Raw genomic sequence first — 56184 nt, 5'->3', positions numbered from 1 at the left:
GATGCCGCCATCGCCGCGTACGGCGCGTCCGGGTAGGGTCGCCCCCCGCGTATTGGGCCTGCGTTCACCGTGCGTTCAGCAACCGGTACCGCGATCGTTCAATTCCCTTGCCAGTCTTCTGTCGAACGCCCGTTCGTTATCTGGAAGGCACCCCATGAGTGAAACCAAGCGCCGCCTGTTGCCCATGCTCGGCCACACCAAAGGAAAGCGCAGCGCGGTAACCTGTGCCCTGAAATGCGACAACGCCTGCTCGGCCGCGGTCTGCAACAGCACCGACAACGACTACTTCCGGGACATCGTTTCGCGTGAGTTCTCGCGCCGCAACATGCTCGGAGTGGGAGCGGCCGGCGCACTCACGCTGCTCGTCGGCACGAACACCGGCACCGGGGTTGCCCAGGCAGTGTCGAACCAGGGCGGCAGGGCAGCCACGAGCAGGCTGTCCTTCACCCCCATCGCTCCGGTGGACGCGATGGTGGACAGCATGACCGTCCCGGAAGGTTTCGGCTGGAAGCCGGTGATCCGCTGGGGTGATCCCCTCTTCCGGAACTCGCCGGTATTCGACGCCGATGCGCAGACCGCCGCGGCCCAGTCCCTCCAGTTCGGCTACAACTGCGACTACACCGACATTCTCGAGCTGCCCGGCACCAAGGGCCGGCGCGCGGTGCTTTTCGCCAACCACGAGTACACCAACGAGAACATCATGGTGCCTCCCACCACGCCTGCACCGGAAGTGCGGGGCATCGGGAAGGCAGCGCACGGCCTGTCCGTCGTCGAACTGGAGCGCAAGAACACCAGCAAGCCGTGGAGCTACATCCAGGGCGCGCCGCTGAACCGCAGGTACCTCACCACCACACCGTACGAGCTGACGGGACCGGCAGCCGGGTCCGAACTCGTGAAGACGATCGATGATCCAACGGGACGCACCATCCTCGGTACGCTCGGCAACTGTGCCGGTGGGACCACGCCCTGGGGGACCATCCTGTCGGGTGAGGAGAACTTCAACGGCTACTTCGTCAGCGCGGGAACCAGCGACGGCGACCGGCGCTACGGCCTGACGAGCCAGCCGACCGCCCGCAACTGGGAAGCGGACGAGGCCCGCTTCGACACCCGCACCCCCGGCTACGAGAACGAGAAGCACCGCTTCGGCTACATCGTCGAAGTGGACCCCTTCGACCCCGCGAGCACGCCCCGCAAGCACTCGGCGCTCGGCCGTTTCAAGCACGAGGGCGCCAACATCTCGGTGGCCCCCGACGGCCGGGTGGTGGCCTACTCCGGCGACGACGAGCGCTTCGACTACCTCTACAAGTTCGTGTCGAAGAACGTGATGCAGCCCGGGACCACCCCCGAGGCCCGCCGTGCCAACATGGCGCTGCTCTCCGAAGGCTCGCTGTACGTAGCGCGGTTCCAGGGAAACTCCGCTGCTGAGATCGATGGCTCCGGAGCGGTGCCCTCGGACGGTGCGTTCGACGGAGTCGGGGAGTGGCTGCCGCTGCTCATCGACAACGAGTCGGCCGTGGACGGCATGAGCGCCGCCGAGGTCGCCGTTTTCACGCGGCTGGCGGCGGACAAGATGGGTCCCACCAAAATGGACCGGTGCGAGGACGTCGAGCCGAACCCCGCCACGGGCAGGGTCTACGTCGCCTGCACCAACAACACCAATCGGGGTACCGGAGCGAACGCGGCAGCCGACGAGTCGAATCCCCGCACGGTCAACCGCGATGGACACGTGGTGGAGATGATCGAGAACGGCGGGGATGCAACGGCCCTGCGCTTCACCTGGAACCTGCTGATGGTGTGCGGCGATCCCGCCAAGAATCCCAGCACCTATTTCAGCGGCTACCCCGTCGAGTTGGTTTCGCCGATCTCCTGCCCTGACAACCTGGCCTTCGACTCGGCGGGCAACCTGTGGATCTCCACGGACGGGCAGCCGGGCACTATCGGCTACTGCGACGGCCTGTTCAAGGTAGGACTCGAAGGCGCCGAGCGCGGCAGGGTGGAGCAGTTCCTCGCCGTTCCCCGTGATGGCGAGACCTGCGGGCCGATCATCCACGACGCCGACGGCAGCGTCTTCGTTGCCGTCCAGCACCCGGGCGAGGACGGCGAATGGGAGAACCAGGTGTCCCTCTTCCCCGACTACGTCCCGGTGGGCCAGTTCCCCCGCAAGGGTGAAGGCGCCCTCCCCAGGCCTTCGGTGGTCCAGGTGTACCGCGGCGCCGAGGGACGCAGCGAGGACCACTCGGGCCGCGGTCGCGGGCGCGGGCACGGAAGGCCACGCAACGACGACGACCGCGGTGGGCGCGACGGTAAATAACCGACCCGCAGGGCATAGCAGGACGCACCACCGGGACTGACCGGTAGTGCGTCCTGCTGTTCGGTGGTCGGTGGTCGGTGATCGGTGATCGGTGATCGGTGATCGGTGTGAGGATGGAGGCGTGAGCAATTCCCCCAGCACCAGCGGATCCCTCAGTGCCATCGAAGCGGCACGGCGCTTCGTCGCGGCATTGATCTCCGGAGGGGTGCGCGACGTCGTCGTCGCCCCCGGTTCTCGGAGCGCTCCGCTCGCCTACGCGCTCGCGGAAGCGGGCAACGCACTCCGGCTGCACGTGCGTATCGACGAGCGTGTGGCGGGATTCACGGCTCTCGGTCTTGCACTGGGGGCGCAGCGTCCAGTGGCAGTGATGACGACGTCGGGCACGGCCGTGGGAGAACTCATGCCTGCCGTCATGGAGGCGAACCACGCGGCGGTTCCGCTCCTCGTGCTGTCCGCCGACCGGCCGGAGGAGCTGCGGGGAACCGGGGCCAACCAGACGACGGTGCAGCCCGGCTTGTTCGGGATCCATGTCCGGTTCTCGGCCGATGTTCCCGCGGGAACTGACCCTGTGCCCTCCGTGGTCCAGGCGCTGGCGAGAGCCGGCGGCAGCGCAGGGTCGGCAGGTCCCGTGCACCTCAACCTTGCGTTCCGTGATCCGCTGGTGCCGGGACCGGCCGATGCGCTGCCTCCGGCGGGTTCGCCGGAGCCAGTAGCAGGACTTGCAACGGGACTTGCGATAGGACACGAGCCGGAATCAGTCGGTGTCGGCGCGACCGATGGTACGACCGCTGGGGGGCATGCATCGGCCGACACCCTGGAACCCACCGCGATTGCCGCCCTCGCGCCGCCCGGGGGCAGGGCCGGAACATCCGCCCCTGCCACTGCCCCTACCCCTGCCACTGCCTTGAGTCCTCGCGAGCTACCGGAGGGCGCAACCACGGTGGTGGTCGCCGGGCACGGCGCCGGTGAGCTGGCCGCCGTCTTCGCCGCCCACCTTCGGCTCCCGCTGTTCGCCGAGCCGTCCTCCAACGCACGCTTCGGCAGCAGCGCCATCGCGCCGTACCGGCTGCTGCTCGAGCATGCCGCCGGCTCCATCACGAAGGTGGTCGTCTTCGGGCGTCCCACCCTGTCGCGCCCGGTGGCAGCCCTGCTGGCCCGCCACGACGTCGAGCAGGCACTGTATCTTCCCGCACCGGTCGCGTGGTTCGAGGAGGGCAGGCGGCACGAGCGCATCATCGACAACCTGCCGGAACTGCTTCGATTTGCCGGCCGCGGCGCCAACAGCTGGCTGGACTCCTGGCGGAAGAACGGGGCGGCAGCGGAGGCGGCAATCCAGAACCTGCTGGCGGGGGAGACGGCACTCAACGGGTTGCACGTCGCTGACGCCGTGTGGGAGAACACCGACGGCAACCTGGTGATCGGGTCCTCGAATCCCATCCGCGACCTCGACCTGGTGGCACCGACGGACTGGCATCCGCTCGACGTTTTCGCGAACCGCGGCCTTGCCGGGATCGATGGCACAATTTCCACTGCCACGGGAGTGGCGCTGGCCCGCGGCATCCCCACCCGGTTGCTGGTGGGGGACCTGACATTCCTCCACGACGTCGGAGGCCTGCTGATCGGGGCTGGAGAACCACAGCCGGACCTGCAGATCGTGGTGCTCAATGACGGCGGCGGCGGCATTTTCGGCCTGCTGGAGCACGGAGCCGAGACGACGACGGCGCGGTACGGAGCCGCCGTCGAGCGTCTGTTCGGTACGCCCCAGACGGTGGACCTCGCGGCCGTCGCTGCCGCCTACGGGCTCCGCTATGAGCGCGTTCCGTCCCTTGAAGGCCTTGACGCAGCAATGGAGCGGCCCATCGAGGGCCGCTCCATCGTCGAGATCCGCTCCGGCCGCAGTAGCCTCCGGGACCTGCACGCCCGGATCCGGCAGGCTGTTGCCGGCGCGGTGGACCTTCCCTAGAGCACCTTCGAGAGGAAACCCTTGGTGCGTTCGTGCTGCGGGTTTCCCAGGACGTCCTCGGGCTTGCCCTGCTCCACCACCACTCCGCCGTCCATGAACACCACGCGGTCGCCCACCTCGCGGGCGAAGCCCATCTCATGGGTGACCACCATCATGGTCATACCCTCACGGGCAAGCTGCTTCATGACCTCGAGGACATCGCCCACGAGTTCGGGATCGAGCGCGCTGGTCGGCTCGTCGAACAGCATCATGTCCGGGTCCATCGACAACGCGCGGGCTATCGCGACGCGCTGCTGCTGACCTCCCGAGAGCTGCGCAGGGAAGGCATCGGCCTTCTCCGCCAGGCCGACCTTGGCGAGGTTGCGCCGGGCCACCTCCTCTGCTTCCTTCTTGCCGCGGCCTTTGGCGCGGCGCTGCGCGAGGGTGAGGTTCTGCAGCACGTTGAGATGCGGGAAGAGGTTGAACTGCTGGAAGACCATGCCGATCCGCGTGCGCACCTTGTCGAGGTCCGTCTCGCCGTCGGTGATGTCCATGCCCTCCACGATGATGGTTCCCGTAGTGGGTTCCTCGAGCCGGTTCACGCAGCGCAGGAGCGTGGATTTGCCGGAGCCGGACGGGCCGATCACGCACACCACCTCGCCCTGGTCCACGTGGAAGTCGATGCCCTTGAGGACCTCGTTGGTACCGAAGCTCTTGCACAGTTGGCGTACCTCGATGGCGGGTACGCCCGCAGGGGGTGCTGCCGAGGCAGCAGCTGTTGAACCAGCCACCGCTATCACCGGCCTCTCTTGTTGTGTCGTTCGAGCTTGGCCACGAGCTGCGTGAGCGGCAGCGTGATGACGAGGTACATCAGCGCGGCGAGGACCAGCGGCGTCGCGTTCGCCTGGCTCGTCAGTGAGTCCCTGGCGAAGGTGGTCAGCTCGCGGTCGCCCAGGGCCATTCCCGCGATGAACAGGAGTGAGGTGTCCTTGATAAGGATCACGAGCTCGTTGGTCAGCGGGGGAGTGATGATCCGGAAGGCCTGGGGGAGGACCACGGAAACCATAGTCCACGCCGGATTCATGCCCAGCGATCGTGCTGCTTCGACCTGGCCCTTGGGCACTGCCTCGATGCCCGCACGGATGGTCTCCGCGATGTAGGCCGAGGACACGATGATCAGCGCGATCAGGCCGGCACCGGCACTGCCGCCGGGAGGCCGCCACTGGAACGCGATGGGTACGGCGAAGGCGAAGGCGAAAATGACCAGCAGCGCTGGGAGACCGCGGAACAGTTCGATGTACGCGGTGGCGAGCCAGCGGTAGGGGAGTACCGGGGAAAGCTTCATCAGGGCGAAGATCAGGCCGAGGAGGAGCCCTCCCGCGAAGGCGATCGCCGTGTAGAGGATGGTGTTCTTCGCGGCGATCGTGATGATCTCGGGGAAGGCGGCAGCGGCCACCTCGATGTCGAAGAAATTGGTGCGGATTGCCTGCCAGTCGGCCGCGACGATGATCGCGAGGACGAGGGCGGCGAACACCGCGTAGAGCGCGCCCTGGATGAGGCGTCTGCGTGTTGAGCGTTTCACGCTGGGGTTTACCTTCCTTCAGGAGGTTGCAGCTCCCGCGGCCGCCGGCGCGGTGTTCTTCGCGCCGGCGGCCGCGGGGCTTGAGCTGTTGGTTACTCCGTGAAGTAGGTGTCGTAGATTTCCTGGTACTTGCCGCTGTCGCGGATCGCGGTCAGCTGCTCGTTGACTGCTGCAACCAGCTCTTCGCTGCCCTCCTTGGCCATGGCGAAGCCGTACTGCTCATCGGTCTCGTATTCCTCCGCGATGGTGAAGGCACCGTCCTCGGTGTGTCCGAGGTTGACCGGCAGGTCCTGGAGGAGGGCATCGACGTTGCCTGCCTGCACGGCCGCGTACATCTCGGCATCGCTCGGGAAGGCAACCACCTCGGTGTCGGCGGGTACGTTCTCACGTGTGTAGGTTTCACCGGTGGTGCCCTGCTGGACTCCTACCGACATGCCCGCGAGGTCCTCGAGGCTTGCTACGTCGGAGCCCTCGGGAACCAGCAGCGACTGCAGCGAGTCGTAGTACGGCTCCGAGAAGGCGAGGTTCGCTTCACGCTCGGGGGTGATGGTCATGGCACTCGCGCCGATGTCACACTGTCCGGCGGCGATCGTCGCGCCGCTCTGGAGGCCATCGAATCCGACATCCTGGACCGAGAGTTCGAGGTCCATGCCGGTGGCGATCTCCCTCATGAGGTCGATATCGAAGCCGGTGTACTCGCCGTTCTCCTCGAACTCGAAGGGAGGGTAGGGGATGTCGGAGCAGACGGTGAGGTTGCCCTCGGACACGAGGTTCAGTCCGCCTTCCGCGGCGGGCTCATCGGAGCCGCCACAGGCGGTCAGTGCCAGCGTTCCGGTGGCCAGCGCGGCCAGCAGTGCATTCTTCTTCAAAATCATGGGATACCTCGATTGGACGGGAAAGCGGACGGAGAGGGGGACTCCAGGGAGCCGGATCGATTCTACTGCGATTTGAGATGTGCATCACAGGCTACAGGCATTGCCTATTGGTAACCAACCCAGGGCGGGTCAGCCGGCCAGACCGAGGGCCTGGATCATGGGGCGGAACTTGCTCCAGGTCTCGGCCAGCTCCGCTTCAGGCTGTGATCCCTCAACGATTCCGCAGCCTGCGTACAGGCGTATTCGGGTGGGGCTTTCCACGACTGCTCCGCGCAGGGCAATGCCCCACTCGCCGTTGCCCTCGGCATCCATCCATCCCACCGGGCCCGCATAGGGTCCGCGCTCGAGGTGCTCGAGCTCCCGGATCAGGGCGCCCGCCACCGTCGTCGGGGTGCCGCACACTGCTGCGGTCGGATGGAGGGCATCGACCAGCGCCAGCGACGTCGGTACCTGCCCTTCGCCGTCGACGGTCAGCTGTGCAGTCACATCCGAGGCGAGGTGCCAGACGTTGGGCAGCTGGAGGACGAACGGCTCGCTGTGCGAGGTCATGGAGCTGGTGAAGGGCTCGAGCTGCCGAGTGAGGGAGTCGATCGCGATCGAGTGTTCGTGCAGCTGCTTGTCGGAGCCGGCCAGAACGCGCTGCGGGTAGTCCGGGTCGCCGGCGGGCGCGTTCGCCCGGTCGAGAGTGCCGGCCAGCACGCGGGCCCGGGCTGTGCTGTTCTCGACCTTGATCAGCATCTCGGGGGTGGAACCGATGAGCCCGTCCACCGAGTAGGTCCAGCAGTCCTCGTACCGCACGGCCAGCTCACGGAGCACCTGGGCCGTGGCGATGGGAGCGCCGAGTTCGGCGACGACGTCACGGGCGAGAACCAGTTTGCTCAGCTCCCCGGCCTGGACATGCCGGACACCCTCGGCCACCGCCACCATGTACTCACCCTCACTGAGGATCCCCGGGGCCAGACGGTCCCCGGGGTGGGGTGCGCGTTCGGGGGCGACGTCGTCGAGGTATGCCGCGAGCACCGCTTCCGCTGCTTCGGGGGTCACCTCCGCTTTGGCGTCGCTGGTGATGTAGGTCAGCCAGCTGGAGCCGTCGGAGCAGCCCACCACGATTTCCGGAACGATCAGCCGGGACTCGTACGCCGATGTCTTCGAGAACGCGAAGGAGCCGAAGGCGATGAGCCCCGTGCCCGACTGCCGGAGTGGATTGACGACGTCGGCAGTTGCCAGCTGACCGCGCCACCAGCTCTGTGCCTCGGCGAAACGGCCCGGCCCGGCGCCGGTGAACCGCGCGGTCTCCCCATAGGCGACGAGGCCGCCGCCCCGCCGTATCCAGGTGTGGACATCGTTGCGTACTACGTAGTCGAGCAGCCCGGTATTCGGTTCAATGGGTCCCCTCGAAAGGGTGATGCTTCGAAGTCCGCCGGTGCGCACGCGGTCGGGCGCGGGTGCTGTCAGGGACGGATTGCTCATGGTGCCTCAAGCCTACTCCGGTGAGGGAGGAGCCCGATCCGGCGTCGGGGGGCCCGGTGTGCGAGCCTTCCGCAGCGGTCGGGCGGCGGGCATTTGTTTGAGACAATGGGCAGGTGAAACGTGCATCACTGGAGAAGCGGCCCGACGAAGTAGCAGCCATGTTCGACGACGTCGCACCGAAGTACGACATCGTCAACGATGTCCTGTCCGTGGGCCAGGCGCACCGCTGGCGTCGGATCGTCGTCGATGCGGTGGATGCCCGGCCGGGACAGCGCGTCCTCGATCTCGCCGCCGGCACGGGCACCTCGAGCGAACCGTATGCTGACGCGGGGATCGACGTCGTCGCGTGCGATTTCTCCCTGGGGATGCTCACCGTGGGGAAGCGTCGGCGGCCGGACATCAACTTCGTGGCCGGCGATGCGACGAACCTACCCTTTGCCGACGATTCCTTCGACGCGAGCACCATCTCCTTCGGGCTGCGCAACGTCAACGAGCCGCACAGGGCCCTCGCGGAAATGCTGCGTGTGACGAAGCCCGGGGGAACCCTGGTGATCGCCGAGTTCTCGCAGCCCACCGTTGCGCTGTGGCGCACCCTGTACACCGAGTACCTGATGCGTGCCCTGCCGGCGATCGCCACGAAGGTCAGTTCCAACCCGGCGGCCTACGTCTATCTCGCCGAATCGATCCGCGCCTGGCCCAACCAGGACGAGCTCGCGACGGAAATCTCCGGAAGCGGCTGGGCCGATGTGGCGTACCGCAACCTCAACGGCGGCATCGTGGCCGTGCACCGGGCCGTCAAGCCGGGCGCGGCACCGCGTGCCGCCAGGCCGACGGTGGCCAGCGGCTCGGCGCGGCTGCGCCGACGCAGCACGCGGGCGGCAAACTGAATGTCGGTCCTCATCATCGGCGCGGGCCCCGCGGGCTCGACCGCTGCCTTCTACTTGGCCAGCGCCGGCATCGAGGTGACAGTCCTTGAAAAGACGCACTTCCCGCGCGAGAAGGTGTGTGGAGACGGACTCACCCCCCGCGCCGTCCGCGAAATCCAGCTTCTGGGGCTGCCCCACGATGAAAGCGACGGCTGGCGCCGCAACAAGGGCCTCCGCCTCAAGGCCGGCACCCGGACGGTCGAGGTTCCGTGGCCCGAGCTCAGCGACTTCCCGGACTACGGGCTCGTGCGCACCCGCCTCGGGTTCGATGAAGCCCTTGCACGTCACGCCCAGCAGGCAGGCGCAGTCATCCTCGAGGGGCATTCCGTTTCCGCTGCGGTGCGCAACGACGCCGGCCGCGTGACGGGTGTGTCGGTGAACCTGCTGGATGCCGACGGGCGGAAGACCGGTGAATCGCGCACCTTCAGCGCCGACGTCGTGCTGGCCGCCGACGGCAATTCCACCCGGACCGCGGTGAGCCTCGGGATGGCCAAGCGGGACGACCGCCCCCTCGGAGTCGCCGTGCGCACCTACTTCACCAGCCCCCGGCACGACGACGACTGGATGGAGGGCTGGCTCGAGCTCCCGGATGCCACCGGGCGTCCGCTGCCCGGCTACGGCTGGGTATTCGGGGTGGGCGATGGCACCTCCAACGTGGGCCTCGGCATCCTGAATTCCTCCGCGAAGTTCGGCAAGCTCGACTACAAGCAGGTGCTGCGCGACTGGACCGCCGGCATGCCCGCCGACTGGGGATTCACGCCCGAGAACCAGGTGGGCGAGATCCGCGGTGCGGCGCTGCCCATGGGCTTCAACCGGACACCGCACTACAGCCCTGGGCTCCTGCTGCTCGGTGACGCAGGCGGAATGGTGTCCCCCTTCAACGGCGAGGGCATCTCCTATGCGATGGAGTCGGCCCGCTACGCCGCCGAGTTCATCGAGCGGTCGCAACGGGTGCGCTCCCCGCTCGGGCGGGACCAGGTGCTTTCGGGGTATGCGCCCTACATCCGTGCGCAGTGGGGAAGCCACTTCACCCTGGGCAGCATCTTCGCCCACCTCATCGGAAAGCCGGCCATCCTGTCGCTGGCGCTGCGCACCGGAATGCCGGTTCCCGTCCTGATGCGCTTCGTCGTGCGGATGCTGGCGAACCTCACCGATACCGGTGGGCGCGGCTTCGAGGACCGCGTCATCCATCTGCTCGAGGCGCTGGTTCCGCCCACCACCAACCAGCCCTCCGTCACGGCTGCTCTCCGTGCGCAATCTGCCGCGCCACGTGGTTAGTCTTATACGGTGACGAAATCCTTTCCCTCCAGCTGGACCGGCGTGGGTGCCGACAGTGCGCTGGACACCGCCGGAGGGCTCGACGATTCCTCGAGCCTGCCACCCGGGTTCGCGCTGATCGCCGAAGATCCCGAACTCGGTCCGGCCGTGGCTTCCTGCCTCACCGAGGTCGAGAAGCAGCTGCGTGGGGCGATCTCGAACTCCGACCCACTGGCCGATGCCACGAGCCGTCACCTGGTCGAAGCCGGGGGCAAGCGGATCCGCCCGCTGTTGACCATCCTTGCTTCCCACCTCGGCAACCCGACCCGCCCGGAGGTGGTGCAGGCCGCCGTCGTCGTCGAGCTGACCCACCTCGCCACGCTCTACCACGACGACGTCATGGACTCCGCTCCCTACCGCCGCGGCGCACCGACGGCCCACGAGGTGTGGGGCAACTCCGTGGCGATCCTGACGGGCGACCTCATCTTTGCGCGTGCGTCCATTCTCGTGTCCGAGCTCGGCGGGGAAGCGCTGGGCATTCAGGCGCGCACGTTCGAACGGCTGTGCCTGGGGCAGCTGCACGAGACCGTGGGACCGGGCGAGGACGAGGATGCCCTCGAGCACTATCTCTCGGTGATCGCCGACAAGACCGGCTCTCTGGTGGCGGCATCGGGCCAGCTCGGGGCGTTGTTCGCCGACACGCCGCGCGAGGTCATCGACGTGATGGTGGCCTATGGCGAGAAGGTGGGGGTAGCGTTCCAGCTCGCCGACGACGTCATCGACGTCACCGGCCTCAAGGTGAAGTCCGGCAAGGCGCCGGGAACCGATCTGCGCGAGGCCGTGCCCACCCTGCCGGTCATCCTCCTGCGGCGGGCCGCGGCCGCCGGTGATGCCTCGGCGGCCGAGGTGATCGCCCTGGTCGACGCCGACCTCACGTCCGATGCCGCATTGGAGAAGGCCGTGTCCGCCGTGCGCTCGCACCCCCAGACGCAGGAAGCGTGGGCCTTCGCGCAGCGCTGGGCCGACGACGCCGTCGCGGCCCTGGATCCGTTACCGGACAGCGTGGTGAAGCGGGCGCTCGCCAGCTTCGCGCAGGCAGTGGTCAGCCGGGAAGTCTAGTCCTCCGGCGCTGGCTTCCTGGCGCTGGCTTGATGTGGTGGGCGCATGACAATTGCCGCCTTTGCGGGCCGGTGGCCGCTTTTGACGGCGTGTCCCCCTCCGACACGCATTGAAGCCGGGCATTGACGTGAAATGTCGTGCGGCGAATTGCGCACATAGCGGCGGCGCCGACCCCACGGTCCCGCCGGGTGCTGTTCGCTGTCCCCATGGAAGTCGTGCGCGTGCTGCGCAGCATGGGATCGGTCGCCCGGACGCAGGACCTCCTGGGGAGGGGAGTCGGGGCGAGGGCGTTGGCCCGGGCCGTCGCGGACGGGAGCATCCTTCGGCTGCGTCCTGGTGTTTTGGGCCTGCCAGATGCACCAGAGGACTTCAGCGCTGCAGTGGTCGCGGGCGGGCTTCTCACCTGCATTTCCGCTGCTGCACACTATGGGTTGTGGACTCTCGAGGAACCGGCGGCGGTACATTTGAGCCGCATCAATGTCGGAGCCGGGAACGCAGTCAACCATCGAGGCCGCAGCGTTCCGACCCATCCGGTGCTCCCGATGGTGGGTTTGGTGGACGTGTTGGTGCACACGCTGCAGTGCCGCCCGCAGTGGGAGTCGATCCCGATGGTCGAGTCTGCGCTGAGAAGAGGAGACACAATCCCGCAGTTCGTGAGGGACCGCCTGCCGGGAAACCGCAACGGTCGGGCGCGGACGGCACTCGACCGGGCCGGGACGAGCGCCGATTCGGCCATCGAGGTGGTCGCCCGGCTGCTGCTCGAGGACGCGGGCTGGCAGGTGGAACCGCAGGTGTACCTTCCCGGCGTGGGGCGGGTGGACTTCCTCGTCGAGGGATTTCTCGTGATCGAGATCGACGGTGCCGCCTTCCACTCCGACCGCAGGGCCCTCCGACGGGACCGGAAGCGCAACAACTCCACGGTCATCAGCGGCTACCTGGTGCTGCGCTTCTGCTACGAGGACGTGATGTTCTTCCCCGATGAGCTCCTGGCGCAGGTCGCCCAGGTACTCGGCGGGCGCCCGGTGCGGTGAGGCTGCACGGGTTCTGCCGTCATTGCGGGGGAAAGGCCGCGCAGGCGCGGCGTGTCTCCCCGCGACATGCCGTCGACGGCGGCAATGGCGGCACATGTGGTGCGGCGTGTCTCCCCGCGACGCGCGCTGAGCCCGCTGAAAGGTGGGCAGGACCAGACGCCGGACCTAAAGGAACTCCTTCAGCTCCAGCGCCTTCCGCGCCCGGATCTCCGGATCCACGACGGGGCGCTTCGGCGTGAAGTAGAAGCCGTCGTCGTGCCAGCGCGGCAGGACGTGCTGGTGATAATGCCAGACGTGCTGGCTGCCTGCGGGCTCGTTATGCTGTCGGGTCGACACCCCGTCGGGCTCCCACGCACGCTTGATCGCCACGGCGACATCGCGAGTGACCGTCATGACGCGGGCAGCAACGTCGTCGGGCAGTTCGTAGAGCAGTTCGACATGGCTGCGCGGTATGACGAGCACGTGCCCCGGGTTGGGCTCGAAGCCGTGGGAGGCGATGAAGGCGAGGACGAGCTCATCCGCATACACGACGTCGCCCGGGCGGCAGAGGTTCCGTGGATTGGCGAAGTTGCCGCGGGCAAGGTCGCAGAAGGGGCACTGATACCCCTCGGGGGCGTGGTGGAAGAATCCGCTCACTCAGTTCTCCTCCGTGTCCTCGAACACCCACTCGAACAGGTCGAGGACGTACTCGCTGAACGTGCCGTCCTCGGACTTCCATTCTCCGCGCGCGTTGTTGCGGCGCCACACGATCGGGTCCGGGACGGAGAGCTGGTCCGCTTTCATGCCCCAGGTGTAAAGTTCTTCCTCGTCCTCGAGGAAGAGGAGGAAGCCGTCCTCGATCTCCAGCTCGTCGGGATCCCAGAAAAAGTGGAAGGCCTCCATGATGTCTTCCGTCGCGCCGACGGCAAGGTAGAACTCGCGCAGCGCGAGGGGCAGCTCGAAGTCCTTGCCCTGCATCATCTCCTCGAGTTCTGCCGGAGAGAGTCCGTCCTCCTCAACCCACTCGTCCTCGAAATAGGAGGGAACCAGGGCTCGAAATTTGTCCAGAAACAGTTCAGTCACGGTTACTCCAGGTGGGGGGTGGGGATGCCTCAATCGTAACCGGCCGCGGTCAGGCGCTCTTACCTTTCCGGGTGCGCCGCGGCGTCCACGCGCGTGCCGCCAGGGGTGCATGCCAGCCGTACCGCCAGGCCAGGACACGCAGCGAGAAGACCATGGATGCCGCGGCCGTTCCGGACAGGAGGTTGAACCAGCCGTGGGCCACCAGTACGGTGACGACGACGCCACCGAGCATCGCGGGCAGCGCGTAGATGTCGCGTGGATCGAACAGCTGCGGAACCTCGTTGGCGACGACGTCGCGCAGCAGACCGCCGCCCACCGCCGTGGTGACGCCCAGCAGCACTGCAGCAACGGGATTCAGTCCGAAGGTGAGGGCCTTGAGCGTGCCGGTGATGCAGAAGAGGGCAAGGCCTGCGGCGTCGAAGATCACCAGGACCCGCCGACCACGCTCCACCCGCGAGAAGACGAAGTAGACGAGCACAGTGGCGAGCAGGGGCGGCAGGAGGTAGGTGGGATCGTTGAACGCAGCGGGAGGGGTGTCGATGATGACGTCGCGCGCCACGCCGCCTCCGAGGCCCGCAAGTGAGGCAAGGAGCAGCGAACCCACGAGGTCGAATCCCTTGCGGACGGCCAGCAGAGAACCGGACACAGCGAAGAAGAACACCCCGAGGAGATCGAGGATCAGGGCTATCTGGGCTGCGGTATCCATGAAGTCCTTACCTGGGAAGGGCGGCCGCCGGCGGAGCATTCCGGGCGCGGGCCGGTAGCGCGAAGAGGCTTTGTGCAACGTCCAGCATGACAGAGAGCTCCTCGGCGGCGGACGGCGGGAGGGGCCGCAGCTCGGTCCGGATGGCGGCCATTCGCATGACTGGAGGTGCCGCGTCTGCGAGGGGGAAGAGTGCCCACCCGCTAGGCTGGCCGAATGATCGAGCGCATCCGGCGGAGCCTGCAGCGATATTCGCCGGGCGATCCCCGCACCGAGGGTTCCCTGTCCGTGCGGGTGGCCTCACGTCTCATCGCGCTGACCCCGACGAAGGACCGCCACCGGACCACCGACTGGGTCGAGGGCACCTATCCGGGGCGGCAGTATCCGGAAGCGGCGGCGATGCCGCGGTCCCTGACGACGCTCCACAGCATCCAGGAACGCCTCGTGGACGGGGTCCGGACCATCACTGTCCGTCCGCGCAAGGGGGCAACGCGCCTGCACATCATCTACACGCATGGCGGCGTCTACATCAATGAACTGAGCCGTCCGCACTGGTGGATCGTCGCAGAGCTGATCCGGCGTACCGGCGCCACCGTCACCGTCCCGCTGTACCGGCTCGCTCCCGAGAGCACCTACCGCGAGGTCTTCCCTTACCTCACCTCGGTGTACCGGGAGGTGCTGCTGACGAGCGACGCCGACGACGTCGTGCTCGCGGGAGATTCCGCCGGGGGCGGACTGGCCATTGCGCAGTGCTGGGCGTTCACTGGCGCGGGACTGCCCATGCCGTCGAGGATCATCGCTTTCTCGCCGTGGCTGGACGTCACCGGCACCAATCCGGATGTGCCGCGCTACGAGAAGATCGACCCCATGCTGTCCGTTCCCGGAGCGGTACGGGCCGGGTCCTGGTGGGCCGGCGGTGATGATCCGCGCACGCCGCTCGTGAGCCCGGCCTGCGCTCCGGCCGACATGCTCGGCAGCCTCCCGCCCATCCGGATCTACCAGGGCACCCGCGATGTGTGCATGCCGGACGCCGTGGTGTTCCGCGATCGCGCGCTGGAAGCGGGCGCCGACGTCGTCCTGCGGGAGTATCCCGGCGCGTTCCACGTTTTCCCGGGCCTCCCCTGGCTCCCCGAATCACGCGCGGCGTATGCCGACCTGGCCGACTGGCTGGGGCGGCCCGCCCTGCCGTAGCCTGCCGAACCGTTACAGCCGCTACCTGGGTCGCGCGGCGAGCGCGGCTGCAAGCGACTCGGCGGATCCGGTGCTGCTGTTGATCCGCCAGTCCGTCTCCTTGTTGATGGAGAACCAGACGAGCGCGGTCACGTCGGGCTGCGCGCCGAGATATTCGACGAGCGACGCGTTCCACGCAGCTTTGGAGCCCCCGGCCTCAGCGGACGCGGTCTCGGCGATCAGGATCTGCTTGCCGGGAGCCAGGGTCCGCAGCTGGCTCAGTCCTTCCCCGAAGAGGGTCGACGGCTGAACCCAGGTACTCCAGTCGGCGGAGGTTCCCCAGTTGTACCCGTCGAGGGCGACGGCGTCCACATAGCCGGGACCGGGGTAGAGCTGCGCCAGCGGCGTGGAACCCCAGTAGGGCACGTTCGGATTCCAGACCCAGCTGATGTTGGTGGCGCCGGTGGAGGCGACGACGTCGTGCACGTGGCGCCAGGCGGCAACGTAGTCGCCCTCGGTGTTTCCGTTGATGCCCTCGGACCACGGATACCAGTTGCCGTTCATCTCGTGGCCGAAGCGGAGCAAGACCGGGTGCCCCCACCGTGCCAGGTCATTGCCCCATTCGCGCAGATAGGGATCGAAGTCGCCGGCGGCGATGCGGTCAAGGGAGTAGGCGGACTGTTCAGTGCCGCCGCCCCAGGCCCAGGGCTCCCAGGTGAGCAGCGTTATGGCGCCACGCGAGCGCACTGCCTCCAGCTCCGTGAGCGGAGCGGGCTGGTGGAAGTCCTTGTAACTGAGGATGACGGTGGGCGCCTCCCCCGCGAGGGCTGCCACCTCGTCCAGTTCCGCCGCGGCGAGCGGGCCGCCGGGCGTTCCGGCACCGAACCGCAGTTTGGCGGGCGCGACGGCGGGGGTAGTGGGTCCCGGATCCGGCGTCGGCGGGTTGTCCGGGGTGGGCGGGGTGGGCGGAGGTGAGCTGGGGGTGAAGACGGCGGACGCGTACCCGCTCCCGGCCGTTGCCTCGACCAGCACGGGGCCCGCGGTAGCGGGGAGGACGACGTCGGCCTGGAAGTAGCCCGAGGCGCTCACCTTAATCTGTACCGCGGTGACACCGCCGCGGACCGTCCCTGGCTGCTTCCTGGGGAAGCCGGTTCCCGTCACGGTGATCGAGCTCCCTCCGGGCCCGGACGCGGAGCTGAGGGTGATGGATGCCGAAGCGGCCGCTGCCGGCGGCACCACTGCCATCAGAATCAGCATCAGGACTGTACTCACCAGCGCCGAATGGAACAGGACCACGCGCCGGAACGCCTTCGGGAGCGGCTCCGAAAGCGCTTCAGCGGGCGCCTTCCCGGCCTCGAGGAGTGCCGGGAGTGCTGCCGGATGGAAGCGAGGAAGCATGGGGAATCTTTCCTGATCGGTAGTCCGGCTGAGGGTCCCGTGGCCTTGCGGACCCGGCTCGCACCGGGTCGCCGTTGTCGATCGACAGGCGTCCACAGGAGCGGGCCGTCCTGGAGCAGGAAGGCCGTTACCCCACGTCCAACTTTCCCAGAACGAAAGCCTCCGCCCCCTGCTTTCGGCGAAGGATTGGCACAGGATTAGCGCGGCAGCCATCGAGTCAGCCGTCGTATCACCGGAGAGGTCCGCGGAAGGATGCCCGCGTAGGAACGACCGGAGGTCCTGTGCTACCCGCGGTCCCGGCCGGGCTGCTCCGATTCCCGGGAGAGGACCCAGATATTGGTGTCCCCCTGACGCTCGACGGTCACTGTGGTCACCAGCGCCTGAATGAGCGCAAGGCCACGGCCGGACTCGGAATCGTCGTCAGGAAGAGAGGCTTCCGGAAGATCGGTGTGCACGGCGGCCCCTATCTCGGAGATCCTCGCCTGCAGCAGCGTTGCTGTGACAGTGAGGTCGACGCCGAGCCGCAGCTCGGTGCCGGCAAGGGCCACCCCGTGCTGCACCACATTGGATGCCGCCTCGATCACTGCGGTGGTGAAGGCCATCTGATCGAGTGCGGGGACAAAGCCGGTGTCCTGCCAGAGATGCTCCACTTCCGTGTGGAGTTCATCGATGGCGCCCTCGGTGGCAGCCGCCAGGAATGAACGGTGCGCAAGGATGTCAGTCATCGGAGAACGCGTCTTCCGCCGTGGGGTGGGGAGTGAGCACGCGGTGCATGCTCGTCAGTTCCAGCACCATTTTCACCTGGGGTTGAACGCAGGCGATGCGGAGGTCGCCGCCGGCCTGGCGGGCCAGCTTCAGGCAGCCGATCAAAGCCCCAAGGCCTGAGGAGTCGATGAAGCTCGTGTCGGCGAGATTGACCACGATCCGTGTGCTGCCGGCGGCCACGACACCGCCCACCACTTCACGCAGCTTCGGCGCGGCCACCATGTTCAGCCGTCCGTTCCCCGAAATCTCGGTATAGCCGGTCCTATGCTCCGTGCTGAACTGCATGCTCGGCACTCCTTTCGTCGGGAACGAATCCCTTGTATTTGACTGCCTTGACAAGAACGCTCAGCACCACGAGATCGAAGACCACCCAGGCCATGTTGACGAGGGTTCCCACGGGTTCGTTCAGTCCCGCTGCAAGCCGGATGAGACCAACGATAAGCGCTGCCGCCAGCAACACCATGACCACCAGCTGCGGCCGGATCAGGCTCCAGCCGGGTCCGCCGTCCTGGCGTGCCTTGGGTGTCACCGCGAAACCCAGGGGACGGCCGAACCAGACGTTTCGCGCAGCCGTGGTGCACGCCTTGATCCATGTCGGAAAGAGCGCAAGGCTGTACTGCTGGCCCCGCCAGGTGCTGATGCCGCGCCCGGCTACGGCGAACAGCAACTGGTTGATCACCATGAACGGAATGAAACGGATGAAGAAGTCCGTGCTGATGCTGTTCACGGGAAGGATGCCCAGCGTCAGGTAGATGATCGGGGCGGCGAAATAGACGACGGCGGCGAAGCCGCTCAGATACGTCCACATGGTCGCGAAGTACATCAGTCTCTGCGCGGGCTTCATGCCCTTCTGGAGCAGCGGATTCTCGCGCAGCATCACCTGGATGGTGCCCTGTGCCCAGCGGAGCCGTTGGGTGAGCATGGTTTTCAGATCCTCAGGAGCAAGGCCGTTGGCCAGGACCTCATGGTGGTAGGCGCTCCGCCAACCGAGGGCGTGCATTCGCATGGATGTCGCCATGTCCTCGGTGACGGAGATGGTGGCGAGAGGCATGATCGGCTGCGCCTCGGCGTGGCGTTCGATGGAGATGGCATCCAGTACGGCCTGTACCGATTCCAGAGCCCCTAGCGGCGACCAGTCCCGGTGGGACATCCGCTCGATCGCGTCGTCGAGTCCTGCCGCCGGGGGAGTTGAGCCGTCCCCGCCGTCGAGATCAATTGCGGCTATTTCTGCGAGGTCTGCCTCGAGGGCGGAGAAGTTGGCGCCGACGAGTGTCTGTACGGCATTGTCCACGGCCCTGCGAACGCGGTAGGTGACTTCACTGAGTGAAATTCCCGCCTTGAGCTCCGCACGGGCCTTGACGGTGGCTTCCTCCACCTGGTCGAGCAGGCCGGCAACCAGGGGATCGGCTGCGTCCGGGGTTTTCCGGGCCTTACGGATGGCCGTGCGGGAGGCCTTGAGTGCCTTCCTGACGCCCGCTTCGACCTCCTTGACGTATCCCACCAGGCCGAGCTGCATGAGGGCTTCGCGGCGGAGCAGTGCGTTCGAGCCGCAGAAGAACGCCGCATTCCAGCCGTCCTTGCCCTGCTGGATCGGGCCGTAGAACAGCGGTGCCTGGCTTCCCAGCGGATCGTCGTCGGGGACGTTGCTGAAGTACTGCGGGGTCTGCACCAGCGCGATCCGGCGGTTGGAGAAGTAGCCGAGCGTCCTGCTGAGGATTTCGGGTTCGGGAACCTGGTCGGCGTCGAGGATCAACAGGAACTCGCCTTGCGTCATCATCAGCGCGTTGTTGAGGTTGCCGGCCTTTGCATGGCGCGGCCGGTCGTTCCAGTCGGCGCTGCGCGTCAGGTAACCGATGCCGTGCCGTTCAGCCAGCTCCCGGATTTCCTCCCGGGCGCCGTCGTCCAGGATCCAGGTGCTGTGCGGGTGCGTGATCGCCTGGGCGGCGAGGGCCGTGCCCAGCACCATGTCCGCCGGCTCGTTGTAGGTGGTGATGAAGACATCCACGGTCGCGTCGGACGGGGCCGGCATCGGCTTGCGGTGTTTGATCCGCCACACCGTCATCCCGAAGAGTGCTACATCGATCAGGCTGTACGTCTCGGCGGCCACGAGGGGAACCGCGATCCACCAGGCAGCCCAGTTCAGCGACTCCATCCATCGCCACGCGATGTAGTTGACGCCGAGTATGACGGTGAGCAGGACGAGGACACGTACCCAGAACTGGTTCATGCCCAGCGTTCGTCGCGACGGCCGAGGATGACCACGGTGACGTCGTCGTCCACCTCGGGTACATCGGCCAGTTCGAGCAACACCCGGCAGGCATCAGCTGCGGTGGGGCTGTGGTGAACGACGTCGGCCACGGCCGCAGTGAAATCCTCTACGGTCTCGTAGACGTCCAGGAGTCCGTCGCTCACGACGGCGAGGGAGTCCCCGGGAGCGAGTTCCACCCGGCCGGAGATCCACTGCTGGCCAGGCCAGGCGCCGACCGGAGGGCCGCCTGGGGTGAGCCGGGTGCAGGTTCCGTCCGCCGCGACCTTCAGTGCGAGTCCGTGGCCGGCATCGACGTATTCCACCACGCCGTCGGCGGCGGCGAGCCGCCCGTGGAAGAGGGTGACGAAGGAGCCGGCCTGCTCGAGGTCCGCCTCCATGGCCCGCGCGGCGGAGTTGAACGCCCCATCGAGGTCCGGGCGGTCACCGGCGGAGCGCAGGACGGCCCGGACCGTGGCAGCGATGAGGGCAGCACCCATGCCCTTGCCCATGGCGTCCGCCACGGTGAGGTGCAGTCCTTCCGCTGTGCGGTACCAGTCGTAGAAGTCGCCTCCGACGCTGCGCGAGGGACGGAAACGCCCGGCGAGCTCGTATTCGTCCAGTTGCAGGGATTCCTGGGGGAGCAGGCTCTGCTGGACTTCACCGGCGCGCCGGCGTTCGTCCGCGTGGGCTTCATCCACCGCTGAACGGCTCCGCTGGCGCCGGAACAGGGAGTTGATCCGCGCCACCAGCTCCCGAGGGCTGAACGGTTTGCTGATGTAATCATCAGCCCCGGTCTCGAGGCCGGTGAGGCGCTCGATCTCGTCGGTACGGGCCGTGATCATCAGGATGTACGCGTCCGAGAACTTGCGCACCTCCTTGCAGACCTCCATGCCGTCGCCGTCGGGCAGGTTCAGGTCGAGGGTGATCAGGTCCGCCCCGGCACGAGCGGCCGCGAGGCCCGCGCCGGCCGTCGCTGCCTCGGTGACCTCGAAGCCCTGCAGCGAGAGGATGTGAACCAGCAGGCCCCGGATATCGGTGTCGTCCTCGATGACCAGGGCGCGCCGCTTCTGGGGGGAGTCAGTCATACGGTTCATTAAACGACACTGGCGGGAGTTGTCCCGCACCGCGCCCGGACGCCGCCGCATCGCGGCTGCTCCCGGGCAGGCTTCGGGAGGGTTATTCTCAAAGGGGCTGGCGGTATTCCTGCCCTGCCCAATGGGGGACCGGGGCCATCCGTCTGGTCCGCATAACTGAAATCTGGAGTGGCTGACGCCGTGGATAGAGTGCTTTCCCACCTCTCGCTCAACAGCGCGCAGTTCCACGAGCTGTCCATGCGGAACCGCGTGGTGCTGAGTCAGCTTCCCCTCTCCCTCACCGTCCTCCTCATCGTCACCGGCAGCCTCCTGTTCCACCCGCTGGTGCTGCAGGACGGCCTGTTCCAGGTGGGCGTCGCGTTGCAGGTGCTCATCCTGCTGCTGTGCTTCCTCCTGCCGTGGGACCGCCTTCCCTACCCGAGCTTCCTTGTCATTCCGCTGCTCGACTTCCTTCCGATCGGCCTTCTGCGCCACGGCGCGGGCACGGAGATCAGCGGGGTGGGCCTCCTCACGGTTTTTCCTATCATCTGGCTTGCCGCCTCCGGGCTGTACCCGAGACGCTTACTGGCGGTGGGCTTCTTCGCCGCACTGGCAATCGTCTGGACACCCGTCTTCCTCTCGAATGACGAAATCACCCCGAGTGCACTGACCCAGTCCCTGCTGCTGCCGTTCATCATGCTGGGGATCGCGGTCACCATCCGCGTGATGACGGCGAGCATGATGGACCAACAGCGGGCAGTCGAGGAGAAGGACGAGGAGTTGACCCGGCTCCTTGCGGAGAGCGGCCGCCGCGAGCGCCTCCTGAACACCATCGTGAACTCCGTCGATGTCGGTCTGCTCGCGGTGAATGAGACGGGCGACCCTGTCCTGATCAACCGCAAGCTTCAGCAGTTCCAGGCCGTGGCGGCACCCGCCGGCGACACGTCCCACCTGGAGCAGGACCTGTTGATCTATCAGCAGGACGGCCGCTCGGCCCTTCCCGCGGCCCGTCGTCCGGCCCGACGAGCAGCCGACGGGCAGGTTTTTTCGGACTACCTCCTGTGGTGGGGCGAGCCGCCCGACCAGCGGGTCCTCTCGACCTCGTCCCGGCTGATGGCCGATCAGTCCGGCAGCCGTGAGGGATCAGTGGTGACCTTCAATGACGTTACCGAGCTGGTGACCGCGCTCAACGCCAAGGACGAGTTCGTGTCCACCGTCTCCCATGAGCTACGCACGCCCCTCACCGCCATCCGGGGTTACCTCGAACTGCTCACGGCCGCACCCGATGTGCCTGAGGACGTCGCGGCCGGCCTCGAGGTGGTGTCCCGCAATTCGGATCGTCTCTTCAAGCTGGTCACCGACCTGCTCGCTGCGGCCGAGGGGTCCCCGGAGATACATCCGGTGCCCACGGACCTTCCAGCCCTGGTGAGCCAGCGTGTTTCCTCGGCCCGCGAACGCAATCAGAACCCTGCAGTCCGCTTCGAAGAGGCTGGTCAGCCCGGAATCATCGTCAGCTGCGACCCGGGGAGGATGACGCAGGTGCTCGACAACCTGCTCTCCAACGCCGTGAAGTACTCCCCGTCCGGCGGCACCGTGACGGTGACCGTGGAGCTCGACGACGGCGCGGCGGAGTGCCGCGTCACGGACCAGGGGACGGGCATGACACAGGAGGAGATCACCGGAATCTTCAGCAAGTTCTTCCGCACCTCCGCGGCACGTAACGCAGCCATTCCCGGCGTCGGGCTCGGCCTGGCGATCTCCAAAGCCATCGTGGAGCGCCACGGCGGATCGATTTCCTGCAGCAGCATCGTAGGCGAGGGTTCCACCTTCAGCGTCCGGCTGCCGGTGCACCCGTAGGGCCGGCCGGGCAGGAATCAAGGCGCAGCGCTCACCGCAGCGAGCGGACCGTGAGCGCCAGGTACAGGTGCACGCGGTCGGCCGTGACACCGGGGTCGTAACCCGTCAGGTCGATGAGCTGCTGCAGCCGGTACCTCACGGTGTTGCGGTGCAGCTGCAGGTCTTCGGCGACCGCCGCCACCGAGCCGTTCAGGGACAGGTACTTCTCGAGGGTCACCATCAGACCCGCGCCGTGCCTGGCGTCGAACGCCGCCACCGGATCGAGGGTTTCCGCGGCGAGGTCCGCGAGCGGCACATCACCGCTCGCCAGGAGCAGCGAGGTGAGGCTCAACCGGTCCGCCGTGTTGATGCGGTGGCCGTGGGTGAGTGCCTCCCGGGCTTCGAAGTAGCTCCACCGCAGGCCGTGGGGCTGGGCGTAGGAGCCTCCCACGCCCACCTGCGCCGTGAACCCCGCGCCGTGCAGGTAGGAACTGAGGTCGCCCGCAAGCTGCCCGATGTCGGCTGCACCGGACAGCAGCACCAGCCGGTCCTCGAGGATCGCCGCAACCGCGGATTCCCAGCCGGCGGGCAGCGGAAGGGTACGCAGCGCCCTCTGCTGGCCGGAGGCGACGTCGATCATGACCACCGTCTGACGCGTGCCGGTATCGATCCCCGCGCTGGCCAGGCGGGCCGCGGCATCGGGACCGTCGAGGGTGCCGCGTGTGATGTCCTGGAGCAGCTGGCCGGCAGCGGCGCGCTCACTCGTTCGCCGTCGTGCCTGGTTGCTGAGTTCCACGCTGATCAGACTCTGGGCGTAATCCACGATCGCCGCCTGGCGGAACGGCTCGGCCACCGCGAGCGTGCATCGATCCTTGAGCCCGGTCGCCACGGGCACCCGGTGCCAGATGGTTGCGGCGGGGGAGCCGGCGACGGGCGATGCAGCGCCGGCGACGCGGGTTCCATACTGGAACAGGGCGACCTCGGCCCCGGTCATCGCGGCCAGTTCCCGCAGCAGCGCCGGGATCCCACCACCTCCGAGGAGTGCTGCGGCAAGGACCTGGTGTCCGCGCAGAAGGCTCTCGAGCCCCGCGTAGGTGTCCGCGGCCAGGGCGTCAGCCACGATCTTCCCGATCGCGATGAAGGGTGTTTCGTAGGGAACGCTGAAGATGGGAAGCCCCTCCTCCTCCGCCTGCTCGAGGAAGGCCTGCGGAATCCTCCCGTGGGTCAGCCCCACCCCGAAACCCACGGCGAGAGCGCCGGCCTCGCGGACGCGGGTCACGAAGTTCCGCTGGGCCGCCGCCGTCTTCTGCCGGACACCCGTGGTCAACACCACCTCCCCGCCGCTGAGGAACGGCAACGGGTCCTCGAGCTCGGTGACGGCAACCCACTGGATGGGAGTTTCGGGAAGCGGCGCGCTGCCCTGGCGGGCGAGGTTCAGGCCTGGAGCGGACAGCAGCGAGGTCAGGGGAATAGCCATGGCTCCACCCTAGGTCCTTCCTGTCCTCCTGCACGGCGATTTCGATGGATCCCTGTGCAAGTGTCCGTGGCTCGGCGCTGCGGTCCGGCGTAGTGTTCCGGAAGATCCCCGCAGCCGTTCCGCGGCTCCATCTCACTGAAAGGGACGCCCACCGTGGCCGATACTCTCAAGAACTACATCAACGGGCAGTTCGTCCCGGCCGCCGGAACCGAGCTGCTGGACATCGTCAATCCCACCAATGGTGAAGTGGTGGCGCAGTCCCCGGTGTCGAACCAGGCTGACGTCGACGCCGCCATGGCCGCAGCTGCCACGGCCTTCCGGTCCTGGAGGAACGTGACACCGGGCCAGCGCCAGCTGATGCTGCTTCGGCTCGCCGACGCCCTCGAGGCGAACAGCGAGGAGCTGGTCGAGGCCCAGCACCGCAACACGGGCCAGGTTCGCGCGATGATCGCGGCTGAGGAAGTTGCCGTCGGCGCCGACCAGCTGCGGTTCTTCGCAGGGGCCGCGCGGCTCCTGGAAGGCAAGTCGGCGGGAGAATACCTGGAGGGCCACACGTCCTACGTCCGTCGGGAGCCGATCGGTGTCGTCGCGCAAGTGGCGCCCTGGAACTATCCGCTGCTCATGGCGATCTGGAAGATCGGGCCGGCACTTGCCGCCGGCAATACCGTGGTCCTCAAGCCGAGTGACACCACTCCGGAATCCACCCTGGTGCTGGCACGGCTGACCCAGGACATCCTTCCCGCGGGCGTCCTCAACGTCCTCCTCGGTACCGGGGAAACCGGTGCCGCGATGGTCGAGCACCCCACGCCGGGCCTGGTCGCCATCACCGGGTCGGTCCGCGCAGGAATCGCCGTGGCAACCGGTGCCGCGAAGACACTCAAGCGCGCTCACCTGGAACTGGGAGGCAAGGCCCCCGCCGTCGTCTTCGCCGACGCGAACCTCCAGAAGACTGCCGAGGCCATCGCCGAATTCGCCTTCTTCAACGCCGGCCAGGACTGCACCGCGATCACCCGCGTGCTGGTGCAGGAGACGGCACACGACCAGCTGGTCGATGCCATGGTCGCGCACACCCGGACCCTGCGGACGGGCAGCTCGGACGACGCCGAGAACTACTTCGGGCCGCTGAACAACATCAATCACTTCAATGCCGTCAACGCCGTGATGGACGCCGTGCCCGCGCACTGCAGCGTCGTGACGGGCGGCAAGCGCGCGGGGGAGAAGGGGTACTTCTTCGAACCCACCATCATCACGGGAGCACGGCAGAGTGATGACATCGTGCAGAAGGAGACCTTCGGGCCGATCCTCACCGTGCAGACCTTCACCACGGAGGCCGAGGCGGTGGAGCTTGCCAACGACGTCGAATTCGCGCTGGCCTCGAGCGTGTGGACCACCGACCACGGAACTGCGATGCGCGTTTCGAGGGATCTCGAATTCGGCGCCGTCTGGATCAACACCCACATCATGCTCACCGCCGAAATGCCGCACGGAGGCTTCAAGAGCTCCGGTTACGGCAAGGACCTCTCCATGTACGGCGTGGAGGACTACACCCGCATCAAGCACGTCATGAGCGTGCTGGACGCCTAGGCAGAAGGACATCAACTCCATGACTACACTCTCAGCCCCCACCGCGGCCCGCATTGCCGAGCCCGCTTTCCGGCTCGAACAGAAGCGCAGCATCGTCGGCGAATTCCCCGGCCCCAGGTCGGTCGAGCTCACGGCCCGCCGCGCCGCCGTGGTTGCCAAGGGCGTCGCGTCCACGGTGCCGGTGTACGCAGCCGACGCCGACGGCGGGATCGTCCGCGACGTCGACGGCAACTCCTTCATCGACCTCGGCGCAGGCATCGCCGTGACGAGCGTCGGTGCTTCCGATCCTGCCGTCGTCAACGCGGTCGCGGAGCAGGTGAGGCGCTTCAGTCACACCTGCTTCATGGTCACCCCCTATGAGGGGTACATCGCCATCGCCGAGCAGCTCGCCGAGCTGACGCCGGGCGATTTCGAGAAGCGCACCGTGCTGTTCAACTCGGGTGCAGAGGCAGTGGAGAACGCCGTCAAGGTGGCCCGCCTGGCCACCGGGCGGAACGCCGTCGTCGCCTTCGACCACGCCTATCACGGCCGTACCAACCTGACCATGGCGCTCACCGCGAAGTCCATGCCCTACAAGGCCGGTCCCGACGGCGGCTTCGGCCCCTTCGCGTCCGAGATCTACCGCGTCCCGATGAGTTATCCGTTCCGCGAGGAGAACCCTTCAATCACCGGCGCCGAGGCCGCGCAGCGTGCCATCACGATGATCGAGAAGCAGATCGGCAGCGAATCCGTCGCCGCGATCATCATCGAACCGGTCCAGGGCGAGGGCGGGTTCATCGTCCCCGCCGAGGGGTTCCTTCCGGCGCTCGCGGAGTGGGCGCGCGAGAAGGGCGTGGTCTTCATCGCCGACGAGGTGCAGTCCGGATTCTGCCGCACCGGGGAATGGTTCGCCGTGAACCACGAGGGCGTGGTGCCCGACATCATCACGATGGCCAAGGGCATCGCCGGGGGAATGCCGCTCTCGGCCATCACCGGCCGGGCGGACCTGCTCGATGCCGTCCATGCGGGCGGTCTCGGCGGGACCTTCGGCGGCAACCCCGTGGCGTGCGCGGCGGCACTTGCCGCGATCGGCACCATGAAGGAGCTCGACCTCGCCGGGCGCGCCCGGCACATCGAGGGCGTGGTCACGGAGCGCGTCACCGCCCTGCAGGCCGAGCTGGGGGAGCGCAGCATCATCGGTGAACTCCGCGGCCGCGGCGCGATGCTCGCCATGGAGTTCGTGGTACCCGGGACCCGGACCCCCAATCCCGAGGCCACCAAGGCTGTCGCAGCGAGGTGCCTGCGCGAGGGCGTCATCATCCTCACCTGCGGCACCTACGGCAATGTGGTCCGGCTGCTGCCGCCGCTGGTCATCGGCGATGCGCTACTCGCAGACGGGCTCGGTGTCCTCGAGGACGCCATTCGCTCGGTGGGCGCCTGACACGTCCCGAATGGACCCTGCGCACTTCCGGCGGGCCGGTACGCCCGCGGCCTCCGGAAGTGCGCAGGTTCCGCGGAGCTCAGTCCGCCAACTGCTCCCTCAACCCGGTGATGAGCCCCTCCAGGCCCGCCCGGAAGGCGGCGTCGGCGGCGTTGTCCCCCGATGCGGTGCTGCTGCGCACCGCGGCGGTGAAGAGCGGGAACTCTCCGGCGAGGTCACCCGAGTCGAAAATGTCGCTGGGGGCCGAGACGTCGAGCGCCGAGCCGTAGATGAACGATTCCAGGGCCACGATGGCGGGCACCACGCGATCCTCGGGCCAGCCGCCGGCGAGGAAGCCCCGAGCCACCTCCTCGTACATCCGCAGCGTGTCGGCCGCGTCGGTCACCGGCAGAACCGCGATGACGGGCACCAGCGGGGCGTGCCGGGCGAAGACCTCGCGGTAAGACCACGCCCAGCGGCGCACTGCCTCGGCCCACGGCTCTGTGGCGAAGGCACTGAAGTCGACCATCGTCATCACGTGGTCCTGCACCCAGCGCAGCACTTCCTGTTTGGATGCAGCGTGGTTGTAGAGGGCCGACGGCGCCACCTTGAGGCGGCGTGCGAGCGCTGACATGGTGAGGCCGTCGTAACCGGTGTCATCGATCAGCTCCAATGCCGCGTGGGTGATGCGGCTGCGGGACAGCACTCCCTGTGAGGGCCTTCCCGCGCGGCGCTGCTGCGCGTCCGGTGGCACTGTGCCCATGGCGGCGGCTCCTGTTTCCTACGGCGAACTCTTCCCAAGAACGTCTCCTAGAACTATAGTAGGGCGATATAAATGAACATCGTTCATTTAGTGGGGTTCCGCACCGCAGGAAGGAACATCGTGGACATTCTGGAGCGTGACGTCGTCGTGATCGGAGCAGGGCCCTCGGGACTGACTGCGGCCCGCAGGCTCGCGAGGGCCGGCCACTCCGTGGCAGTCCTCGAGGCACGGGACCGTGTGGGCGGACGCACGCACACCGACGTCGTCGGCGGAGCGGTTCTCGAGGTGGGCGGGCAGTGGGTCTCACCCGACCAGACCGCGCTCATCGCACTGCTGGACGAGTTGGGGATGGACACCTTCCCCCGGTACCGCGAGGGCGATTCCGTCTACATCGGGCCTGACGGCGAAGCGATCCGCTATGCCGGGGACAGGTTCCCCGTCGACACGCACACCCGCGAGGAGATGGAGCGGCTGATCGGGATGCTGGACCGGCTCGTCGCCGAGGCCGGGCCGGAAGCCCCATGGAACCATCCCGATGCCCGCGCGCTCGACACCGTCTCGTTCCACCACTGGCTGCGCCGGCAATCCGAGGACGAGGAGGCCTGCAACAACATCGGCCTGTTCGTCGCCGGCGGCATGCTGACCAAACCCGCGCACGCATTCTCGACGCTGCAGGCCGTCCTCATGGCGGCCACCGCAGGGTCGTTCTCGAACCTCGTCGATGAGGACTTCATCCTCGACCGCCGCGTCATCGGCGGAATGCAGTCGGTCTCCGAGCGCATGGCGGCGGAACTGGGCGACGACGTCGTCCTCGATGCTCCGGTGCGGACGTTGCGCTGGGGCGGGCTAGGGGCGGGCAGCGGTGTCGCTGCGATCTCGGACAGCACCACGGTCTCCGCCCGCTACGCCGTCATGGCGGTGCCGCCCAACCTGTACTCACGCGTGTCCTACGAACCTCCGCTGCCCCGGCGCCAGCACCAGATGCACCAGCACCAGTCCCTGGGACTGGTCATCAAGGTCCACGCCGTCTATCCCACACCCTTCTGGCGCGACGAAGGACTCTCGGGCACCGGGTTCAGCGCGGGCTCGATCGTGCAGGAGGTCTACGACAACACGAATTACGAGGACCCACGCGGCACCCTCGTGGGTTTCATCTCCGACGAGAAGGCGGACGCCATGTTCGAGCTTCCGCCCGAGGAACGCCGGGAACGGATCCTCGGGTCGCTCGCCGGGTTCCTCGGGCCTGAAGCACTCAATCCCGAGGTCTACTACGAGTCCGACTGGGCGTCGGAGGAGTGGACGCGCGGCGCCTATGCGTCGAGCTACGATCTCGGCGGGCTCCACCGCTACGGACGGGACCAGCGCACCCCCGTGGGGCCCATCTACTGGTCCTGCTCCGACATCGCCGCCGAAGGCTACCAGCACGTCGACGGCGCCATCCGCATGGGGCAGCTCACGGCGGAGGCAATTTCCCTCGCGCTCGCCGAAGAATCCCTCCGAACCCCCGGAGGCTGACGTGCCGGGTACCCACCAGACCCCCGAGGCCACGTCCGGCCCGGGTTCCGATCGCAAAGAGGCGACTCCATGAGCACAGAAACACAGACGCACGCCGAGACAGGGCTGAGCAGGAAAGGGTTGAGCGCCGGATCGGTGGGCCTGCTGGGTGCCGTCGTCATCGGGGTCTCCTGCATCGCGCCGGCCTACACGCTCACGGCGGCCCTCGGGCCCACCGTCGCGGAGGTAGGGGTGAACCTGCCGGCGATCTTCCTGGTCGGCTTCATCCCCATGCTGCTCGTGGCCCTGGGCTACCGCGAACTCAACAACGCGATGCCCGACTCCGGCACGTCCTTCACCTGGGCCACCCGAGCCTTCGGGCCCTGGATCGGATGGATGGGAGGGTGGGGGCTCATCGCCGCGACGATCATCGTGCTGTCGAACCTCGCGGCCGTGGCCGTCGATTTCTTCTACCTCCTGCTGTCGCAGGTCACGGGTAACGCCGCCCTCGCTGACCTGACGCTCGACCTTCCGGTCAACATCGCCACCACGCTGGTCTTCATCGCCCTCGCCTGCTGGGTGTCCTACCGGGGCATGGAAACCACCAAGACCGTCCAGTACGTGCTGGTGACGTTCCAGCTCGTGGTGCTCGTGTGGTTCGCCGTCGCCGCCTTCATCCACATCGCCAATGGGACCGCCTTCGATGCGACGCCGATCAGCGCCGAATGGTTCAATCCCTTCGCCGTCGGCTCCTTCTCGGCGTTCGCCGCGGGCGTCTCGCTCTCCATCTTCATCTACTGGGGCTGGGACGTCACGCTGACCATGAACGAGGAGACCACCAATCCGGAGAAGACGCCGGGGCGGGCCGGGATGCTCACGATCGTCGTCATCATGGCCGTATACCTGATCGTCGCACTCGCCACCCTCTCCTTCGCGGGTGTGGGCGAGGGCGAACTCGGTGCCGGCAACCCGGACAACCAGGAGAGCATCTTCGCGGCCCTCGCGGGCCCGGTCATGGGACCCTTCGCCATCCTGATGTCGATGGCCGTCCTCAGCAGCTCCGCGGCGTCGCTGCAATCCACCTTCGTCTCCCCGGCCCGCACCCTCCTGGCGATGGGGCACTACCAGGCGCTGCCGGGCAGGTTCGGCGGGGTCAGCCAGCGGCACAAGTCACCCGGCTACGCAACGGTGGCGGCCGCAGTGGCCGCGGCAGGCTTCTACGTGATCACGAGGATCGTCTCGGAGAACGCGCTCTGGGACACCATCACCGCCCTCGGCATGATGATCTGCTTCTACTACGGAATCACTGCGCTGGCGTGCGTCTGGTATTTCCGGGCGCTTGCGTTCAGCACTGCGCGCGATTTCCTGCTCAAGTTCCTCGCCCCGCTCCTGGGAGGCGTGATCCTGCTGGTGATGTTCGTCAAGACCGCCCTCGATTCCATGGATCCCTCCTACGGCTCGGGCTCCGAGATCGGCGGGGTGGGCATGGTCTTCCTCCTGGGGATCGGAGTGATCCTGCTGGGCGCTGTGCTCATGCTCGGGATGTCGCGGGTGAACCCGGCGTTCTTCCGGGGGGACGTGCTGAAGACGGGCGCTGCTCCCTCGGCCCGACGTACTGGAGCCGGCGGGTTAGAGTAGGTCGAATCCGGTCCGGCGTCACCTGCCTCGAGCGCCGGTGGTTTCTCCTCCCGGAAGGATCTTCCCGTGCGATACGTCGTCGGCTACACCGAGAATGACCGTGGGCAGGACGCCCTTGAACTGGCGACGTCGCTGGCGCTCACGCAGTCCGCGGGCATCGACCTGGTGACAGTCCTGGACTGGCCGCAGGACGGCAGCGTGGCCCCCGGGACCGGCCGTGCCGCCGAAGCCCTGGAGCGTGCGGCGGCGAGCGTACCCGCCGCCGTGAAGGTCACCACCCATGTGCGCCTTGCCGACTCCTTCGCCGCGGGCCTGCTCGAGGCCGCGGCGGAGCTGGATGCGGGACTCATCGTCATCGGCGCATCGAGCAACGGATTGCTGCGGCGCTTCACGGTTGGCAGCGTGGCCAATGCGGTGCTGCACTCGTCACCGCTTCCGGTGGCCCTCTCGCCGCGGGGCTATCGGCACCGGGACCGCTTCACGCGGATGTCCTGCGCCGTGGGGGCGCGCGCCGGTGCGGAGGCCGTACTCGACGTCGCCGTGGAGTCCGCCGCACGGCGGAGCCTGCCCCTCCGGTTGATCTCCCTCGTGGCGCTCGACCAGCGGGAAGCGGAGAACTCGGGCGAAGCCATCAACCAGGCCCACCGCCACGCGAACTCGGTGCTCGTCCGGGCTGTGGAGCAGTTGCCGCAGGGCCACGAGGCGTCGATCATGGTGGCCCACGGGCGCACCATCGAGCAGGCCATCGACGACATCGAATGGGACGCCGGCGAACTGGTCATCGTCGGTTCGAGCCGTCTCGCACAGCACAGCCAGCTGTTCCTCGGCTCGACGGCGAACAAGATGCTCCGCGCCCTGCCGGTTCCCATGGTCGTGGTACCGAGGGACTGGAACCTCGCGGCGGCCTGAACTGCCGGCCAGCGCAGCGGGGAGCCGGCTCACAGCTTCAGGGGCGCCTGGGTGTCGGAGGTCTTTCCGGGAGTCGTTTCCGCGCCGCTCCGGTCCGCAGGGCCGGTAGGAGCCGCCCGGTCGGCGCCCTGGTCCCCGGAGGAAGTCGCCGCAGGGCCTCCACGGCCCTTGCCCACCCGGGGTTGGCGGCGGACAGTGCGGAGCATGTCGATGGTCAGCAGCACCAGGCCCACCCACACGAGGCTGAAACCCACCCAGCGCTCGATCGGCATCTCCTCGCCGAACACGAAGAGGGCCAGCAGGAACTGCAGGACGGGCGCGAGGTACTGCAGCAGCCCGATGGTCGTGAGGGGTAGGCGCCGGGCCGCAGCGCCGAAGAAGATGAGCGGCACAGCGGTGATGACGCCCGACGCCGCCATGATCCAGAAGTGTCCGCTGCCCTCGGTCAGCAGGGTGGCCGCGCCGGTGGACGAGAGCCACACCATCACTCCGGCGGCAATCGGGGTGAGGACCGCCGTCTCGATGCTGAGGCTCGAGACGGCGTCCACGCGGGACCCGACGCTCTTCTTCACGAAGCCGTAGAGGCCGAAGGAGAAGGCGAGGGTCAGGGCGATCCACGGCACGGAACCATAGCCGATCGCCAGCACGACGACGGCGAGGAGGCCCATTCCGATGGCGACCCACTGCAGTGGCCGCAGCTTCTCGCGCAGCACGATCACGCCGAGCAGCACCGACACGATGGGATTGATGAAGTAGCCCAACGACGCCTCGATGGCCTGCCCGCTCGTCACGCCGTACGTATAGACGAGCCAGTTGACAGCGATGAGGAGTGCCGCGATTGTCAGAAGGCCGAGAAGGCGGGGGGTGCGGACGGCCCGGCTGACCGGTCCCCACGACTTCAGGACCGTCAGGAGGAGGGTGCAGAACAGCAGCGACCACAGCACCCGGTTGGCGACGATCTCCACGGGACCCGCCGGTGCGAGGATGAGGAAGTACAGCGGGAGGAGGCCCCACAGGCCGTAGGCCCCGATGCCGAAGAAAATGCCCAGCGAGTTCTCGCTCCGGGCCGGGCGTTGGACTCTCTGCGCTGAACGGCTCACGAGGGCGGGAACGGGACCGGGGCGCGGTTTATTCCCCCAGCGAACTTCCCCCGACGGTTTAGCCACGCGTCCGGCCCGCCATTTAGAATAGGGAAACGTGCGCTTATTGGCGCAGGACATCTTCGGGAGCTTTTCCCACGGAAGAAGGCATATCAGTGTCTACCTCAGCTGCGGCCCGTCCGTTGCGGGTCGCGATCATCGGCGCCGGGCCGGCAGGCGTCTACGCTGCCGACATCCTGACGAAGTCCAACCAGGTGCAGGGGGGCGATTTCGAGGTCAGTATCGACCTCTTCGACCAGTATCCCGCGCCCTACGGCCTGATCCGGTACGGCGTCGCCCCCGACCACCCGCGGATCAAGGGCATTGTCAACGCCCTCCACAAGGTGCTGGACCGCGGTGACATCAGGTTCCTCGGCAACATCAACTACGGCCGGGACCTCACGCTGTCCGATTTTCGGCGCTTCTATGACGCGGTCATCTTCGCGACGGGTGCCATCAAGGATGCCGGCCTGGACATTCCCGGAGTTGAGCTCGACGGCTCCTTCGGTGGAGCGGATTTCGTGTCCTGGTACGACGGCCACCCCGACGTCGACCGCACCTGGCCGTTGGACGCGAAGGAGATCGCCGTCATCGGCAACGGCAACGTGGCACTCGACGTCGCCCGGATCCTCTCCAAGCACGCGGACGACCTCCTCACCACCGAAATTCCGGACAACGTGTACGAAGGCCTCAAGGCGTCGCCGGTGACCGATGTGCATGTCTTCGGCCGGAGGGGTCCGGCGCAGGTGAAATTCACGCCGCTCGAGCTCCGCGAGCTCTCGCACTCGCGCGACGTGGACATCGTGCTGTACCCCGAGGACTTCGACTTCGATGAAGCCTCCGAGCAGCAGATCGCCGGCAATAACCAGACCAAGACCATGGTCAAGACCCTGACCAACTGGCTCGTCGAGGATGAGCCGACCGGCGCCTCGCGCCGGTTGCACCTGCACTTCCTCCACGCGCCGGTCGAGATTCTCGATTCTTCGGCGGCTCCCGGGAAGGTGGCCGGAATACGGTTCGAGCGGACCGAACTGACGGGTGAGGGAAGCGTTCGCCGTACCGGTGAATTCGTCGACTACCCGGTGCAGGCCGTGTACCGGGCCATCGGCTACTTCGGCTCCGAACTGCCCGAGGTCGGCTTCGACGAGAAGCGGGGCGTCATCCCGAACGAGGGCGGGCGCGTCCTCGACGAGGACGGCAGCGCCGTGCCGGGGATCTACGCGACGGGATGGATCAAGCGCGGCCCGGTCGGGCTCATCGGCCACACCAAGGGCGATGCCCTCGAGACCATCGGGTACCTGCTGGAGGACCGCCTCAACCTGCCGCCGGCGGAGGACCCGTCGAAGGATGCCATCATCGACCTCCTCGAATCGCGCGGCGTGCCGTACACCACGTGGGAGGGCTGGCTCAAGCTCGACGCCCACGAGCTGAAGCTCGGTGCGAACTTCGTGAACACCACCGGCAACGCCGAACTGGTGCGCGAAAGGGTGAAGCTCGTTCCGCGGGATTCGATGGTGGCGGTGTCACGCGGAGAGTAGCCAGCCGGAGTAATCCCGCTAGACTGTGATCCGTCCCACAGGAGTGCCGGTGGGGCGGATCCCGATACGGAGTGCCAATGACGCCGTCCCGTTCGTCCAGCCCCGAGGAACTGACCTCCCGCTCTGCACAGCAGCGCGCCTTCGCCGCCCATGAGGCGCTGGGCCAGGGCGACAGCCTCGACGGCAACCTGCGGAGGCTCGTGCGCGATTCATGGTTGCGGTCCCTGACGCACCTCCCCAATCCCGATGCCGTGGCGGCCAGCCTTTTCTACTCCGAGGACGAGCTCGAGGCCTACCGGCAGAGCCACCCGCTCGCCGCCGTCATGCCCGTCATCAACCGACTGCTGGTCCAGCCGAGCGCTGACAGCGGCCTCCTGGTCGCTGTGGGGGACGAGAACGGCCGGCTGCTCTGGGTCGACGGTGACCGGGAGCTGCGCCGCAGGGCCGAGGGGATGCTGTTCGTCGCGGGGGCCGACTGGTCCGAATCGGCAGTGGGGACAAGTGCGCCGGGTACTGCCCTCGCGCTCGGGGCCAGCGTCCAGATCGCCGGGGCCGAACACTTCAGTCCGCAGGTACACCCCTGGAGCTGCACGGCGGTGCCCCTCCACGATCCGGATTCAGGAACGGTGCTCGGCGTCGTCGACATCACGGGAACCTCCGACGCCGTCGCCGCCAATACCCTTTCCCTCGTCGAGGCGACCGTCGCCGCCGCTGAAGCCCAGCTCAGCATCCACCGCCTCCAGAGCAGGCTCCCCAGGGCGCGGCGTGCGCCGGCCGCTCGGCGACGGGCGGTCCTGTACCGCGACAGCCTGCAGATCCTCGGCACCGACCACGGGGTGGTCCACGTCGGCGGGCAATCCGTCCAGCTCAGCCTGCGGCACGCAGAGCTGCTCGCGCTGCTGGCGCTTCACCCCAGCGGCGTCACCGCGGAGCAGCTCGCGCTGATGGCCTACCCGGAACACGCCTCGGGGACGACGGTGCGCGCCGAAATGCTGCGTCTCCGCAAGGTCCTCGCCAAGCACGGGGAATCGCTGGTCCCCTCTTCGCGCCCCTACCGCCTGCCCACCGAGCTCGTGGTCGACGCCGTGCAGGTGCTCAATTACCTGCACCGGGGAGCCCACCGCCTCGCGCTCGGGATCTACCGCGGGCCGGTGCTGCCGCGCTCCCAGGCCCCTGCCATCATCCGGCTCCGCGGTGAGATCAGCACGCTGCTGCGCGAAGCAGTCCTCAACGACGCCGCACCCGACGCCCTGCTGCAGTACCTCCAGTTGCCCGAAGCCGAGTACGACGTCGAAGCGTGGGCGGCCGCGCTGAAGGTGCTGCCGCAGCGGTCGCCCCGGCGGGCCGCCGTCGTCGCACATCTCGAGTGGATGGACCGCGAGCTCGGTATCGCTGAGCCGGGCAGCTTGAGCAAGTCCTGACCTGCACGAGCGTCGCAGACGTGCAACCTTACTGCAACGCGCGGACTATTACGCTCGCAGGACACGGACGACGACGTCCATGTCCCGCAGAAAGTTCAAGGAGTTGCGCAATGACTGTTTACGCCCAGCCTGGCCAGGATGGTTCCAAGGTCAGTTTCAAGCCGCGGTACGAGAACTGGATCGGCGGCGAGTGGGTTGCCCCGATCAAGGGCCAGTACTTCGAGAACATCTCCCCTGTCACCGGCAAGGCGTTCTGCGAGGTGGCACGGAGCACCTCGGAGGACATCGACCTCGCCCTCGACGCCGCCCACAAGGCAGCTCCCGCATGGGGCAAGACCTCCGTGGCCGAACGCGCCGCAGTGTTGAACAGGATCGCCGACCGCATCGAGGCGAACCTCGAGATGCTCGCCGTCGCCGAGACCTGGGACAACGGCAAGCCTGTACGTGAAACGCTGGCGGCCGACATGCCCCTGGCCGCGGACCACTTCCGGTACTTCGCCAGCGCCATCCGCGCCCAGGAAGGGCGCCTGTCGCAGCTCGACGACGACACGACGGCCTACCACTACCACGAGCCGCTCGGCGTCGTCGGGCAGATCATCCCGTGGAACTTCCCCATCCTCATGGCCACGTGGAAGCTCGCCCCCGCGATCGCCGCGGGCAACGCAGTCGTCCTGAAGCCGGCCGAACAGACGCCGTCGTCCATCCTGGTGCTGATGGAGCTCCTGAGCGACATCCTGCCCGCCGGCGTCATCAATGTGGTCAACGGATTCGGCGTCGAGGCAGGCAAGCCGCTGGCGTCGTCGAAGCGCATCCGGAAGATCGCCTTCACCGGTGAGACCACCACGGGGCGTTTGATCAGCCAGTACGCCAGCCAGAACCTCATCCCGGTCACGCTCGAGCTCGGAGGCAAGAGCCCCAACATCTTCTTCTCGGATGTTGCGGACAGCAATGACGCCTTCTACGACAAGGCACTCGAAGGGTTCGCGCTGTTCGCGTTCAACCAGGGTGAGGTGTGCACGTGTCCCTCGCGGGCACTGGTGCAGGGGTCCATGTACGACTCGTTCATGTCCGACGCCGTGGCCCGGGTGGGGAAGATGGTGCAGGGCAACCCGCTGGACACCGACACGCAGGTGGGTGCCCAGGCGTCCAACGACCAGCTGGAGAAGATCCTTTCCTACATGGATATCGGCCGTCAGGAGGGCGCGAAGGTGCTGATCGGCGGAGAGCGTATGACGCTCGGCGGCGATCTTGCCGAGGGCTACTACGTTCAGCCGACCATCTTCGAGGGCACCAACAACATGCGGGTGTTCCAGGAAGAGATCTTCGGGCCGGTGGTTTCGGTCACGAGGTTCGAGGACTACTCCGAGGCTTTGGAGATCGCCAACGACACGCTCTACGGACTGGGCGCCGGCGTCTGGTCGAGGAACGGGAACGTCGCCTACCGGGCGGGCCGCGAGATCCAGGCGGGCCGTGTGTGGATCAACAACTACCACGCCTACCCGGCGGGAGCGGCGTTCGGTGGCTACAAGTCCTCAGGCATCGGGCGCGAGAACCACTCGATGATGCTCGATCACTACCAGCAGACCAAGAACCTCCTGGTCAGCTACTCCGAGAACAAGCTCGGGTTCTTCTAGGGAGATGCCGTGACAGTAGAAGCCTCGGTGGTCCTGCCGGGCGAGACCTTTTCCCGGGTGGCCCTGAGCGGGTCCGCCGTCGAACTCCTGCAGAAACTGTGGGGCATCCACGGTCCACTGATGTTCCATCAGTCCGGCGGTTGCTGCGACGGTTCCTCGCCCATGTGCTATCCGGCGGGAGAGTTCATCACCGCGGAAGCCGACATCCTGCTCGGGGTGCTCGATATCTCCGACGACGGCAGCCGGACGATTGATTTCTGGATGTCGAGGGAGCAGTTCGAGTACTGGAAGCACACGCACCTGACGGTCGATGTCGTGCAGGGGAGGGGCAGCGGCTTCTCGGTGGAGGCGCCGGAGGGCAAGCGGTTCCTCATCCGGTCACGGTTGATGGAGTAGCTGCACCGGGGAAGGGCGGGGTCGTCACCCGCCCTTTTCCGTGTCCTGCCGGTCGACTCCGGCGGGCTGCCACAGCTGGATGCCGTTGGCTTCGGGGTCTTCGAGGCTCGCGAACGTTCCGTTGGGATACGTGGCCGGATCGACCGCGACCGGTATGCCTGCGCTTCGCAACTGCGCCACCATCGCCCCGAGGTCGGCGACGCGGAAGTTGATTCCCCAGCGATGGTGCGGGCCCCCGAAGTGTTCCGACCCGGCGGGCATTGCGGCAAATACCGTGGATCCGGCCTTCTGCTGCCATGATGCCTCGTCGTAGGAGGCGGGTGGCGGGTCGACGCCGAGATGGTCGCTGTACCACCGGGTGAGGCCCTCCGGATCCGACGCACTGAAGAACAGGCCCCCGATGCCTTCGACACGCTCCATATCCGGAATCTATCGGGGTCGGGGCGGTCCCGCAACGGAGGGGTTCCCGTTTCCGGGCCCGCCGCCGTTCCGGGTGATCATCCGACGCCACAAATTGCACGCTGTGCAAGTTTTGAACTAACCTGACGTCTGTGGAGACGATGGCCGAGACGACAGAGCCCCCGGGGCGCCGCGCGCAGAACAAGATCGACACCCGGAGGGCGATTGCCGATGCAGCGTTCGCCCTGGCACGCAGGGAGGGCCCGGGGTCGTTCACCGTCGACCAGATCGCGGCTTCCGCAGGGGTGTCGCGCCGTACTTTCTTCAACTACTTCCACAGTGCCGAGGAAGCCCTCAACGTCCGGATGGAGTCCTTCCTCGAACTGGCCATCGGCATCTTCGCCGAACAGCCCGCCGGGCTCCCGCTGCTCGACACGATGATTGCGGCATTCGGTGCCACCACCCAGGTACAGCATCTGGGGACGCACGGCGAGCTGTTCCGCATGGCGGCCGACAATCCCGAGTTGCTCCGGGCGCAGCTCCACTCCTGGGAGCGCGCCGAAACCCGCATCGTCCAGGCCGTCGAAGAGCGCCTTGGGCCCGGCGTATCCCACCTGTACGTCACCGCGCTCGTCGGATCGGTGCTCTCCTGCACCAAGGCAGCCATGCAGGACTGGGCCGGGGAAAGCCCCGAACCCGACGACGCCTCCGGTGCGGACCTCGAAGCCCGGATAGTCCGCGCCCTGTCCATGCTCCGCGACGGCTTCGCGCACCCCGCCTGACACATCCTCCGTTTCCAGCACCAACCAGCAAGGACCCATCATGGCATTTCTGCTCTACCGGCTCGGCAAGTTCGCCTACCGCAGGCGGTGGTGGGTGGTGTCCGCCTGGCTGGTGATCATCCTCGCGGTGGGCGGGGCCGCCGTCGCCTTCTCCGGAACGCTGACCAACAACTTCTCCATCCCCGGAACCGAATCGCAGCGCATCTCCGACCGGTTGAGGGAGGAACTGCCCGAGGCAGTGGGAGGCACGGGCACGGTGGTCTTCACCTCCGACGACGGCGCCTTCACTGCCGACCAGGAGTCCGCCGTCCAGGCGGCACTCGCCGAGGTGGCCGCGCTCGACGGCGTCCGCTCCATCGTGGATCCTTTCGACGTCGCGGCGCAGGTGGAAACCGGCAGCGCTGAACTGCAGGCGGGCCGGGCAGAGCTCGACGCTGGCGGACAGGCACTCTCCGACAGTGAAGCGCAGCTGCAGCAGGGCCAGGAGCAGCTCGACGCGCAGCGGGAAGCGTTCGAACAGGGGCGGGCCTTCCTCCCCCCGGAACAGGTCCAGGCCACCGAGGAGCAGATCGCAGCTGCACAGGCACAGCTCGACGCCGGCAGGGCAGAACTCGAGGACGGGCGCGCGCAGCTCGAGGAGGGCCGTGCGTCCCTGGAGCTCGGGGAGCGCACGCTCGAGGCGACGTCAGGCATCCGCCTCGTCTCGGAGGACAACACCGCCGCTGTGGCGAGCGTGCAGTTCGAGGAGCAGATCAATGCCGTGACGCCCGAACTCCGCGAGGAAGTGCAGGGAACGGCCGAATCCGTCGAGGACGCCGGAGTCTCGGTGGATTTCAGCAAGGACATCGTCGAGGACGTCTCGGAGATCTTCGGGCCCGCGGAGATCGTGGGCCTCCTCGTCGCCGCGATCGTGCTGGTGCTGATGCTCGGCACCCTGATCGCTGCCGGGCTGCCGCTGGTCATGGCCGTAGTGGGTGTGGGGGTGGGCGTCGGTATCACCTTCGCGCTGTCCGGGCTCATCGAGATGAACAGCATCTCCCCGGTGCTCGCACTCATGCTCGGCCTCGCCGTGGGAATCGACTACTCCCTGTTCATCGTCAACCGCCACCGGACCCAGCTCCTGCACGGCATGGATCTGCAGGAATCGATCGGCAAGGCCACAGGTACCGCCGGTAATGCAGTGCTGTTCGCGGGACTCACCGTGGTGGTGGCGCTCGCGGCACTCGCGGTGCCGGGTCTTCCGTTCCTCACCGTCATGGGTCTCTCCGCAGCCGGCACCGTCGCGGTGTCGGTCCTGGTGGCGCTGACCCTGACACCGGCGCTCCTTGCCGTCCTCGGCACGAAACTCATCTCGAAGCGGCGCTGGGCGAAGAACGAGGTCGAATCGGCCGCAGGTACGCCGGAGACGCTCCAGCAGGCCGCCGACCAGCGTGCCGCCGTCGGCCGTGGCTGGGGCGGCGTCGTCACGCGGAAACCGGTGCTCACGCTGATCGCCGGCATCGTGCTGCTCGGCGTCATCGCGGTGCCGGCCGCACAGCTCCGCGTCGGACTGCCCGACGGCGGCACCGAGCCTGCCGATTCCACGGCCTTCCAGGCCTACAGCACCGTCGGGGAGAAGTTCGGCGAGGGAACCAACGGTCCGCTGATCGTCGTCGGATCCTTGCCCGAAACAACCGGCGACGCCGAACTGACCGAGCTGCAGCTGCAGGTCAATGACCGTCTGGCGGCGATTCCCGACGTCGCGGCGTCCGTCCCGGCCACCGTGAGCGAGAACGGCAGGACCGCCATTTTCCAGGTGATCCCCGAGGAGGGCCCGGCCAGTGAAACCACGGAGAACCTCGTGCGCGACCTGAGGAATTCCTCAGCGGACATCGAAGCCGAAACCGGGGTGGCCATCGCCGTGACAGGGCAGACGGCGGCGAACATCGATGTCTCCGCGAAACTCATGGAGGCCATGCCGCTGTACCTGGGGATCGTCGTCGGCCTGTCACTGATCCTGCTCCTGCTGGTCTTCCGCTCCATCCTGGTGCCGCTGATCGCGACTGCCGGTTTCCTGCTCTCGCTGCTGGCGAGCTTCGGCGCAACGGTGGCGATCTACCAGTGGGGCTGGCTCGGGGGATTCTTCGGTGTGACGAATCCGGGGCCCATCCTCAGCTTCCTGCCCATCATCCTGATCGGCGTGCTGTTCGGGCTGGCCATGGATTACCAGATGTTCCTGGTATCGGGGATGCGGGAGGCCTTCGTGCACGGTGATGATCCGCGGGCTGCCGTGCGCATCGGTTTCAGCCACGGAGCGCGCGTGGTCACGGCCGCGGCAATCATCATGGTCGCCGTCTTCACGGGTTTCGTGTTCTCGCACCTGACGATGGTCCGACCCATCGGCTTCGGTCTGGCGTTCGGAGTGCTGCTCGACGCCTTCGTGGTGCGGATGACACTCGTCCCGGCGGCCATGTACCTGCTCGGCAGGAGGGCGTGGTGGCTGCCGGCCTGGCTCGGGCGGATCCTGCCCGACGTCGACGTCGAGGGCGCCAGGCTCACCCGTACCGAAAGTAAGCCGGAAGAAGTGCTGGTCCGGATCTGACCCCCCGCTGATTAAGCACGTATGGCTGGTATTTCCGGACGGAAACCGCCACAGGTGCTTAATCAGCGGGGGTGGGGTGGCGCGTCAGCGTGGACGGGGCACGACGTCGATCACGGTCACGCCCGCCGGATTCCGTCCCGAGGCCATTGCCAGGAGCGCCTCGGGTGTCTCATCAAGAGTGATCCTGCGCTCGATCAGGGATTCGGGGCGGAGCGCTCCCGAGGCCACCAGTGCGAGGAGGGCAGGATAGTCCCGGGCCGGCATCCCGTGGCTCCCCAGCACCGTCAACTCCCGGGCGATCACCGCCGACATGGGCATCACCGGGTCGGAGGAGAACAGTCCGATCTGCACATGCCGGCCCCGCGGCAGCAGGGAAAGGATGCAGGCCGTTGCCGTCTCTGCGAGCCCGAGTGCGTCGACTGACACGTTCACGCCCTGCGGGACCAGATCCCCGATCGAGCCGAGGAGGGCCTCCTGGCTCACCCCGGACGAGTTGATGGTCCGCGCAGCTCCGAGCCGGCGCGCCCGCGCAAGGGTGGCATCGTCGACGTCGACGGCGGTGACGGTGGCTCCGAGCGCTACGCCGATCATCACCGCGCTCAGGCCCACGCCTCCGCAGCCGATCACCAGCAGGGATTCGCCCGGCTGCACCCGCGCCTGGTGGGCGAGGCCGCGGTAGGCCGTGGCGAACCGGCAGCCGAGGAGCGCAGCTGCTCCGCTGTCGAGCTCCGCGGGTACGGGGATGAGGTTGTTGTCGGCGTCATGGAGGGCTACGAGCTCGGCATAGGAACCCCAGTGGGTGAAGCCGGGCTGCGTCTGGTTCCGGCACACCTGGCCATTGCCCGAACTGCATTCGGGACACCGCCCGCACGCGCAGACGAACGGTACGGTGACGCGCTGCCCGGCAGAGAAGCGCTGCACCGCCGGGCCGACCGCATCGATGATTCCCACCAGCTCATGGCCCGGAACGTGGGGGAGGGCGATTCCGGCGTCGTGTCCCAGCCAGCCGTGGACGTCGCTCCGGCACAGTCCCGTCGTCTCGACACACACGACGACGCCGCCCGGGGTGGGCACCGGGTCCGCTACATCGCGGAGCACCGGCCGCTGGGAAAACCTGTCGAAATGGACTGCGCGCACTGGTTCCTCCGGGGGAAATCCGACGATCCTGCCTTCCGCGCCATGCGGCGGTCAGCTTCCAGCGAGGGTATCAGGGGAGCAATGGCTCCGCTCGGACGATGCCATGGTGGTGACGGATGCCCTGCATGACGCCCGGTTCCGGCACGATCCGCTGGTGCAGGGTTGACGGAAAAATAGTCAGCCTACTGGGTTTCTCTTTCATTCCGGTTGAACTATGCTTTCGGAACCGGCCTAGCAGAGGGCCATGGAAACCACCAGCGTGGAGTAGACCATGGAAAATGTTCCCCTAGTACTTGACCGTCTTCACTCGCCTGTTGTCCAGCAGAGCCCGCCGTCCTTCGTCGCACCGTCGGGCCGCGGTTCCAGCATCGACCCGCAACTCGATGAAACGGGATTTCCGGTCGACCTCACGGTTGTTCCCACCCGCCAGTTGCGTGTGCTCTGCAATCAGGTCTATCGACTCCTGGACCGCGCTTACCCCCCGATGGAATCCAGGGAGCAGTACGAGTCCCTCGTCGAGGAACTCGAACGCCGGGAAACCATCGCCGAGACCCGCGTGGTGCCGCCCGACTCACGTGGAACCTTCCGCGACAACCCGCTGTTCTCCCGCTTCGAACTTTTCCAGAACGGAAGGATGGCCGGGTACGTCAAGTATGAAATGCACGGCGGAGACGTGCTGCTCCTCCAGGCCGTTGTGGATCCACGGTTCCACCGGGCCGAGGTGGAGCCACTCCTGATCCAGCATGTCCTCCTCAACGCGCACCGCCGCCGCCTTGCCGTCGCACCGCACTGTCCCCAGGTCCGGGAGTTCCTGACCGAGAATCCGCAGTACCTCGCACTCCTTCCGACCCGGCAGCGACACCGCGTGGAGCTCCTCATCGCAGATGCCGAGTTACACGAGGTCTGAGTCCTACGGCCATACGCAAGAGAGGAAGGGCGGGCCCGAAGGCCCGCCCTTCCTCTCTTCGCGCTGATGCCGCGCATGCGGTCGAGCGCGACGGCGTCAGCCGCTGTGCAGTTCGATCCAGCGCCGTCCAGTACAGCCCGATTTAGTACAGCGCGGCTTCGGATTCCGAGGCGGAGGCGGTACCGAGGTTCGCGCGGAGCTTGGCGCCGAGCGTTTCATCGACGTTCGTCCAGTACGCGATGGCCCTTTCACGGATATCGCCGCTGACGACGCCACCCACAGCCCCGGTGATCGTCTCGAGGAAACGGGCGCGTTCGGCGTCGTCGAAGACCTCACGGTACAGCGTGCCGGCCTGGCCGAAGTCGTCGTCCTCGGCATGCAGTGAGTGTGCAGCATAGACGAGGTCGCCGTCGTTCTCCCAGCCGCCGTGCGCGCCGTACTGTGCGGGATCAGCGGCGGGACCGCCCACCGAATTCGGAGCGTAGACCGGGGTCGACGCAGCGTTGAAGTGGTACCTGCCGGCGCCGTCCTTCGAGTAGTTGCGGACCTCGTTCTTCGGCATGTTCACGGGCAGCTGCGCGTGATTGGTGCCCACGCGGTAGCGGTGGGCGTCGGCGTAGGAGAAGATACGCGCCTGCAGCATGCGGTCGGGGCTTGCCGCGATGCCGGGGACGAAGTTCGACGGCGCGAACGTGGCCTGTTCGATCTGCGAGAAGTAGTTCTCGGGGCTGCGGTTCAGGGTGAGCTTGCCGACCGGGATCAGCGGGTAGTCGGCCTGCGGCCACACCTTGGTGAGGTCGAAGGGATTGAACCGGTAGTCCTTGGCGTCGTGATAGGGCATGATCTGGACCTTGAGGTCCCAGCTCGGGTGGTTGCCCTTCGCGATGTTCTCGGCGAGGTCGCGGATATGGTGGTCGGCGTCCGAGCCGGCGAGCGCCTCGGCCTCGTCGACGGAGAGTACTTCGTGGCCCTGGCTGGACTTGAAGTGGTACTTCACCCAGAACTTGTCGCCGGCCTCATTGATCCACATATAGGTGTGGGATCCGTAGCCGTTCATGGTGCGCCAGGAGTTGGGCAGGCCGCGGTCTCCCATGAGCCAGGTGACCTGGTGTGCGGATTCGGGGCTGAGCGTCCAGAAATCCCACTGCATGTCGGCGTCGCGCAGGTTGGTGCCGGGAAGGCGCTTCTGTGAGTGGATGAAGTCGGGGAACTTGATGCCGTCGCGGATGAAGAACACCGGGGTGTTGTTGCCCACGAGGTCGTAGTTGCCTTCGGCGGTGTAGAACTTCAGTGCGAAGCCGCGGGGGTCGCGCCACGTGTCGGGGGAGCCCTGCTCGCCCGCCACCGAGGAGAAACGCAGCAGCGTCTCGGTGGTCGTGCCCTGCTGGAAGAGGGCCGCCCTGGTGAACATGCTGACGTCCTCGGTGGTTTCGAAGACGCCGAACGCGCCACCACCCTTGGCGTGGACAACGCGCTCGGGGACCCGCTCACGGTTGAACTGCGCCAGCTTCTCGATCAGGTAGTGGTCGGTCAGCGGAATGGCTCCGTCGCGGCCGACGGCCGAGGAATTGCTGTCGTCGATGACCGGCGCCCCGGACTGCGTCGTGCTGAAATTAGCGTTCATGTTGCTCCTTCTGGAATGGATCTGAAATTTGGTCGGTGGGGTCTGCGGGGGTGGCGCGGCAGTCGTCGCACAGTCCCTGGTACATCACTTCCGCGATCCGGATGGTCATCCGCTTGGAGCCAGGGGCCCAGGACGGAGTCAGGCAGGGGGCGTGGCCCACTGCGCAGTCGACGTCCTCGATGCGTCCGCACCCAGTGCATACGGCGTGATGGTGGTTGTCGTCCACCCGTGTCTCGTAACGTGCGGGGGAGTGCGGCGTTTCGATGCGGCGCAGCAGGCCCGCGTCGGTCAGGTCCGCGAGGACCACATAGACGGACTGCACGGTGATGTGGGGCAGTTCGGCGCGCACGGCGGCCACGGCGTCGTCGGCGGTTGCGTGCGGGGAACGTTCGACGGCGGCGAGGACTGCCAGCCGCTGGCGGGTGACTCGCCTCCCCAGTGAATGCAGCGCGCTCGACCACTGGGCCTCGAGGGCCTCGAGAGCCTCGAAGGAGTGCGCTGCTTTGGTCATGACCCGAGTCAACCACTTATTCCGAACAATTCATAATAAGGCGCGACGCGATTCTCGTTTCGGCGGCCCCGAGGCCCGCGGCAATGCCCCGTCCACGAGTCGTTGTGCCCGAAGTCGCCGCCCCGGCCTCGAAGAATGTCGGTACGGTGAAAGGGTGAACTTCGGAAAGCGCGGCTGGGCCTGGGCGCTCGACTATGCCTATGTGGGTTTCTGGCAGGCACATGGGTTTCTTTTCCGGGCGGACCCCGCACGGTACCTGCATCCCGACGCGAGCAAGGCACAGGCGAACAAGCTGCCGGTCCTGCTCATACCGGGGATCTACGAGACCTGGCAGTTCCTGCGTCCTATCGCGGATCATCTGCACACCGCGGGCCACTCCATCCACGTGGTGCGGAAGCTCGGCTACAACCTGGGGACCGTCGAGGATATGGCGGTCCTCGTGGGCCGGTATCTCGAGCAGCAGGGCCTCGAGAACGTGGTGGTCGTGGCCCACAGCAAAGGCGGGTTGATCGGGAAATTCCTGATGACCATGCCGCACCAGGCCGGCCGCGTGAACCGCATGGTCACGGTGAACACCCCCTTTTCCGGCTCCATCTATGCGAACTTCTTCGTGCTCCCGAGCATCCGGGCCTTCGCCCCGGGTAACCGCACCCTCCAGCTACTGCGCGAGAACATCGAAAGCAATTCCCGCATCACCTCGATCTACGGCAAGTTCGATCCGCACATCCCCGGCGGCAGTTATCTGGAGGGTGCCCGGAATATACAGCTCGAGACGATGGGGCATTTCCGGCCCATCGCCGATCCTCGGGTGCTGAAGGAAATCGACAAGGCGATCGCCGCGGAAGAGCGGGAGACCTGAGGGGCACCACCCCCGCTGAAGTTGTTGCCGCCGCGAACGAAAGTCCGGATACACTTTCCCGGTGCCCAGACTCCTCGCTGACCTCACGCCCCTTCGGGAGAGCCCGGCATTTCGGCGGCTCTACATCGGCACGGCGCTTTCCGCAATCGGGACCCAGCTCACCCTGATCGCCGTCAGCCTCCAGGTCTACTCGTTGACGGAATCAACGTTGAGCGTTGGGCTGCTCAGCCTCTTCGCCCTCGTGCCGCTCGTGGTCGCCGGTCTCTATGGCGGGGCCATCGCTGACGCGCAGGACCGCCGGAAGGTGGCGCTCGCATCGAGCATCGCCCTGTGGGGCACGTCCATGGGTATCGCCGCGCAGGCCTGGCTCGGCCTCGACGACGTCTGGTTGCTGTACTGCCTCATCGCCCTGCACTCGGGCGCCGCAGGCATCAACCAGCCGACGCGCAGTTCGATCATTCCGCGGCTCGTCCGGCCCGAACTCCTCCCGGCAGCGAACGCGCTCAGCATGATCACCTTCGGTCTCGCCTTCACCATCGGTCCGCTGCTTGCGGGCGTGCTGGTGGCGCAGGTGGGCTACGCCTGGACGTACACGGTCGACGTCGTCACGTTCTCCTTCGCGCTGTGGGCGGTGTACCGGCTGCCGCCCATGCCGCCGGAGGGACCCACCCGGCGGGCAGGGCTGGCGACGGTCCTCGAGGGTTTCCGCTTCCTCGGGACCCGGCCGAATATCCGGATGACGTTCATCGTGGACCTCGCCGCCATGATCCTGGCGCAGCCGCGCGTGCTGCTGCCTGCGGTGGGGGCAGTGCTGATCGGTGGCGGGGAGCTGACGGTCGGCATCCTGTTCGCCTCGGCCGCGTTCGGGTCGGTGCTTGCGGGCCTGTTCTCCGGGCCGCTCGGGCGCATCCACAAGCAGGGTCTCGCGGTCATCTGGTCGATCGTCGGCTGGGGTGCCTCGATCAGTGCCTTCGGACTGGTGGTGGTGATGGCGGGCGCCGGCCGGGCTCCGGTGGGGGATGGAGAACTTTCCGGCTGGGTCCTCCCGGCCGCCCTGTGCCTGATCCTTGCGGGAATCGCCGATTCGATCAGCAGCGTCTTCCGCCACACCATCCTGCAGTCAGCGACCCCGGACGCCATGCGCGGCCGGCTGCAGGGCGTGTTCATCGTGGTGGTCGCGGGAGGCCCACGGGTGGGCGACGTCGTGGCCGGCGGGAACGCGGCCTGGCTCGGCGAGGGGTGGACCGCCGTCGTCGGTGGACTTGCCTGCATTGTGCTGGTGCTGGCTCTCTCGCGCTGGCAGCCGCGCTTCGCCAGGTACGATTCGCGGCAGCCGGAGGCCTGAAACTACCAGCCCGCGCCAAGCCCCGGCCCGTAGAATCTGGAGGACAGCGTGCCTCGTGGTTGCGTGGGGCCAGTACGTCCCGGTTGGATCCGGGAGCCGTCATCCGAAGGAGTTGCTGCAGTGCACAATCATCTCAACGGTGCCAAGACGGCGTTGTTGTTCGGCGCCCTCATGGGTATCTTCCTGCTGTTCGGTGCCGTCATTGCCGGTGCCACGGGCAGTTCGGCCTTCCTCTGGATCTTCGCCCTGATCGGGGTGGGATCCGTAGCGTACAGCTACTGGAACAGCGACAAGATCGCCATTCGGAGCATGAAGGCCGTCGAGGTCAGCGAGCAGCAGGCGCCCGCCATGTACCGCATCGTGCGGGAACTCAGCGCCCGGGCCAACAAGCCGATGCCGCGACTGTACGTGTCACCCACGATGGCACCGAACGCTTTTGCCACGGGCCGCAATCCTGAGCACGCCGCAGTCTGCTGTACCCAGGGAATCCTCCAGTTGCTCGACGAGCGGGAACTCCGCGGCGTCCTGGGGCACGAACTCATGCACGTCTACAATCGGGACATCCTGACCGGCTCCATCGCGGCCGCTGTAGCCGGCGTGATCACGTCGGTGGCTCAGATGTTCGCGTTCGCCGGCCTCTTCGGCGGCCGGAACCAGGGCGGCAACCCCATCGCCGCCCTGCTGCTGGCCTTCCTCGCCCCGGTCGCCGCGGGCCTGATCCAGATGGCGATCGGGCGCACCCGCGAATACGATGCCGACGAGGACGGCGCCAAGCTCACCAACGATCCGCTGGCCCTCGCCTCGGCGCTGGGCAAGCTCGCGTCGGGCACCCAGCGCGCGCCGCTTCCGCAGGAGCAGCGCCTCGTCAACACCTCGCACCTGATGATCGCCAACCCCTTCAAGGGCAGCGGCGTCGGCAAGCTGTTCGCGAGCCATCCGCCGATGGATCAGCGCATCGCGCGCCTCGAAGCGATGGCCGGGCGGCGGAACTGACCTCCGAACGACGACGGCGGCCCCACCTGTCGAAGGTGGGGCCGCCGTCGTCGTTACTGGTGCTGATCAGCGCATGTTGACGAACTGCAGATCGGCCTCGTCGAAGTTCTTCAGCAGGGCCATGGTGGCCTGGAGATCGTCGCGTGACTTGGAGCTGACGCGCAACTCGTCGCCCTGGATCTGGGACTTCACGCCCTTGGGACCCTCGTCCCGGATGAGCTTGTTGATCTTCTTGGCGATGTCCTGCTCGATGCCCTCCTTGATGGAGGTCTCCAGACGGAACTCCTTGCCCGAGGCGTAGGGTTCGCCGGTGTCGAGGGACTTCAACGAGATGCCGCGCTTGATCATCTTCGACTGCAGGACGTCGAGGACGGCGAGGACGCGCTCCTCGGAGTTGGCCTTCATGAGGATCTTCTCGCCGCTGAAATCGACCTCAGCGCCTACACCCTTGAAGTCGTAGCGCTGCACGATTTCCTTCTGCGCCTGGTTCAGCGCGTTGGCTACCTCCTGCTTGTCCACTTTGCTCACGACGTCGAACGTGGATTCGCTTGCCACGGTGCCTCCTTGAAGTTGGTTCGATTCCTTGTTCAAGCCTACTTGGTTGCACCATCGGACGCCTTCTCGAGGTGTGCCCATCCTCCTCCTGCTGGTCCTTCCACCGAGCGCGCAGCAATGACATCCTGGAGGCACTGCCCTCCCGAAGTTCTGCGCACCGGATGCCGATTCGTGTCTGGGGCGAATCTTTTGTAAAGTTGTCTTGCCCGCGCTTGCCGCGGGTGGTCTTCGCTTGAAGACGTTCGGCAGATTACCCGAGCGGCCAAAGGGGGCTGACTGTAAATCAGCTGGCAACGCCTACGGGGGTTCGAATCCCTCATCTGCCACAGGCGACTAAGGCCCTTATTTCCTTGCTAACACAGGGAAGTGGGGGCCTTCAGTTTTGCCCGGATAGGCCCCGTGCCCACATTTTGCCCACACTTGCCGCTGAGACAGCGTGATCTAGTGCATCCGCAACGGCATTCAGATCGTCGTCAAACAGGTCCGCATAGATGTCTAGGGTCATCGCCGCCGAGCTATGACCGAGCATTCGCTGCACTGCTTTCACGTTAGCGCCGGCCGACACTGCGAAGCTCGCCGCGGTATGCCGCAAATCGTGAGGCGTGATCCTGGGAACCTTGGAGCGCTTCACCGCACCCGTGAACCAACCGCCCCGGTCCTCTTGGACCCGCGTGGAACGCATGTACCCGCCATTCTCGCCGGGAAACACTAGATCTTCCCGGCCCTTGCCTCCACATTGCACAGCAAGCGGTTCGGCAAGGAACCTGGGGAACGGCACGGAACGCTTCTTATGATTCTTCGGCGTGCCGACTTCAATCTTGCCGCCGACTTCGACGGCGTTTTCCTCTACTCGGAAGCGCCGTTTCAACATGTCCAGATGCTTCACTTTGAGGCCGACCGCTTCACCCCAGCGGAGGCCACAATAGGCCAGCACTAGGACCAGCGTCCCGTGTTTGGCTTCTGCCGCAAGGTCATGCACTTGATCGTGTGAGAGGTAGATGTGTGCTTTCCGGCCCTTCCTGGGCAAATCCACGCCCCGCGCCGGATTAGACAGAATACGGCGGTCATCCATAGCACCATCCAGGATGGATGCCAGCACGCCATACGCACGGATAACCACCGTCGCGGACTTCGGTTTGATCGCTGCGCCGTCGCCCGTTGTCATAAGGGAGAGCCACTGTTGCACGGCGGTCTTCCGTATGTCGGACACAGCTTTAGCGCCCCAGACAGGTTCAACATGGTTGCGCCATGCGGCCTCTACCGGGCGGTAAGACGACGGTTTCAAATGCGTTTGCCGTGCCAGCCATTCCGGGCCGAGCTGACCAACGGTTGCCCGTGCTGCGGATACGTCGATGTACTCGCCTTTGAGTTTGGACACTTCCACCGTTGCGGCGAAGTTTTCGGCGTCCCGTTTGGTCCTGAAGCCTCGCTTGTCCGTCTGCTTACGCTCCGGCGTCCTGTACCGAACCCGATAGCGCCGGCCCTGGCTAGTCTCATACGCCTCAATCGTTGCCACGGCTGCGGTCAAGTCCTTGAGTTGTAATCAGCTTGGATGCGAGAGTCAGCATCTCACCCTCTTGCTCTTTGTCGTCGTCATTGACCACATATCCGACGGCGGTAGATCGGTCTTCAACTTCTGGTTTCGCTTTGAACTGGTAGAGAGCTTTCTCCCGCAATGCATCATTTGTTTGCCCCAGTCCAGGAAGCTCTAATGGTTCCTCACCAAGCGCCCATAACCATTGCGTGTTGTGTGATACTTTGCGGTCTGGAATTCCGGTGAGGTAGGAAGACGCGTACCGCGTTCCATCTGCAGGTAGTAGAAGTGTGAGTGGGGACACCCCAAAAACGACAGCTAGTGCTACTAAATCATCGACATCCACGCGCCGTTCCCCTGCCTCAATCCTCCGCAGCCCGAGAGACGCTATTGGGCGCCCGACAGCTTCAAGGCGCTCGCTCAACTCTTTGTACTGCATCCCACCCCGCAGCCGTCTCACGTTTTCCTGCACTGTGCGCCCGGTGGGGCCTAGGGGAACTTTCTTATCCGTCATGAGCGCAACGGTATCAAAATGATCCGTGAACTACCAGCTTGCACGTTGAACGAGCTTCATGTACCTTGATTCTTGGGCGGTCAAAATGATCGCTGAAAGATCATAAAAGGGGTGTAAGCGATGGAAGACAGACTGCTGAAAGCGGATCAGGCAGGGGAGTGGATTGGGAAGTCCCCTGCATCACTGGCCCAGTGGCGTTACCTCGGGATCGGCCCGAAGTTCATCAAGGCGGGCCGCACAATTCGATACCGCGAATCTGACATTGCGGCTTGGCTCGATGCACAGACCAGGCAGCAAACCGGCGGGCAGGTCGTCGCATGAGCCTGACACAGACGCTCCGCACCCTGATCGAGGACGCCGACGCCGGCCTCGCCACCACGGACGACCTGCATAACGCGCTTCTGGATCTGGAGATGGCGCTTGATATGCCGGTAACGCTTCCCTCGGAGGTTCCGGTTTGAGCGCCCCAGCGGCCGCGGTGATAGCGGAGATGCAGCGTTATGCGGCATCGGTGGGAATGGTACTCACAAGCCGCTGTATCCGGTGCAAGGCACCACTCTGGAACGCCAAGAGCCTGCACCACCACCTAGGCCCCATATGCAGGGCCAAGTTAAATACGAACGGCGATCCCGGATCTCTCGCCAAAGAAACCACCGGAATCGCCGTCACCAGCAACCCAACCCTCTGAAAAAGGAAGATCACTGCCATGAAATCTAATGCCATTGTATCCCAGCGCCCAATCGAGGACACCGCCCCCAGTGTCGATGGCTTCCCGGTCGTCAACCACTACCTGAGGAAAGCCGAAATCACCCGCTCGCTGGTGACCGGCGAACCCACAACCGCGCTATGTGGCGAGCAATGGGTTCTCACAGGGGAGGAAGAGGCTTTCACGGGAAGAACCGTGGAGTGCCCCCTCTGCGCCGATGTCTACAGCGAACTGCTAATCGGGGCGGGCCGCAAGTGAGCGGGTACATCGTGACGGACGGAAGCGGTGTTCCCGATTTCGCTGTCAATATCTCCAATCTCGAAGCCGACGCGTTCACCCTCGCCGCACTGCTCGCCAAGGATTGCGACAGCCCAGAGAAGGTGTCAGCACACCTGGAGCAGATTGCCTTGGCGAACCTCGGCAACTCCGTGTACCTCTCGGCACTGTCGCTACGTGCACTGCGGTTCCTTACCGAGGACATCTTCGCGCCGATCCTCGATGTCACCGAACAGGCCATGCCTGATCACGACTTCCGGGGGCGGCTCGCACAACTCGCGGGTGATCAGAACTCCTGATGAGCACAACGGACCAGGAGCCTTTCGGAGATTGTCTGTATGAGGGCATCACCGACTGGGACGGGCACCGACGCGCAACTGTCCAACTCTGTATCACCGGCCTGGACACGGCACGGCACAGGGCAGCGGCACGGGCTCTGCGCATGAACGACTACCGCGGCGGTTTCACCCGCTGGGATCCAAAACATGAGGCGGAGGCAGCCTAAATGACAGACAAGACGCCCACCTGGGCGCAACCCCTCGAGGCGGGAGAGTGGAATCCGGCCGGCTATCAGCACGGCGCAACGGTCACCGCCCTGGAATCCCGCAAGAAGGGTCTAGCGCTCCGCCGCACAACTGATTTACGTCTACCACCGCCTACGCAGTGGCTTGGCCGGGGATGGCTCCCACGTAGGGAGATCACTGTCCTCGTCGGCGCGGAGGGCATCGGGAAGAGCCTCCTATGGGTGCTCATGGCGTCCCTTGTCACTACCGGTCGTGCGTTCCCGTCGTTCAACTGGGCAAAGCGTAAGCCCGCCGATGTCGTGGTCATCGTCACCGAAGACTCGGCATCCGAAGTGGAAGCACGGTTACGGACAGCCGGCGCGGACCTAAGCCGGATTCACTTCTTCTGCGCTGAGGACGACGGTTCAGGAACGCCGATCTTCACCGGGGGAGACGGCGGGGACATGCTCCTGCTCCACGGGCTCCTGGATCAGCTGACGGACAAGCCGGCCTTCCTCGTGGTCGACGCATGGTTGGACACTGTTGCCGGCAATCTCAATATCAGGGACACACAGCAGGCCAGGGCAGCACTCCACCCGTGGAAAACCCTCGCCACCCGCCATAACCTCGCCGTTCTTCTCGTGACGCACACCAACCGGGCCGACACCTCAAACACTCGCGACTTGATGGGCGGCACGGCAGCGCTCCGGCAGAAGGCCCGCATGGTGCTCTTTGCGGCACGCCCACCGCTGCAGGACGGCGAACGTCAGCACCTATGGGTAGGCCCGGATAAGGCCAACACCACCGGGATTGTCGATGCTGTGAAGTTCAACGTGCAGATTGAGCAGGTGAGGGATCAGACCGACGACGACCCTGGCACCACGGCGCTCCTGACAGGCCCGCAGTCGGCGCTCATGACCATAGGGCAGTTGCTCTCGGAGTGGAAGCGGGAAGAGCAGGAAGCTGACCGTAAACCGTCCAAAACCGAGCAGGCAGAGGATGTCTTGCGCGAATACATGGCCGAGCAAACAGGCGACGTGCTCAGCGCCGACGTGAAGGACCACCTACGCAAAGCAGGCTTCGGAAAGACAGCGACGGAACAGGCGATGCGGGATGTCGGAACCTCGACGCCTAACGGGAAGGGCGGGAAGTGGCTGTTCTCCCTGGATGCTTCTGAGTCTTCCTACCCACTCCCTGTATCTCAGGAGACTAGGGACTCTAAGAACACTAGGAACACTGAACTTCTTGAGTCTTCCTACTCTTCTGAGTCTTCCTACTCTTCCGGAATACAGGAACCCCCTAGGAAGACTAACTACACGCCGTCTGGCTACAGCACGGAGACGCCATGAAGTCCCGCGACGAATGGAAAGCCGAAGCGGAAACTCTCCGAGCAGCTGCTCTTCGTGAGCACACGCTCATGCGCTCCTGGATGGCCCGCGCCCTCACCGCCGAAGCCCGACTCAAACTGTACGACCAGAGAGAGGCCACCAAATGAGTGAGCAAGCACGCCAAAGGGGGGAAAGCCGCGTGTTCACCAGCCGGCCCGAGCACTACCACCGGAACATCTTCGAGGGGCGCCGCACCTACGCCTACTCCGCGGTCCTCACCGGACCAGACAACCAAGAACCCGGCGTCGTCATCTTCACCCCCGGCACTCACCACCACCGCGCCCCAGGCTGCGGAATGTTCCTATCCGGTCAGCAGCGACTCACCGGCTACCAATTCACCATCAACCCCACGTAGGAGGCATAACCAATGGGCATCCAAGAGGACTTCCACCACATGTTCAAAGAACAGGCCGCGGCCATGAACACCAGCCGGCAACCGACGCCGGCGGAACGCACCGCACGACTCAACACGGCAGGCGGTGAAGCGCTCCGCAAGCTCCTAGAGACAGCGGAGCAGGAAAGCCGAGTACAGCCACCCGAACCCGAACCGGGTAACGGATTCACCCCCGACGTAGCAAAAGCACTCGGACTCTAACCAGGAGGAAAAACCATGACCACCACAACAGCTATCTTCAACCGGGCCGCGACCAACGACTACACCCAGCTCGCGCAGATCGTCGCCGCATACAAAGCTGCAGGGCTCACACCACCAACCCCAGCGCTGGGGATCCGCGACAGGATCACTGCCGCACCAACAACCGATCAAGTCAGCGCACGCCTCGCCGATGAAGCGCTGACCACCACGGACCCGGAGCAGTGGTACACCGACGCCCTCGAGCAGCTCCGCACCGCCCAGGCAGCAGACGCACTCAAAGCCGCGTTCGGCAGGAACTACCACGCGGCAGTGCACCGGGCGCTACCGGAACTGCTCGGACAGGCAACAGCGGACCTCACACCATCATTCGACAAGGTTGTCCGCACCCTCACCACCGCAGCGAAGCAGCTACCCGCCGGTGTCGCCGCCCTCGACCCGGAGACGAACATCGCCGCCGACACCGGGGGAGCGCTCAACAAAGCACGACACAGCATCGAGCAGCTCACACCCTACGCGAGCATCTACCAGCTAAACCCTGTGCAGAACGTCCCGCCCGCGCTCGTGAAACTCCTGCCCATCCTCGACCTCCCACACGCCGAGGTGGAACAGATAGCGAAAACCGCGGGCATCGATATCAGCACACTGAACACGGACCAGCTCGACGGGACGCTGACCATCCGCCGGCTAACGGAGGAAGCAAAGGACCACGGAGCCGATCAATGCGCTCGTCAAGTTTGTGAGACAGTTCTTTGTTGTTTCGGGTTACGCGGCCAGGGGTTCCTGGTCGCGGGTCTGGTAGGCGGTTAGCGCTGCTG

The 56184-nt window shown here is 66.3% G+C and carries 56 protein-coding genes and 1 tRNA gene (1 of these 57 only partly in view); 35 read left to right on the top strand and 22 right to left on the bottom strand.

What is annotated here, in order from left to right; translation table 11 throughout:
* The 3 genes from IWX75_RS14565 to menD all read left to right on the top strand — a co-directional run.
* Positions 1–36, top strand: partial view of an APC family permease gene (locus tag IWX75_RS14565; RefSeq protein WP_196822978.1) — the 3' portion only. The gene continues 1452 nt to the left of window position 1, outside the view; 36 of the gene's 1488 nt are visible here — the last part of the coding sequence; its start codon lies beyond the left edge, outside the window; its stop codon occupies positions 34–36.
* 118 nt (positions 37–154) lie between these two features.
* Positions 155–2311, top strand: coding sequence for a PhoX family protein (locus IWX75_RS14560; RefSeq protein WP_196822977.1), 2157 nt, complete (start codon positions 155–157; stop codon positions 2309–2311).
* Positions 2312–2432: 121 nt separating this feature from the next.
* On the top strand, positions 2433–4274 hold the full coding sequence (gene menD / locus IWX75_RS14555; protein WP_196822976.1) for a 2-succinyl-5-enolpyruvyl-6-hydroxy-3-cyclohexene-1-carboxylic-acid synthase: 1842 nt from the start codon (positions 2433–2435) through the stop codon (positions 4272–4274).
* On the opposite strand, the gene IWX75_RS14550 is transcribed toward menD, so the two are convergent.
* From IWX75_RS14550 to IWX75_RS14535, 4 genes are all read right to left on the bottom strand, one after another.
* On the bottom strand, positions 4271–5044 hold the full coding sequence (locus IWX75_RS14550) for an amino acid ABC transporter ATP-binding protein (protein WP_334684369.1): 774 nt from the start codon (positions 5042–5044) through the stop codon (positions 4271–4273). The genes menD and IWX75_RS14550 overlap by 4 nt on opposite strands.
* 5 nt (positions 5045–5049) lie before the next feature.
* A complete protein-coding gene (locus IWX75_RS14545; RefSeq protein ID WP_196822975.1) occupies positions 5050–5835 on the bottom strand; it encodes an amino acid ABC transporter permease in 786 nt (261 codons plus the stop codon).
* Positions 5836–5927: 92 nt separating this feature from the next.
* Entirely contained in the window at positions 5928–6710 is a 783-nt protein-coding gene (locus tag IWX75_RS14540; protein WP_196822974.1) for a transporter substrate-binding domain-containing protein, read from the bottom strand.
* 129 nt (positions 6711–6839) lie between these two features.
* A complete protein-coding gene (locus IWX75_RS14535) occupies positions 6840–8180 on the bottom strand; it encodes an isochorismate synthase (RefSeq protein ID WP_196822973.1) in 1341 nt (446 codons plus the stop codon).
* A gap of 113 nt (positions 8181–8293) precedes the next feature.
* On the opposite strand from IWX75_RS14535, the gene IWX75_RS14530 reads away from it, so the two are divergent.
* From IWX75_RS14530 to IWX75_RS14515, 4 genes are all read left to right on the top strand, one after another.
* Positions 8294–9067 carry a demethylmenaquinone methyltransferase gene (locus IWX75_RS14530; protein ID WP_196822972.1) on the top strand — a complete coding sequence of 258 codons (774 nt, stop codon included), beginning with the start codon at positions 8294–8296 and terminating at the stop codon, positions 9065–9067.
* Positions 9068–10384 carry a geranylgeranyl reductase family protein gene (locus IWX75_RS14525; protein WP_196822971.1) on the top strand — a complete coding sequence of 439 codons (1317 nt, stop codon included), beginning with the start codon at positions 9068–9070 and terminating at the stop codon, positions 10382–10384.
* A gap of 42 nt (positions 10385–10426) precedes the next feature.
* Positions 10427–11482, top strand: coding sequence for a polyprenyl synthetase family protein (locus tag IWX75_RS14520; protein ID WP_442858991.1), 1056 nt, complete (start codon positions 10427–10429; stop codon positions 11480–11482).
* Positions 11483–11688: 206 nt separating this feature from the next.
* Positions 11689–12513 (top strand): type IV toxin-antitoxin system AbiEi family antitoxin domain-containing protein, encoded by an 825-nt coding sequence (locus IWX75_RS14515; RefSeq protein WP_196822969.1) that lies wholly within the window; start codon positions 11689–11691, stop codon positions 12511–12513.
* A 165-nt stretch (positions 12514–12678) separates the two neighbouring features.
* On the opposite strand, the gene IWX75_RS14510 is transcribed toward IWX75_RS14515, so the two are convergent.
* Genes IWX75_RS14510 through IWX75_RS14500 form a run of 3 tightly spaced genes read right to left on the bottom strand, consistent with a single transcriptional unit; the run spans position 12679 to position 14281 of the window.
* Positions 12679–13149: an HIT family protein gene (locus IWX75_RS14510; protein ID WP_196822968.1), complete on the bottom strand. Its 471-nt coding sequence runs from the start codon at positions 13147–13149 to the stop codon at positions 12679–12681.
* Positions 13150–13575 (bottom strand): hypothetical protein, encoded by a 426-nt coding sequence (locus IWX75_RS14505; protein WP_196822967.1) that lies wholly within the window; start codon positions 13573–13575, stop codon positions 13150–13152. It abuts the gene before it with no gap.
* Positions 13576–13624: 49 nt separating this feature from the next.
* Positions 13625–14281, bottom strand: coding sequence for a trimeric intracellular cation channel family protein (locus IWX75_RS14500; RefSeq protein ID WP_196822966.1), 657 nt, complete (start codon positions 14279–14281; stop codon positions 13625–13627).
* Positions 14282–14494: 213 nt separating this feature from the next.
* Here IWX75_RS14500 and IWX75_RS14495 point away from each other — a divergent pair, with 213 nt between their 5' ends.
* Entirely contained in the window at positions 14495–15469 is a 975-nt protein-coding gene (locus IWX75_RS14495; protein WP_196822965.1) for an alpha/beta hydrolase, read from the top strand.
* Positions 15470–15490: 21 nt separating this feature from the next.
* Here IWX75_RS14495 and IWX75_RS14490 read toward each other — a convergent pair whose 3' ends face one another.
* The 5 genes from IWX75_RS14490 to IWX75_RS14470 all read right to left on the bottom strand — a co-directional run bounded on the left by IWX75_RS14490 (position 15491) and on the right by IWX75_RS14470 (position 20944).
* Positions 15491–16846, bottom strand: a complete 1356-nt coding sequence (locus IWX75_RS14490) for a glycoside hydrolase family 26 protein (RefSeq protein ID WP_442858990.1) — start codon at positions 16844–16846, stop codon at positions 15491–15493.
* A gap of 284 nt (positions 16847–17130) precedes the next feature.
* Positions 17131–17571 carry an ATP-binding protein gene (locus IWX75_RS14485; RefSeq protein ID WP_196822964.1) on the bottom strand — a complete coding sequence of 147 codons (441 nt, stop codon included), beginning with the start codon at positions 17569–17571 and terminating at the stop codon, positions 17131–17133.
* The gene (locus tag IWX75_RS14480) at positions 17564–17896 is read right to left on the bottom strand and encodes an STAS domain-containing protein (protein ID WP_196822963.1); all 333 of its coding nucleotides are present in this window, start codon (positions 17894–17896) and stop codon (positions 17564–17566) included. The genes IWX75_RS14485 and IWX75_RS14480 overlap by 8 nt, the downstream gene beginning before the upstream one ends.
* Positions 17874–19838: a glycosyltransferase gene (locus IWX75_RS14475; RefSeq protein WP_196822962.1), complete on the bottom strand. Its 1965-nt coding sequence runs from the start codon at positions 19836–19838 to the stop codon at positions 17874–17876. Before IWX75_RS14475 ends, IWX75_RS14480 begins: the two co-directional genes overlap by 23 nt.
* A complete protein-coding gene (locus tag IWX75_RS14470; protein ID WP_196822961.1) occupies positions 19835–20944 on the bottom strand; it encodes a PP2C family protein-serine/threonine phosphatase in 1110 nt (369 codons plus the stop codon). The genes IWX75_RS14475 and IWX75_RS14470 overlap by 4 nt, the downstream gene beginning before the upstream one ends.
* Positions 20945–21133: 189 nt before the next feature.
* Here IWX75_RS14470 and IWX75_RS14465 point away from each other — a divergent pair, with 189 nt between their 5' ends.
* Positions 21134–22789 (top strand): sensor histidine kinase, encoded by a 1656-nt coding sequence (locus IWX75_RS14465; RefSeq protein WP_334684368.1) that lies wholly within the window; start codon positions 21134–21136, stop codon positions 22787–22789.
* Positions 22790–22820: 31 nt separating this feature from the next.
* Here the strand turns inward: IWX75_RS14465 and IWX75_RS14460 are convergent, their stop codons facing one another.
* On the bottom strand, positions 22821–24245 hold the full coding sequence (locus IWX75_RS14460; protein WP_196822960.1) for a PucR family transcriptional regulator: 1425 nt from the start codon (positions 24243–24245) through the stop codon (positions 22821–22823).
* Positions 24246–24398: 153 nt separating this feature from the next.
* On the opposite strand from IWX75_RS14460, the gene IWX75_RS14455 reads away from it, so the two are divergent.
* The gene (locus tag IWX75_RS14455) at positions 24399–25829 is read left to right on the top strand and encodes a gamma-aminobutyraldehyde dehydrogenase (RefSeq protein WP_196822959.1); all 1431 of its coding nucleotides are present in this window, start codon (positions 24399–24401) and stop codon (positions 25827–25829) included.
* Between the two features lie 19 nt (positions 25830–25848).
* Complete coding sequence (gene gabT / locus IWX75_RS14450; protein ID WP_196822958.1) at positions 25849–27249, top strand: 4-aminobutyrate--2-oxoglutarate transaminase; 1401 nt, start codon at positions 25849–25851, stop codon at positions 27247–27249.
* 79 nt (positions 27250–27328) lie between these two features.
* On the opposite strand, the gene IWX75_RS14445 is transcribed toward gabT, so the two are convergent.
* A complete protein-coding gene (locus IWX75_RS14445; protein WP_196822957.1) occupies positions 27329–27991 on the bottom strand; it encodes a TetR/AcrR family transcriptional regulator in 663 nt (220 codons plus the stop codon).
* A gap of 72 nt (positions 27992–28063) precedes the next feature.
* Between IWX75_RS14445 and IWX75_RS14440 the strand changes: the two genes are divergently transcribed.
* From IWX75_RS14440 to IWX75_RS14430, 3 genes are all read left to right on the top strand, one after another.
* A complete protein-coding gene (locus IWX75_RS14440; protein WP_334684367.1) occupies positions 28064–29506 on the top strand; it encodes a flavin monoamine oxidase family protein in 1443 nt (480 codons plus the stop codon).
* Between the two features lie 69 nt (positions 29507–29575).
* Positions 29576–31123 (top strand): APC family permease, encoded by a 1548-nt coding sequence (locus IWX75_RS14435; protein WP_196822955.1) that lies wholly within the window; start codon positions 29576–29578, stop codon positions 31121–31123.
* Between the two features lie 66 nt (positions 31124–31189).
* A complete protein-coding gene (locus tag IWX75_RS14430; RefSeq protein ID WP_196822954.1) occupies positions 31190–32032 on the top strand; it encodes a universal stress protein in 843 nt (280 codons plus the stop codon).
* A 29-nt stretch (positions 32033–32061) separates the two neighbouring features.
* Here IWX75_RS14430 and rarD read toward each other — a convergent pair whose 3' ends face one another.
* Positions 32062–33132, bottom strand: coding sequence for an EamA family transporter RarD (gene rarD / locus IWX75_RS14425; protein WP_334684366.1), 1071 nt, complete (start codon positions 33130–33132; stop codon positions 32062–32064).
* Positions 33133–33287: 155 nt separating this feature from the next.
* On the opposite strand from rarD, the gene IWX75_RS14420 reads away from it, so the two are divergent.
* The 4 genes from IWX75_RS14420 (at position 33288) to IWX75_RS14405 (ending at position 38160) form a co-directional block, all read left to right on the top strand.
* On the top strand, positions 33288–34709 hold the full coding sequence (locus IWX75_RS14420) for an FAD-dependent oxidoreductase (RefSeq protein ID WP_196822952.1): 1422 nt from the start codon (positions 33288–33290) through the stop codon (positions 34707–34709).
* A gap of 77 nt (positions 34710–34786) precedes the next feature.
* Positions 34787–36130, top strand: a complete 1344-nt coding sequence (locus IWX75_RS14415) for a GAF domain-containing protein (RefSeq protein WP_196822951.1) — start codon at positions 34787–34789, stop codon at positions 36128–36130.
* A gap of 110 nt (positions 36131–36240) precedes the next feature.
* Positions 36241–37764, top strand: a complete 1524-nt coding sequence (gene exaC / locus IWX75_RS14410) for an acetaldehyde dehydrogenase ExaC (protein WP_196822950.1) — start codon at positions 36241–36243, stop codon at positions 37762–37764.
* Between the two features lie 9 nt (positions 37765–37773).
* A complete protein-coding gene (locus IWX75_RS14405) occupies positions 37774–38160 on the top strand; it encodes a DUF779 domain-containing protein (protein ID WP_196822949.1) in 387 nt (128 codons plus the stop codon).
* Between the two features lie 24 nt (positions 38161–38184).
* Here the strand turns inward: IWX75_RS14405 and IWX75_RS14400 are convergent, their stop codons facing one another.
* Positions 38185–38580 carry a VOC family protein gene (locus IWX75_RS14400; protein WP_196822948.1) on the bottom strand — a complete coding sequence of 132 codons (396 nt, stop codon included), beginning with the start codon at positions 38578–38580 and terminating at the stop codon, positions 38185–38187.
* Between the two features lie 140 nt (positions 38581–38720).
* Between IWX75_RS14400 and IWX75_RS14395 the strand changes: the two genes are divergently transcribed.
* A complete protein-coding gene (locus tag IWX75_RS14395) occupies positions 38721–39341 on the top strand; it encodes a TetR/AcrR family transcriptional regulator (protein ID WP_196822947.1) in 621 nt (206 codons plus the stop codon).
* Between the two features lie 40 nt (positions 39342–39381).
* Entirely contained in the window at positions 39382–41922 is a 2541-nt protein-coding gene (locus tag IWX75_RS14390; RefSeq protein ID WP_196822946.1) for an MMPL family transporter, read from the top strand.
* Positions 41923–42006: 84 nt separating this feature from the next.
* On the opposite strand, the gene IWX75_RS14385 is transcribed toward IWX75_RS14390, so the two are convergent.
* Positions 42007–43059: an alcohol dehydrogenase catalytic domain-containing protein gene (locus IWX75_RS14385; RefSeq protein ID WP_196822945.1), complete on the bottom strand. Its 1053-nt coding sequence runs from the start codon at positions 43057–43059 to the stop codon at positions 42007–42009.
* A 271-nt stretch (positions 43060–43330) separates the two neighbouring features.
* Here IWX75_RS14385 and IWX75_RS14380 point away from each other — a divergent pair, with 271 nt between their 5' ends.
* On the top strand, positions 43331–43966 hold the full coding sequence (locus IWX75_RS14380) for a GNAT family N-acetyltransferase (protein ID WP_196822944.1): 636 nt from the start codon (positions 43331–43333) through the stop codon (positions 43964–43966).
* A 142-nt stretch (positions 43967–44108) separates the two neighbouring features.
* Here IWX75_RS14380 and IWX75_RS14375 read toward each other — a convergent pair whose 3' ends face one another.
* Positions 44109–45590, bottom strand: coding sequence for a catalase (locus IWX75_RS14375; protein WP_196822943.1), 1482 nt, complete (start codon positions 45588–45590; stop codon positions 44109–44111).
* Positions 45580–46101: a Fur family transcriptional regulator gene (locus IWX75_RS14370; protein ID WP_196822942.1), complete on the bottom strand. Its 522-nt coding sequence runs from the start codon at positions 46099–46101 to the stop codon at positions 45580–45582. The genes IWX75_RS14375 and IWX75_RS14370 overlap by 11 nt, the downstream gene beginning before the upstream one ends.
* 154 nt (positions 46102–46255) lie before the next feature.
* On the opposite strand from IWX75_RS14370, the gene IWX75_RS14365 reads away from it, so the two are divergent.
* The 3 genes from IWX75_RS14365 to htpX all read left to right on the top strand — a co-directional run bounded on the left by IWX75_RS14365 (position 46256) and on the right by htpX (position 49298).
* On the top strand, positions 46256–46960 hold the full coding sequence (locus IWX75_RS14365) for an esterase/lipase family protein (protein ID WP_334684365.1): 705 nt from the start codon (positions 46256–46258) through the stop codon (positions 46958–46960).
* Between the two features lie 61 nt (positions 46961–47021).
* A complete protein-coding gene (locus IWX75_RS14360; protein ID WP_196822941.1) occupies positions 47022–48305 on the top strand; it encodes an MFS transporter in 1284 nt (427 codons plus the stop codon).
* A gap of 120 nt (positions 48306–48425) precedes the next feature.
* Positions 48426–49298, top strand: a complete 873-nt coding sequence (htpX, locus tag IWX75_RS14355; protein WP_196822940.1) for a zinc metalloprotease HtpX — start codon at positions 48426–48428, stop codon at positions 49296–49298.
* A 66-nt stretch (positions 49299–49364) separates the two neighbouring features.
* On the opposite strand, the gene IWX75_RS14350 is transcribed toward htpX, so the two are convergent.
* Positions 49365–49853, bottom strand: coding sequence for a YajQ family cyclic di-GMP-binding protein (locus tag IWX75_RS14350; RefSeq protein ID WP_196822939.1), 489 nt, complete (start codon positions 49851–49853; stop codon positions 49365–49367).
* 244 nt (positions 49854–50097) lie between these two features.
* Between IWX75_RS14350 and IWX75_RS14345 the strand changes: the two genes are divergently transcribed.
* A tRNA-Tyr gene (locus IWX75_RS14345) sits at positions 50098–50179 on the top strand.
* A 50-nt stretch (positions 50180–50229) separates the two neighbouring features.
* Here IWX75_RS14345 and IWX75_RS14340 read toward each other — a convergent pair.
* Positions 50230–51369 carry a tyrosine-type recombinase/integrase gene (locus IWX75_RS14340; protein ID WP_196822938.1) on the bottom strand — a complete coding sequence of 380 codons (1140 nt, stop codon included), beginning with the start codon at positions 51367–51369 and terminating at the stop codon, positions 50230–50232.
* Positions 51356–51901, bottom strand: a complete 546-nt coding sequence (locus tag IWX75_RS14335) for a helix-turn-helix domain-containing protein (protein WP_334684364.1) — start codon at positions 51899–51901, stop codon at positions 51356–51358. Before IWX75_RS14335 ends, IWX75_RS14340 begins: the two co-directional genes overlap by 14 nt.
* A gap of 120 nt (positions 51902–52021) precedes the next feature.
* Between IWX75_RS14335 and IWX75_RS14330 the strand changes: the two genes are divergently transcribed.
* From IWX75_RS14330 to IWX75_RS14285, 10 genes are all read left to right on the top strand, one after another.
* A complete protein-coding gene (locus IWX75_RS14330; RefSeq protein WP_196822936.1) occupies positions 52022–52222 on the top strand; it encodes a helix-turn-helix transcriptional regulator in 201 nt (66 codons plus the stop codon).
* The gene (locus tag IWX75_RS14325; RefSeq protein WP_196822935.1) at positions 52219–52362 is read left to right on the top strand and encodes a hypothetical protein; all 144 of its coding nucleotides are present in this window, start codon (positions 52219–52221) and stop codon (positions 52360–52362) included. Before IWX75_RS14330 ends, IWX75_RS14325 begins: the two co-directional genes overlap by 4 nt.
* A gap of 245 nt (positions 52363–52607) precedes the next feature.
* Entirely contained in the window at positions 52608–52865 is a 258-nt protein-coding gene (locus IWX75_RS14320) for a DUF3039 domain-containing protein (protein WP_196822934.1), read from the top strand.
* Positions 52862–53182 carry a hypothetical protein gene (locus tag IWX75_RS14315; RefSeq protein ID WP_334684363.1) on the top strand — a complete coding sequence of 107 codons (321 nt, stop codon included), beginning with the start codon at positions 52862–52864 and terminating at the stop codon, positions 53180–53182. The genes IWX75_RS14320 and IWX75_RS14315 overlap by 4 nt, the downstream gene beginning before the upstream one ends.
* Entirely contained in the window at positions 53182–53388 is a 207-nt protein-coding gene (locus IWX75_RS14310) for a hypothetical protein (RefSeq protein WP_196822932.1), read from the top strand. The genes IWX75_RS14315 and IWX75_RS14310 overlap by 1 nt, the downstream gene beginning before the upstream one ends.
* The gene (locus IWX75_RS14305; protein WP_196822931.1) at positions 53389–54735 is read left to right on the top strand and encodes an AAA family ATPase; all 1347 of its coding nucleotides are present in this window, start codon (positions 53389–53391) and stop codon (positions 54733–54735) included.
* Complete coding sequence (locus tag IWX75_RS14300) at positions 54732–54881, top strand: hypothetical protein (RefSeq protein ID WP_196822930.1); 150 nt, start codon at positions 54732–54734, stop codon at positions 54879–54881. The genes IWX75_RS14305 and IWX75_RS14300 overlap by 4 nt, the downstream gene beginning before the upstream one ends.
* Complete coding sequence (locus IWX75_RS14295) at positions 54878–55129, top strand: hypothetical protein (protein ID WP_196822929.1); 252 nt, start codon at positions 54878–54880, stop codon at positions 55127–55129. The genes IWX75_RS14300 and IWX75_RS14295 overlap by 4 nt, the downstream gene beginning before the upstream one ends.
* A gap of 12 nt (positions 55130–55141) precedes the next feature.
* Positions 55142–55369 (top strand): hypothetical protein, encoded by a 228-nt coding sequence (locus IWX75_RS14290; protein ID WP_196822928.1) that lies wholly within the window; start codon positions 55142–55144, stop codon positions 55367–55369.
* 15 nt (positions 55370–55384) lie between these two features.
* Positions 55385–56176, top strand: coding sequence for a hypothetical protein (locus IWX75_RS14285; RefSeq protein WP_196822927.1), 792 nt, complete (start codon positions 55385–55387; stop codon positions 56174–56176).
* The last annotated feature ends 8 nt before the right edge of the window (positions 56177–56184 follow it).

The organism is Arthrobacter sp. CAN_A6, assembly GCF_015751715.1.
Lineage (GTDB): Bacteria > Actinomycetota > Actinomycetes > Actinomycetales > Micrococcaceae > Arthrobacter_D.
The sequence above is the reverse complement of the archived record's forward strand: the minus strand, read 5'-3'. Positions and strand labels throughout refer to the sequence as shown.

Excerpts from the sequence above, each read along its gene's own strand:
- IWX75_RS14295 (WP_196822929.1), top strand. The coding sequence starts at position 54,878 with ATGAGTGAGCAAGCACGCCAAAGGGGGGAAAGCCGCGTGTTCACCAGC.
- IWX75_RS14370 (WP_196822942.1), bottom strand. The coding sequence starts at position 46,101 with ATGACCAAAGCAGCGCACTCCTTCGAGGCTCTCGAGGCCCTCGAGGCC.
- gabT (WP_196822958.1), top strand. The coding sequence starts at position 25,849 with ATGACTACACTCTCAGCCCCCACCGCGGCCCGCATTGCCGAGCCCGCT.
- IWX75_RS14380 (WP_196822944.1), top strand. The coding sequence starts at position 43,331 with ATGGAAAATGTTCCCCTAGTACTTGACCGTCTTCACTCGCCTGTTGTC.
- IWX75_RS14440 (WP_334684367.1), top strand. The coding sequence starts at position 28,064 with ATGAACATCGTTCATTTAGTGGGGTTCCGCACCGCAGGAAGGAACATC.
- IWX75_RS14395 (WP_196822947.1), top strand. The coding sequence starts at position 38,721 with ATGGCCGAGACGACAGAGCCCCCGGGGCGCCGCGCGCAGAACAAGATC.
- IWX75_RS14540 (WP_196822974.1), bottom strand. The coding sequence starts at position 6,710 with ATGATTTTGAAGAAGAATGCACTGCTGGCCGCGCTGGCCACCGGAACG.
- IWX75_RS14305 (WP_196822931.1), top strand. The coding sequence starts at position 53,389 with ATGACAGACAAGACGCCCACCTGGGCGCAACCCCTCGAGGCGGGAGAG.
- IWX75_RS14290 (WP_196822928.1), top strand. The coding sequence starts at position 55,142 with ATGGGCATCCAAGAGGACTTCCACCACATGTTCAAAGAACAGGCCGCG.
- IWX75_RS14445 (WP_196822957.1), bottom strand. The coding sequence starts at position 27,991 with ATGGGCACAGTGCCACCGGACGCGCAGCAGCGCCGCGCGGGAAGGCCC.
- IWX75_RS14320 (WP_196822934.1), top strand. The coding sequence starts at position 52,608 with ATGAAATCTAATGCCATTGTATCCCAGCGCCCAATCGAGGACACCGCC.
- IWX75_RS14300 (WP_196822930.1), top strand. The coding sequence starts at position 54,732 with ATGAAGTCCCGCGACGAATGGAAAGCCGAAGCGGAAACTCTCCGAGCA.
- IWX75_RS14500 (WP_196822966.1), bottom strand. The coding sequence starts at position 14,281 with ATGGATACCGCAGCCCAGATAGCCCTGATCCTCGATCTCCTCGGGGTG.
- IWX75_RS14485 (WP_196822964.1), bottom strand. The coding sequence starts at position 17,571 with ATGACTGACATCCTTGCGCACCGTTCATTCCTGGCGGCTGCCACCGAG.
- IWX75_RS14525 (WP_196822971.1), top strand. The coding sequence starts at position 9,068 with ATGTCGGTCCTCATCATCGGCGCGGGCCCCGCGGGCTCGACCGCTGCC.
- IWX75_RS14475 (WP_196822962.1), bottom strand. The coding sequence starts at position 19,838 with ATGAACCAGTTCTGGGTACGTGTCCTCGTCCTGCTCACCGTCATACTC.
- IWX75_RS14470 (WP_196822961.1), bottom strand. The coding sequence starts at position 20,944 with ATGACTGACTCCCCCCAGAAGCGGCGCGCCCTGGTCATCGAGGACGAC.
- IWX75_RS14375 (WP_196822943.1), bottom strand. The coding sequence starts at position 45,590 with ATGAACGCTAATTTCAGCACGACGCAGTCCGGGGCGCCGGTCATCGAC.
- IWX75_RS14535 (WP_196822973.1), bottom strand. The coding sequence starts at position 8,180 with ATGAGCAATCCGTCCCTGACAGCACCCGCGCCCGACCGCGTGCGCACC.
- IWX75_RS14480 (WP_196822963.1), bottom strand. The coding sequence starts at position 17,896 with ATGCAGTTCAGCACGGAGCATAGGACCGGCTATACCGAGATTTCGGGG.
- IWX75_RS14515 (WP_196822969.1), top strand. The coding sequence starts at position 11,689 with ATGGAAGTCGTGCGCGTGCTGCGCAGCATGGGATCGGTCGCCCGGACG.
- IWX75_RS14400 (WP_196822948.1), bottom strand. The coding sequence starts at position 38,580 with ATGGAGCGTGTCGAAGGCATCGGGGGCCTGTTCTTCAGTGCGTCGGAT.
- IWX75_RS14415 (WP_196822951.1), top strand. The coding sequence starts at position 34,787 with ATGACGCCGTCCCGTTCGTCCAGCCCCGAGGAACTGACCTCCCGCTCT.
- IWX75_RS14310 (WP_196822932.1), top strand. The coding sequence starts at position 53,182 with ATGAGCACAACGGACCAGGAGCCTTTCGGAGATTGTCTGTATGAGGGC.
- IWX75_RS14495 (WP_196822965.1), top strand. The coding sequence starts at position 14,495 with ATGATCGAGCGCATCCGGCGGAGCCTGCAGCGATATTCGCCGGGCGAT.
- IWX75_RS14335 (WP_334684364.1), bottom strand. The coding sequence starts at position 51,901 with ATGACGGATAAGAAAGTTCCCCTAGGCCCCACCGGGCGCACAGTGCAG.
- IWX75_RS14390 (WP_196822946.1), top strand. The coding sequence starts at position 39,382 with ATGGCATTTCTGCTCTACCGGCTCGGCAAGTTCGCCTACCGCAGGCGG.
- IWX75_RS14490 (WP_442858990.1), bottom strand. The coding sequence starts at position 16,846 with ATGCTTCCTCGCTTCCATCCGGCAGCACTCCCGGCACTCCTCGAGGCC.
- IWX75_RS14325 (WP_196822935.1), top strand. The coding sequence starts at position 52,219 with ATGAGCCTGACACAGACGCTCCGCACCCTGATCGAGGACGCCGACGCC.
- IWX75_RS14330 (WP_196822936.1), top strand. The coding sequence starts at position 52,022 with ATGGAAGACAGACTGCTGAAAGCGGATCAGGCAGGGGAGTGGATTGGG.
- IWX75_RS14285 (WP_196822927.1), top strand. The coding sequence starts at position 55,385 with ATGACCACCACAACAGCTATCTTCAACCGGGCCGCGACCAACGACTAC.
- IWX75_RS14460 (WP_196822960.1), bottom strand. The coding sequence starts at position 24,245 with ATGGCTATTCCCCTGACCTCGCTGCTGTCCGCTCCAGGCCTGAACCTC.
- IWX75_RS14560 (WP_196822977.1), top strand. The coding sequence starts at position 155 with ATGAGTGAAACCAAGCGCCGCCTGTTGCCCATGCTCGGCCACACCAAA.
- exaC (WP_196822950.1), top strand. The coding sequence starts at position 36,241 with ATGACTGTTTACGCCCAGCCTGGCCAGGATGGTTCCAAGGTCAGTTTC.
- IWX75_RS14435 (WP_196822955.1), top strand. The coding sequence starts at position 29,576 with ATGAGCACAGAAACACAGACGCACGCCGAGACAGGGCTGAGCAGGAAA.